This is a genomic window from Sphingomonas sp. DMC8 (genome assembly GCF_056314185.1).
Map to the genome: position 1 here is coordinate 55466 of NZ_JBQUYV010000010.1, position 54395 is coordinate 109860.

Consider the following 54395-nt stretch of genomic DNA (forward strand, 5'->3'; position numbering starts at 1 on the left):
ACCGGTCAGGCGGATGTTGGTGTTCGAGGCTACCGGCAGGAACATGCGCGAGAAGCTGCCATAAATCTTGTCGGTGCGGTTCCCGAACGGATCGAACGTGAAGCCCAGGCGGGGGCCCCACTGATCGCCAGACTCGTAGAATTTCTGACCGGCAGAATTGTTATTCAGGAACCGGTCATCGCGCAGACCTAGGCTTAGATTCAGGCGCCCGTTGAACAGCGACCAAGCGTCTTCGACATAGAAGGCTTCATTACGAGACGTGAAACTGCCGATGTTCGAATAATAGGTCTGGCGCACATAATCGGTACCGACTGGCAAACCGAACTGATCGCCTTGCTTCGCGCGGTAGATGACATAGCTGTAACCTAGGCCGGAACCGAGTTGCTTGTTCTCGGAAGAAAGTTCCTCACGGTCATAGCCGAATTTGATGTGATGCTTGCCAAGGAAGTTGGCATAGACATCGACGTCCGCCCGATAGAATTTGCGTATATCGTGGTTGATCCCCACGCCGCCGCCGGCGTTGGTCAAAGAAACCGACGGATTGTTGCGCGCATCGGTAACGCCGGGAACGATCTTAGAATCCGCGTTGACGCTGCGATAGTTGTTGTTGTTTTCGCCACGACCATAGGCAGCGGAGAAGGTCAGCCAGCTGCTGATAACGCTCGTGTAGCGGCCGACATAATTCTCACCGCCATAGTTGCTATATACGCTGCCCGTGTACGGGCCATCGATATTACGGACTCGATCATATCGCACCGTCGAGGTGCTACCATAATAGTTGGTCGTAGGATTTTGGGACGTATTGAAGTACGTAAACTCAAAATGGTTCTGGTCGTTGATGTAGGCGTCGATCTTCCCGCCGTAGAAGGGGGTTCCCGAATGATAGAAGGAGCGCGAGGTTCCCTGCTTCGTCTTCGTTGTCAAGTTGTATTCGGTTCCGGCGCTGACACTGCTGTTGTCGCGCGACTGATAAAGGCCGAAGAAGAACAGGTGATCCTTCCAGATCGGTCCGGACAAGGTGGCCACAAAGGACTTGGATTCGGAAGACCCATTCACATTGTCACTGTAGATCGTATCCTTAGTCTTTGACAGCAACTCGTTCGGATTCCAGGTAAACAACATGGATCCATGGAAATCGTTGCTGCCCGATTTGGTGGTGGCGTTGATGAAGCCGCCTGTGGAACGTCCGAACTCGGCGGCATAACCGCCCGTCTTGGTTTCGACTGTCTGGTAGAAGTCATAGGGCACATCGACAGGGCTAAGGCCCTTGCGGAAGTCTGTGATGTTGAGCCCATTGACAAAGAAGGCGTTTTCCGAGACGGCGCCGCCATTGATCGAACTCAGGCCGGAAAAGGCGCTCGAGCCGGCATTGGCGCCCGGTGCGAGCTGGATGACCGACTGGATGTTTCGAGCGATCGGTACGCGCTGGCCTACTTCAGCGACATCAAGCACGAGACCAGTGGTCGTGCGGTCGAAATCGACTGTCGCCACGCGCTTACCCTGCACCACCACTTCGTTGCTCCCCTCAGCGGTGAGGGTGAAGGTGTTCCCGGCGCTGTCGGCACCCAGCCGAATGCTGTTTTCCTCATAGGTGGGAAAGCCGGAGGCCGTGATGGTGAAGCTGTAGGACCCCGACGGCAGCTCGGGCAGGCTGTAGCTGCCATCGCTGCTGGTCGTCGCGGTACGGGTGAAGCCCTGGCCTTCGGACTTGGCGGAAATGGTGGCGCCCGCAATGGGCTTTCCTTCGGCGTCGACAACGCGGCCGGTTGCACGGATCGTCGAATAGCCCTGCGCGTGCGCGACCGTAAGCGGGGCCGCTGATAGCAGTGTCAATGTTGCGGTTGCAACGGACGCACGAAGGAGGCTGCGGGAGCACCGCAGTCGCGAGATTTTCATTGGAAATTCCCCTTTTTCTTCCCGCTCGGAGCGCGTCTTGCATCCCTCTTCGCCCCGAGTATCGTATACCAGATAATATATTTATGGTGCTGTCAAACGTATAATATATATGAAAATCAATTGCTTCGCGTGTGTATTGGCGTGCTACTCCAGCGATACAGATGCTATTTGTCTGATTTAAGCCACTTGCGATGCTTCGCTCTCCTTCGGCGAGTCTCGCCAATTTCCCCGAGACAGCGGCGCGGCGGGTCCGGAGTTGCGCGCCGGGCGCACGGGCCCTACAGGGCGCGCGTTCCCATTCTTGCCGGAGTCGCTGCCCCATGTCGGATAAGATCAATCGCGTCGTCCTCGCCTATTCGGGCGGGCTGGACACGAGCGTGATCCTGAAATGGCTGCAGCAGACCTATCAGTGCGAGGTCGTGACCTTCACCGCCGATCTGGGCCAGGGCGAGGAGCTGGAGCCGGCGCGCAAGAAGGCGGAGATGGCCGGCGTGAAGCCCGAGCACATCTTCATCGACGATCTGCGCGAGGAATTCGTCCGCGACTTCGTGTTCCCGATGATGCGCGCCAATGCGCAATATGAGGGGCTGTACCTGCTCGGCACGTCGATCGCGCGGCCGCTGATCGCCAAGCGCCAGATCGAGATCGCCAGACAAGTCGGCGCCGACGCGGTCAGCCATGGCGCCACGGGCAAGGGCAACGACCAAGTCCGCTTCGAGCTCGGCTATTATGCGCTGGCCCCCGACATCAAGGTGATCGCGCCGTGGCGCGAATGGGATCTGACCAGCCGTACCAGGCTGATCGAATTCGCCGAGCAGCACCAGATTCCGGTGAGCAAGGACAAGCGCGGCGAGGCGCCCTTCTCGACCGACGCGAACCTGCTGCACACCTCGTCCGAGGGCAAGGTGCTCGAGGATCCCTGGGAGGAAGTGCCCGACTACGTCTTCTCGCGCACGGTGAACCCGGAAGACGCGCCCGACACGCCGCATGTGATGACGATTCACTTCGAGAAGGGCGATGCGGTGGCGATCGACGGCAATCCGCTGTCGCCGGCGGCGCTGCTCACCGCGCTCAACGAACTGGGCCGCGCGCACGGCATCGGCCGGCTCGACCTGGTCGAGAACCGCTTCGTCGGCATGAAGAGCCGCGGCATGTACGAGACGCCGGGCGGCACGATCCTGCACGCCGCGCACCGCGCCATCGAGCAGCTCACGCTCGACCGGGGTGCGGCGCATCTGAAGGACGAACTGATGCCGCGCTATGCCGAGCTGATCTATAACGGCTTCTGGTTCAGCCCCGAGCGCGAGATGCTGCAGGCGGCGATCGACCACAGCCAGGCCAAGGTGAACGGCACCGTCCGGCTGAAGCTGTACAAGGGCGGCGTGCATGTGATCGGCCGCCAGTCGCCCGACAGCCTGTACAGCGAAAAGGTCGTGACGTTCGAGGACGATCAGGGCGCGTACGACCAGCGCGACGCCGCCGGCTTCATCAAGCTGCAGGCGCTGCGCCTGCGCCTGCTCGGCCGCCGCGACCGCTGATCCGCGCGATTCCGGTCCGTCCCGGTTACGATCGGGACGGGCCGGGTTGCGGCGGCGATATTTGGGGGCAGCATCGCGCGGGTAAAGTTGATATGCCGCTGGCCATGCCCGGTACGCGGTTTCTGGTTCTGGTTGCGCCGCTGTTGCTCGGCGCCTGTGTCTTCGGCAGCGGCGGTGGCGGGCGTCAGCAGCACCCCGCCCCCATTCGCGAGCGGCCCGGCGGCCCGATCACGCTGAACGGGCCGACGCTACGCGACACGCAGCAATGCTATACCGACCTTACCCGCGCGCAGGTCGTGTTTCGCCCGTTGCCGGACAAGGACTATGGCAGCGGCTGCATGCTGCTCGGCACGGTGCAGTTGCTCGACATCGGCATCCCCGTCACCGGGCTGAAGGCGATGCGCTGCGGCCTCGCCCGCAGCTTCACGAACTGGGTGCGGTTTGCGGTCGTGCCCGCCGCGCACCAGTTTCTCGGCAGCGACGTGGTGAAGATCGAGACGTTCGGCACCTATGTTTGCCGCGGCATTGTCGGCAATCCGCAATCGGCGAACAAACTGTCCGAACATGGCCGCGCCAATGCCGTGGACGTCTCGGGCTTTGTGCTGGCCGACGGACGGCGGATTACCATCCTCAACGACTGGCGGACCAGCGATCCGGCGGTGCGGCGTTTCCTCGACACGATTCATGCTTCGGCCTGCAAGCGCTTCCAGACGGTGCTGAGCCCCAATTACAATTACGCACATCGCGACCATTTCCACCTCGACATGGGGCGCGGGCCGTTCTGCGCCTGACCCTTTGCAAAGGGCGCAATCGGGCCTAAGCGGGCGGGGATGAGCGACACCCGAGTCCCGTCGCGCGTCTTCCGTCCTGCCCAGCAGGAGGCGGAGACCGCCAATACCGCCAGCGGCACGCCGCAGACCGAACACCCCGCCTACCGGCTCGCCTTCCAGGACATGGATTTCCTGTTGCGCGAGGATCTGCGGCCGGTGCGCTTCCAGCTCGAACTGCTGAAGCCGCAATTGCTGCTCGACGAGGCGAATATCGCCTCGACCTTCGTGATCTATGGCTCGGCGCGAATTCCGGAGCCGGCCAAGGCCGAGGCCGTTCTCGCGCTCGCCGAGACCGAGGAGCAGAAGCGGATCGCCGAGCGGCTGGTCGCCAAGGCCAAATATTATGACGTGGCGCGCCGGCTGGGCCAGATCGCCAGCAATTTCCCGCTCGATGCGGCGGGGAAGAAGCATTTCGTCGTCACCTCGGGCGGCGGCCCGTCGATCATGGAAGCCGCCAATCGCGGTGCGCGCGACGTGGGCGCGGAAACGGTGGGCCTCAACATCGTGCTGCCGCACGAACAGGCGCCGAACCCCTATGTTACCCCCGGCCTGTCGATGCAGTTCCACTATTTCGCGCTGCGCAAGATGCACTTCCTGCTGCACGCCCGCGCGGTGGCAGTGTTCCCGGGCGGCTTCGGCACGTTCGACGAAAGCTTCGAGCTGCTCACGCTGATCCAGACCGGCAAGATCGATCCGATTCCGGTGCTGTTCTACGGCAAGGAGTTCTGGAACCGCGTCGTCAATTTCGAGGCGCTGTGCGAGGAAGGCGTGATCTCGCCGCGCGACCTGAAGCTGTTCCACTTTTGCGAAACCGCGGAAGAAGGCTGGGAAATCGTGCAGGATTTCTGGCGGAACAAGGAAGCTTCGGGGCGCTGAGCGTCCTACGAAGTTTAGGAAGTTTAGGCCCGGACGCATTTTTTGCTATCCTGCGGACGGGCTTGACCGAAAGGTTCAAAGAGCGTGCCGTGGTGCGCGGCGACGGAACAAATGGGGATCGTTGCGCCGTTTGCAAGGCCGGGCGGCGCGGGGGCGACGTGGGCCTTGCGACTCCCCTCCCTGAAAGGGAGGGGCAGGGAGCGGGTGCGCGCGTCTGCGCGCTTCGGAGACGCAACTGCTTTTGGCCAGCCAGTCCCGCCGCCTTGCGGCGGCGGACCCACCCCTAACCCCTCCCTGCGAGCAGGGAGGGGAATCCACTAGTCGGGAAGCGAAGCGAACAGAACCTGCGCCTGGTCAGGCCGTAAGCCTCTGAAAAAATCAGCGCTTCTTTTCAGCCTGGATCTGCGGCTGGTTGCTCTTGGCCGGGGTGCCGGCGCCCGGCGTGGCCTGGCTGACATTGGTCGAGACATCGGCGCCTTCGACGGCGTTGCCGCCCTGGGCGCTGGCATTGTCCGGCGCGGCGCCGGGGGCAGGGGCCGCCGGCAGCGGCAGGTTGGAGCCCTGCTTGTTGAGATACAGGATCACGTTCGCGCGCACCTGCGGATCGGCGATGCCGGCAAAGGTCATCTTGGTGCCGGGGGCGAACTTGCGCGGGCTGGTCAGCCACGCATCCATCTTGTCGAGATCCCAGCTGCCGCCGACGCCCTTCAGCGCATCGGAGAAGGCGAAGCCGCCCTTGCCCTGGCCGATCGGTTCGCCCAGCGTGGCATAGAGGTTCGGGCCGATGCCGTTGGCGCCGCCCTGGTTGATCGTGTGGCACGAGGCGCACTGCTTGAAGCCGGCTTCGCCCTTTGCGACGTCGCCCTTGGCAAGGCGCACGGCCAGCGGCTCTACCGCGCCCGCGCCACCGGCGCCGCCGGCCGCTTCGTCGGCCTGGACGACATAGCCGGGCTTTTCCGGCTTTTCGGAATGGAACAGCATTCCGCTGGCGATCGAAAGGCCAAGTGCCGCTATGCCACCAGCCAGTGCCCAACCAGCGATTGTATTGAACCGATTGTCCATCATCCGCCCCTGCCAATTTCCTTGTTCCTTTAGAACTGCGTCGCGCCGGAAGGCAAGCGCACTTGCGGCGCCGCCCCGCTGCGGTTAGCGCCCGCGCCGTATGGAGAATTTCGCAGCCCCCGCCCGACCGATCGTGGCGCGCATGATTGCCGCCGCCGCGCAAAAACCTGAGCTTTCCGTAGCGTTTCAGGGCGCGCCGGGCGCCAATTCGCATGTCGCGGCACTAGAGGCTTTCCCGGATTGTTTTCCACTGCCCTGTTTTTCGTTCGAAGACGCCATCGAGTCGGTCAAGGAAGGTCGCGCCCATCGCGCGATGATTCCAATCGAAAATTCTTTGCACGGCCGCGTCGCCGATATCCATTTTCTGCTGCCCGAATCGGGGCTGGTGATCACCGGCGAACATTTTCTGCCGATTCGCTATGGCCTGATGGGCAAGGGCCCGATCGAAGGTGTGCGCGAGGCGATGAGCCATCCGCAGGCGCTGGGCCAGTGCCGCCACTGGCTGAAGGCGCACGGCATCAACCCGGTCGCCTATCCCGATACGGCGGGGGCCGCCGCGATGGTGGCGGAGATCGGCGATCCGGCGATTGCCGCGCTGGCGCCGCCGCCGGCGGCGGAACTCTACGGGCTTGATCTGCTGGCGACCGGCCTTGCCGATGCCGCGCACAACATGACGCGCTTCGTCGTGCTCGCCCGCGCCGCGCCGGCGGCCACCGGGCCGGGACCGTTCATCACCACCTTCGTTTTCGAGGTGAAGAACATCCCGGCCGCGCTGTACAAGGCGCTGGGCGGCTTTGCGACCAACGGCGTCAATATGACCAAGCTGGAAAGCTACCAGCGCGGCGCCAGCTTTGCCGCCACCGAATTCTATTGCGATATTGTCGGCAGCCCCGAAGACCCCGCAGTCGCACGGGCGCTCGAGGAACTGCATTTTCATTGCAAGTCGATGCGCGTGCTTGGCACCTATCCGCAGGCGCGGCCGCGGCCCTGAAGCGTCAGGCGCCGTCGAGCCAGGCCTGCAGCAGGCTGTGGGCGATGGCGTAGCGCGGCGGGGCAAGGAACGGTGCGGCAGGGTCGCGGGCCAGCGCCAGCCGCACTGCCTCGCGGTCGTACCAGCCGGCATCTTCCAGTTCGTGGGTGTCGAGGGTGATCGCGTCATCCTCGGCGGTGCCGATGCACGCGATCATCAGCGAGGACGGGAAGGGCCAGGGCTGGCTGGCGACATAGCGCACCGCGCCCACGCGCACGCCCGCTTCCTCGAAAGTTTCGCGGCGGACGGCATCTTCGATCGATTCGCCGACCTCCAGGAAGCCGGCCAGCGCCGAATAGCGCCCCGCCGGCCAGGCCGGCTGGCGGCCGAGCAGTACCCGGCCCTGATATTCGGCAAGCATGATGACGACCGGCTCGACGCGCGGAAAATGCTCGGCGCCGCAATTCGGGCAGAGCCGCCCCCAGCCGGCGCGGATGATGTCGGTTCCGTGGCCGCAGCGCGCGCAGAAGCCGGCGCGGGCATGCCAGTCGATCAGGCTGCGCGCGGCGGCATAATGGGCGGCATCGGCCGGGCGGATCGTATCCAGCACCGCAAACAGGGCCGGGCTGCGCCCTGCCGGGGCCTGCACGCCCGGCGGCAGGGTGGCGACGAAGCGCGGCGCGCCTTCGTCATAGCCGAGGAACAGCAGCGGCGTGGCCGCACTGGCAAGGTCGGCCCAGACCAGCCGGCCCTCCGCATCCAGCTGCGGATCGAGCCCCTCGAGCAGCAACAGCCGCGCGCGGGGATCGGCCAGCGCGGCCTCCAGCCGCTCGGCCGTGTGACGAACCGGGTCGGCACGGTCGAGCGTGCCGCCGGTAAAGCCGGGCGCGATCACCGCGCGAGATCGGCGTAGACGGCGGCGCGCACCGGCACCTTCAGGCCCAGTTCGGCGAGGAGGACATTGACCATCATCGTTGCGCGCACCTGGTTCTTCGGATCGACCCAGCCGAAGGTGCCGGCGGCACCCGACCAGCCGAAAGTGCCCTTGGCCGCGCCGTTCGGCTGATCGGCAAGAAACACCGAACCGCCAGCGCCGAAGCCCATCGGCACGCCGGTGTCGCGCGCCATGATCGCCAGCAGCGTCTTGTCGACACCCGGCGGCAGCAGGTCCGACATCGCCAGTGCTGCGGTCTCCGGCTTCAGGATGCGCACGCCGTCGAGCGTGCCGCCATTCTGGAGCATGTGGAGGAACCGGTCGTAATCGCGCGCTGACATGGCCAGCCCGGCGCCGCCATAGGGGAAGCTGGGCTTTTTCAGCCAGGCCGAGGTGGCGCCCGGATCGATCGGCAGGCGATTGCCGCCGACCAGCGCATAATCGGTCGCGAGCCGGCCCGCTTCGCTCGTCGGCACCGTCCAGTAGCTGGAGGTCATCTTGAGCGGCTGGAGGATACGGGTGTTGACGAAGGTATCGAACGGCATGCCGCTCGCCACCTCGATCACCCGGCCCAGCACGTCGAGGCTGATCGAATAGCTGAACTTCGTGCCGGGCTCGGCGATCAGCGGCAGGGTGGCAGTGCGGTTGGCAAATTCCTCGAGCGTCGCCGGGCGTACCGGCCGCGCCGATGCCTCGAACGAATCGCTCACCTGCGCCGGGTTGATGCCCAGCCGGTTATATTCGTCGAGCAGCGGCCCCTTGGTGATGATGTTGTAGCCAAGGCCGGCGGTGTGGGTGAGCAGGTTGCGCACGGTGATCGGGTGCGTGGCCGGCCGGCTGGTCAGATCCTTCATCGGATCGACCAGCACCTTCATCTCCTTGAACGCAGGAATGAAGTCGCTGATCGGCTCGTCGAGCTTCAGCTTGCCTTCCTCGATCAGGATCATCGCGGCGATGCCGGTGATCGGCTTGGTCATCGAATAGACGCGCCACAGGCTGTCGATTGTCACCGGCGCGGCAGTCGGTTCGTCGGCGAGGCGGCCTTCGGTAACCACGTTGAGCGGCCCGTTGCCCTTGGCATAGGTGACGACGATACCGGGGACCGTGTGTTCGGCGACGGTGCGCTGGGCGAGTGTGCGGACCTGGCTTTGCGCGGCCACCTGTGCCGATGCCAGGGGTGCATGGAGCAGCGCCGCTGCGCCGATCAGTCCGAAAGCCAGCTTTCCTCGCATCGCAGTCTCCGTATCGCGTTGGCCGCCTTGGCGAATACCGTCGGCAAGCCCGCCGACTCAAGTTCGGCTATCGGCCACCATTCGCCTTGTGGTGGCGCTGCATGGCCCGGCAGCGGAGCGGCGGCAAGCGCGATGTCGAGATCGAAATGGGTGAAGCCGTGTCGCACCTGGTCCGGCAGCATGCGCCAGCCGGCGCGTACGGGGGCATCCACCAGCCCGGGCGGCGTATCGGCCCAGGGGCCGGTGGGCAGCGCGCGCATGCCCCCCAGCAGCCCCTTGTCGGGCCGGCGGACGAGCAGGACCGCGCCGTCCCGCTCCAGCCAGAACATCGTGCCGTGGCGCTGCGGCTTGGGGGCCTTGGCCGCTTTCAGGGGATAGCGTTCGGCCTGCCCCGCGGCGCGTGCCGCGCAATGCCCGGCCAGCGGGCAGAGCAGGCATTGCGGGCTGCGCGCGGTGCAGACCATGCTGCCCAGATCCATCATCGCCTGGGCAAAGTCGCCGGCGCGGGCATCGGGGGTAATGCTGTCGGTAAGGTCGCGGATCGCCGGTCGTGCGGCAGGGAGCGGCTGCTCGAGCGCGAACAGCCGGGTCACGACTCGCTCGACATTGGCATCGACCACCACCGCCCGCCGCCCGAACGCGATCGCGGCAATGGCGGCGGCGGTATAGGCGCCGATGCCGGGCAGTTCGCGCAGCCCTTCCTCGGTATCGGGCAGCGCGCCGCGTCGGGCGACTTCGCGGGCGCAGGCGAGCAGGTTGCGGGCGCGGGCATAATAGCCAAGCCCCGCCCAGGCGGCCATCAGATCGGCATCCTCGGCGGACGCCAGCCTCGCGAAATCGGGCCAGCGGGCCGTGAATTTCTCGAAATAGGGAATGACGGTGGCGACCTGCGTCTGTTGCAGCATCACCTCCGACAACCACACCCGATAGGGATCGGTGGCGTTGCTGCCGGGCGGCGCGCGCCAGGGCAGTGCCCGGGCATGGGCATCGTACCAGGCGAGGAGCAGGGGCGCGATTGCGCGAGAGGCGTTGTCGGGCACGCCCCGCCTATGGCATGGGAAGGCGGTAATGACGAAGCCCCCTCGTGCCACGACCCGCCAGCCGCGCCCCGAGCCGCAGCGCGCCAACCGCCCCCGTGCGGTTTCCGAGCTGCTGCCCGAAGTGGGCGGCGCGGCATTCCGCAAGTTCGGCTTCGTCCAGCACGCTGTGGTCAGCCGCTGGGCTGAGATTGTCGGCGAACGCTATGCCCGCGTCTCGATGCCCGAATCGATTCGCTTTCCGCGCGGCAAGCGTGAGGAAGGCGTGCTCTCGCTGCTCGTCTCGGGTGCCTTTGCGCCGATGATGCAGCATGTCTCGCCCGAGATTATCGAGCGGGTGAACCGCTTCTTCGGCTATCCCGCCGTCGCTCGCCTCGCCATCCGGCACGGCGAAGTCCGCCGCGCCGAAAAGCCGGCGCCGCCGCCCAGCCTGAAGCCGCTGTCGCCGGCGATGGGCGAAAGCCTGCGCGGCATCGCCGATCCGGAGCTGCGCGCCGTGCTCGAATCGCTTGCCGCCGGCGTTGCCGCCAGCGACGAGCAACCCGGCTTCGGCCGCATCGACTGACCGCAGGAAACAGATGCTGCGCTTCCTTCTTTCCCTTGCCCTGCTGCCGCTTCTTGTCAGCGCGACGCCCGCACCGCGCCCGGCCGCGACCAACTGGCTCGCGGTGGTGGCGATCACGCCCGAAGGCGGCTTCCGCCAGGGCAACCCCAACGCGCCGGTCAAGCTGGTCGAATATGGCTCGCGCACCTGCCCCACCTGCTACATGTTTGCGCAGGACGGGGTGGCGCCGCTGCGCCGCGACTATATCGCCACCGGGCGTGTCAGCTACGAATATCGCGACTTTCTGGTGCATGGCCCGCCTGACTTTGCGCTGGCGCTGCTCAACCAGTGCGTCGGGCCGCAGCGTTTCTTTCCGCTGCTCGACGCGATCTATGCGAACCAGCCGGCGTTCGCAGCGCGGCTGATCGCGCTGGAAAAGAACGGCACCGACAAGCTCGAGGCCTGGCAGAAGCTGCCGCCCGAGCAGATGGCGGCCCGCTTTGCCGAGGGGCTGGGCATGATCGACTTCGTCAAGGCGCAGGGGCTGCCCGAGGCGCAGGCGCGGCAGTGCCTGGCGAGCAAGCCCTTGATCGAACGCATTGCCAAGACCAATGCCGACGCCGCAAACCGGACGGACGTGAACGGCACCCCCTCCTTCTTCGTCAACGGCCGCAAGGTGCGTGCGGTCACCTGGCAATATCTGATCCCCGAACTGCGTGCCGCCGGCGCGTGAGCCGATAAACTGGAGATATTTTCGATGCGTCTAGCCCTGGCCCTGATTCCCGCAGTCGCGCTGGTTGCCTGCAAGCCCGCCGACACTGCCGGCAACGGCGCCGCCAATGGCAGCGCGCCCGTCCAGTCGGCCGCGCCCGTTGCCGCGGTGGCGCCGCCGGCCGGCAAGCAATGGACCGACGTGGTCGAAAAGACCAAGGATGGCGGCTATCGCCAGGGCAATCCCAATGCGCCGATCAAGCTGGTCGAATATGGCTCGCGCAACTGCCCGGCCTGCGGCGCCTTTGCCGCGACCGGTGTTGAGCCGCTGCGCGAGAAGTACATCAAGACCGGCAAGGTCTCGTATGAATTCCGCGACTTCCTGATCCACGGCGCCCCCGACCTCGCCGCCGCACTGCTCAACCAGTGCGTGCCGACCGAGAGCTTCTTCGTGGTGATGGACCAGTTCTTCGCCAACCAGCCGGTGGTGCTCGACCGCACCGAGAATCTGGTGAAGAATCGCCCCGACTTCATGCAGCAGGTCCAGCAGATGACCGCGCCGCAGGCCGCAGTCGCCTTTGCCGATGCGCTGGGCATGGTCGATTTCATGAAGCAGCGCGGGCTGACCGAAGCGCAGGCGCGCGCCTGCCTTACCGACCAGAAGAAGATCGAGGAAATCGCCAAGGTCTATAGCGATGGCGGCAGCGTGTACGGCGTGAACAGCACGCCGAGCTTCTTCATCAACGGCGTGAAAAACGATGCCGATCGCTGGGAGCGGCTGGAACCGCTGCTCCAGCAGGCCGGCGCGCGGTAACGCCGCCACTGCGATGCAGATCAAGCGGCTGCGGCTGACCGGCTTCAAGAGCTTCGTCGACCCGGCCGACTTGCGCATCGAGCCGGGGCTGACGGGCATCGTCGGCCCCAATGGCTGCGGCAAATCCAACCTGCTCGAAGCGCTGCGCTGGGTGATGGGCGAAACCAGCGCCAAGTCGATGCGCGGATCGGGCATGGACGATGTGATCTTCGCCGGCACCGCCACGCGCCCGGCCCGCGATTTTGCCGAAGTCTCGGTCCTCGCCGATATGGACGGGCAGGACGACGAGCTGGAAATCGTCCGCCGTATCGAGCGCGGCGCCGGTTCCGCCTATCGCCTCAACGGCCGCGATGTGCGCGCGAAGGACGTGGCGCTCGCCTTTGCCGATGCCGCGACCGGCGCGCATTCGCCGGCTCTGGTCAGCCAGGGGCGGATCGGCGCGATCATCGCCGCCAAGCCGGGCGAGCGCCGCGCGATGCTGGAGGAAGCGGCGGGGATTGCCGGCCTCCATGTCCGCCGCCGCGATGCCGAACAGAAGCTGCGCGCGACCGAGGCGAACCTCACCCGGCTCGACGAACTGATCGGCGACCAGGAAAACCGGGCGGCGGCGCTGCGGCGGCAGGCGCGGCAGGCGGAGCGCTACCGCGAAATCTCTGACCGTATCCGCGTCGCCGAGGCGCGGATGATCTTCGCCCGCTGGCGCGACGCGGCGCAGGCAGCGGACATCGCCCGCAAGGAGGCCGCCGCTGCCGAGGCGCTGGTGGCGGAACGCACCGCCCGCCACGACGAAGCCGCCGCCGCGCAACAGGCGGCTGCCGAGGCGCTGGCCACGCTGCGTGCCGAGGCGCTGCAGCTCCGCGACCGGGCAAGCGACACCCAGCACCGGCTCGCCACGCTGCGCAGTGCGCGGCACGGCGTCGAGCGGCGGATCGGCGAAGTCGCCGAGGCGCAACGCCGGCTGGAGGAAGACCGTGCCCGCGAAGGCGCGCTCGCCCGCGACGCGGCTGAGGCGCTGGCCCGGCTGGGGGAGGAAGCGGCGGCGCTCGACCGCCGGATTGCGGAGACGAGCGCGCGGATGCCGACGCTCGATGCTGCGCTGGCCGAGGCGGAAAGCGCCGCGCGCGATGCCGAAGTGGCGCTGGCCCAGGCGCTGGCGGCGCAGGCGAGCGAGGCGGCCGAGGCGCGCGTGGCCGAAGCCGCGCTGGCGGCGGCGCGGACGCGGATCGACCGGGTGGCGCGCGATCAGGCGCGCATCGAGGGCGAGCTGCGCGCGCTGGGTAGTGCCGAGCCGCTGCAGGAAGAACGGCGCCGCGCGGGCGAGGCACGCACTACAGCGCTGGCGCAGATCGAGGCGGCGCGGGCCGGTCTGGCCGAGGCCGAGGCGGAGGAGCGCAGCGCGATCGCTTCGCGCGACCGGGCGCAATCGGCGCGCTCGGCGGCCCATGCCGAACTGGCGCAGATCGACAGCGAGGCGGCGGCGCTCGCCAAGGCCACCCAGCCTTCGGGCAAGGACCGGCTGCTCGACCGGGTGCGCGCCGATCCGGGCTATGAGCGTGCGCTGGCGGCGGCGCTGGGCGACGATCTCGAAGCGGGGCTCGATGCCGCGGGTACGCGCTATTGGGCCGGGGCGGCGCCACAGCCGGGCGATCCAGGCGCGGTGGCGGGCACGGTGACGCTGGGGAGCCATGTCCAGGCGCCCGAGGCGCTCGCCCGGCGGCTGGCGCAGGTGCTGGTGGCGGAGCGTGACGAGGGCCAGTTGCTCGCAGTCGGGCAAAGGCTGGTGACGCTGGCGGGCGCGCTGCGGCGCTGGGACGGCTATGTCGCGCGCTCGGGCGGTGCGGCGGCGGCGGAGCGGCTGGAACGGCTCAACCGGCTGGCAGCGTTGCAGGCAGCGCGGCCGGCGGCGGCGGAGGCCGTGGAAAAGGCAGATGCCGCGCTGCGCGGGATCGATACGTCGATCGGTGCCGCGCGGGCGAAGGCGGCGGAAAACCGGCGGCTGCTCGGGCTGGCGGAGACGGCGGCGCGCGATGCGGCCCGGGCAGAGGACCGCGCGACCGGCCAGCTCGAACGGCTGGAGGCGCAGCGGGCCGATCTGGAAAGCCGCCGCGCGCGTGTCGCCGCCGAGATGGACGAGGCGCAGGCCGAGCTGGCGCGGGCGGAGGCGGCCAAGGCGGCGCTTCCCGATGGCAACGAAACACGCGAGCGGGTGGCGATCCTGTCGCGCGAGGCCGATGTCCGTCGCAGCGCGGTGGCAACGGCTCGGGCCGAACGCGCCTCGCTCGAGCGCGAGATCGCCCAGGCACGCGAACGCCAGGCCGCCGCTGTCGCCGAGGCGAAAAGCTGGAAGTCGCGGGCCGGCGATGCGGCAAAGCGCGGTGCCGAGATGGACAAGCGCGCCGCCCAGCTTGCGGAGGAAGCCGAAGCGCTGGCCGGGCGCCCCGCCAAGCTGGCGGCAGAAATCGCCGAGGCAGAGGGCGCGGCGGAATCGGCGCGGATTGCCTCGCTCACCGCGCAGGCGGCCGAGCGCGATGCCGATGCCGCCGTACGCGCGACCGAGGCGGCGGTGCGGACCGCCAATGAAGCGCTGGCCGAGGCGCGCGAAACCCGCGCCGGTGCCGCCGCCCGCGCCGAGAATCAGGATCTGCGCCGGGTGGAGATGGGCCGTCTTTCGGGCGAGCGTTTCGAATGCCCGCCGCCGCTTCTCCCCCAGAAGACCGGCTTTGCCGAGGAGAGCGTCCGCTCCCCGCAGGAGGAATCGGCCGCGCACGAAAAGCTGAACGTCGAGCGCGAGCGGATCGGGCCGGTCAACCTTGTCGCCGAGACCGAACTCGCCGAGCTGGAAGCCGCCTTTACCAGCAACGCGAAGGAACGCGACGAACTGATCCAGGCGGTCAACCAGTTGCGCGGCTCGATCGGCACGCTCAACCGCGAGGGGCGCCAGCGGCTGCTCGCAGCCTTCGAGGCGGTGGACGGCCATTTCCGCACGCTGTTCACCACGCTGTTCAACGGCGGGCAGGCGCATCTGGCGCTGGTCGATTCGGACGATCCGCTGGAAGCTGGGCTGGAAATCATGGCGCAGCCGCCGGGCAAGAAGTTGCAATCGCTCACCCTGTTGTCGGGCGGCGAGCAGGCACTGACCGCCGTGGCGCTGATCTTTGCGCTGTTCCTGACCAAGCCATCGCCGATCTGCGTGCTCGACGAAGTCGATGCGCCGCTCGACGACGCCAATGTCGACCGTTTCTGCGACCTGCTCGAGCGGATGACGCGCGAGACGAAGACGCGCTACCTGATCGTCACCCACAATGCCGCGACGATGAGCCGGATGCACCGGCTGTTCGGCGTCACCATGGTCGAACGCGGGGTCAGCCGGCTGGTGTCGGTCGATCTGGGCGGAGCGGAGAGTCTGCTGGCCGCCGAATAGGCTCAGCCAAGGATGCGGCGATAGAGCGCGATATAGGCGTCGGCCATCGCCTCGACCGAAAAGCGCGTCTCGACTGCGCGGCGACAGGCGGCACGATCGAGTCTGGCGGTGCGGGCGACGGCCTCGACTGCCTCCCCGGCGGTATCGACCAGAAAGCCGGTGGCGCTGTCGTCGATCAGTTCGGACATCGAGCCGCGCCGGATTGCGATCACCGGTGTGCCGCAGGCCATCGCCTCGATCACCGACAGGCCGAACGGCTCGTCGAAATTGATGAGGTGAAGAAGCGCATGGGCGCCACCCAGCGCGCGCACCCGCGCCTCGCCACCGACGGGGCCGTGATAGACGATGCGCTCGTCCAGATGCGGCGCGACTTCGCGGTCGAAATAGCCCTGGTCCTGAATGATGCCGTAGAGGTTGAGGCGCCGGCCGGTGGCCTTGGCGACGGCGATCGCCTCGGCCGCGCCCTTGTCGGGGTGCATCCGGCCGAAGAACAGCAGGTCGTCGCTGCCCTGTGGATCGAAAGGGAAGTCGGCGAGCGGAATGCCGTGGTGGATCGTCGCGGCATAGCGCAGTGCCGGGTGCCGGTCGGCTTCCGAAATCGCGACATAGTGCACGCGGTTCTCGAACGGCTTGTACATCGGCAGGATGCGTTCGGACGAGAAGCCGTGGATCGTGGTCACCATCGGGGTGGCGACCAGGGGGGCGAAGGCGTGGGCGGGGAAATCGGCCTGGTTGTGGATCAGGTCGAAGTCTGCCGCGCGGGCGAACAGGTGGGAGAGATGGGCATATTCCCACACCTTCGCGTCGATCGCGGGGTCTTCCTCATAGCCGCGCGGCACCACGCCGGCGAGCCGGGCGGTGGTCAGCGAATCCTGCGTTGCGAACAGGGTTACGTCCACGCCTTTGGCGACGAGGGCCTCGGTGAGGAGGCTCGTCACCAGCTCCCACGGGCCGTAATGGCGCGGCGGCGTGCGCCACGCGATCGGCGCGAGCATGGCGATTTTCATGCGAGGATCACGCCCTGGTTGGGCGCTAGGGAGAGGACATGCATATCCGACTCTCCATCGTCATTCCCGCCTTCGCGGGGATAACGCTCTGGGGATGTGGTGATCGCGGGTGCAAGGGCCCGCGCCCAATCCGGCAGCGCGAGCGTCTGCGGCGCACCGGACAGGTTCAGCACCACCAGCATCCGCTCGGCTCCATGCCGCCGTTCATAGGCCAGCACTGCGCCGTCGCTCGACACGGCGTGCCAGCTCCCAACCGACAGCGCCGGATGCGCCCGCCGCAGCTGGAGCAGCGCGCGGGTGAAGTTGAGCATCGAGCCGGCCTCGCCGCGCTGTGCCGCCACGTTGCGTTCCGCCCAGTCGGGATTGAGCGGCAGCCAGGGTTCGACCGTGCTGAACCCGGCATGTTCGCTGGCATCCCAGGGCATCGGGGTGCGGACCTCGTCGCGGTTGAACGCGGTGTCGGGCTCGCGCAGCGCCTGCGGGTCGCGCACCCGGTCGGGCGGGATCGGTACATTGGCGATGCCGAGCTCGTCGCCCTGATAGAGTGTCGGCGTGCCCCGCAGCGTGAGCAGCAGCATCATTGCCACCGCCGCCTGTTCCGGCCCGACGCGCGAAGCCACACGCGGCTTGTCGTGATTGCCCAGCACCCAGTTGGGCCAGCCGTCCGCCGGCAGCGCGCCTTCATAGTCCGCGATCAGCCGCGCGAGCGTTGCGGCGTCCCAGCGGGCATCGAGCAGATGGAAGTTGAACGGCAGATGCACCCCGCGTCCGCCCTCGCCATAATAAGCGACCAGCCGGGGGATCGGCAGGTAGATTTCGCCGATCAGCACGCGCTCGGGATAGCTGTCGGCCAGATCGCGCATTGCCGCGATGATCTCGGCCATTTCGGGCTGGTCGGCCGAATGGACCTGCAGCAGCCGGTCGATGTCCTGCATCCCCTCGCGCCACGCCGGGTTGGGCGGGTTGTCGGGAAAATCGGGGTGTTTGATCGCCAGCCACAGCACGTCGATGCGGAAGCCGTCGATGCCGCGATCGAGCCAGAAGCGCATCGCATCCAGCATCGCCGCGCGCAGATCGGGGTTGCGCCAGTTGAGCTCGGGCTGTTCCTTCAGGAACTGGTGGAGATAATATTGGCCGGTGGTTTCGTCCCATTCCCAGGCGCTGCCGCCGAAATAGCTTTGCCAGTTGTTGGGCGGGCCGCCATCGGGCGCCGGGTCGCGCCAGATATACCAGTCGCGCCTGGGATTCTCGCGAGAGGAGCGGCTTTCGCGAAACCAGGGGTGCTCGCTGGAGCTGTGGTTCGGCACGAAATCGAGCAGCAGCTTGAGGCCGCGGGCGTGGGCGGCATCACGGAGCGCATCGAAGTCAGCCATCGTCCCGAAGCGCGGGTCGACGCCGCAATAATCGGCCACGTCATAGCCGAAATCGGCCATGGGCGAAGGGAAGATCGGCGACAGCCAGACGGCATCGACGCCGAGATCGACCAGATAATCGAGCCGCGCCGCCACGCCCAAGAGGTCGCCGATCCCGTCGCCGTTCGAGTCGTTGAACGAGCGCGGATAGACCTGGTAGATCACGCCTTTCTGCCACCAGAACGGGTCGGTCATTGGGAGCCCTTTGCTTCTTCGTTCCCCGCCCGCCCGCGGGAGGGGAGCGTGTGTGGGGACGCTCACCAGAAGCGTGCCTTGGGGATATGCGTGATCCGGCAGGCCAGGTCCGCCTCGCCGCTCGCGACGATATAGTGGTCGCCTGCATCGACCATCCCGGTGGTGAACACCACCGGTGTCGGCAGGTACAGTTGATGCGCGATGTCTGCTGTCAGCGCCGGGTTGGCCTGGAGCAGCGGCACCGTGTCCTCCTGCCGCAGGATCACGCCGGGATCGTCGCGGTCGAGCAGCGCCCAGAAGCTGCGATAGATGCCGACCGCATCGCGCTTCTCCACGCCATGGTAGATCAGCAGCCAGCCCTTGTCGGTCAGCACCGGCTGGCTGCCGCCGCCGATCCGCTGGTTCGAGGTCGAGCCCTTGCGCGCGCGGATGCCCGGCTGGTCGAGCGGCTTCCAGTGCAGCCCGTCGGGCGAGCGGGCGAGGTTGATCGACGGGCCGCCGAGCCAGGGAGAATTGTCCGGGTAGGCGAAGTACACTTCCCCCAGCGGCCGGGTGAGCGCGTGGTAGAAGCCATGGATCCGCCCCTCGAACAGGATCATGTCCTTGTTCTGATGGTCGAGCACGACGCCCAGTAGTTCCCAGTCGAGCCCGTTCGCCGAGCGGTACATGGCGGTGCAGTGCCGCTCGGCCGACACGCCGCACACCGTCATCCAGTAGCGGCCGTCGATGCAGGTGATCCGCGCATCCTCGACACCATAGTCGAGATAGGAAGCACTCGGCGCGATCGCCTTGTCGTAATGGACGGCGACGATCTGGCGGCCGTCGCGGTCCAGCTCGACCGGCAGCAGCCAGGACAGCGAGGTCAGGCCGAGCAGCCGCGGGTTTCGGTCCTTCAGCGCGAACTGGCGCGGATCGGCCATGTCGATGCCCGTCAGCCGGTGCCGGTCGAGCACATAGCCGGAGGGCGTCCAGCGAACCGCGCGGACATGATCGCCATCGACCGGATCACGCAGCGCCTCCGCAACCCGCACCATCAGCAGCAGATTGCCGTTCGGCAGCCGCGCGAACCCGGGATTGAAGGCGCCCAGCACATAGGTCGGCTCTGCCACGCCCGCGCGCAGCGGCGAGCGGCTGAGATCGACATCGTCGGGCCGGAAGATCAGATAGTCGTCGCGCAAGCGCATCCCCCTCGGTTCCGCGCCGGCAACGGCGTCAGGCTCCTGCGGTTCCGGCTTCCTGGGCCTGGCGATGGTGACGAATCACCTCGTCGATGATGAAGCGCAGGAACTTCTCGGAAAATTCGGGGTCCAGATCGGCATCCTGGGCCAGCGCGCGCAGCCGGGCGATCTGCGCCTCTTCCCGGCCCGGATCGGCGGGGGGTAGCCCGGCCTCGGCCTTGTAGCGGCCCACCGCCTGGGTCACCTTGAACCGCTCGGCGAGCATGAAGACGAGCGCCGCATCGATATTGTCGATGCTCTGGCGATAACGGGTCAGCGTCGCGTCGGTCATGGCTTCTCCTTTTGCCGCTGCGGCACGGCCATGCAAGCGCCTCTTGCCTTTGCAAGGCACAAAGGCCAGAGGCACGTTCCTATGAGCGCCACCGTCCATCGCCTGGGGTCGCGAACCCAGCCTTCGCTCGATCCGATCATGGCGCTCGTCGCGCAGGACATGAATCTGGTGAATGCGGTCATTCTGGATCGCATGCAGTCCGACATTCCGCTGATCCCGGAACTGGCCGGCCATCTGATCGCCGGCGGCGGCAAGCGGATGCGGCCGATGCTCACGCTCGCGAGCGCCCGGCTGCTCGGCTATGCCGGCACGCGCCACCACAAACTCGCGGCAGCAGTGGAGTTCATCCACACCGCCACGCTGCTCCACGACGATGTGGTCGACAGTTCCGACCTGCGCCGCGGCCGCCGCACTGCCAACATCATCTGGGGCAATCCCGCCAGCGTGCTGGTCGGCGACTTCCTGTTCAGCCGCTCGTTCGAGCTGATGGTCGAGGCCGAAAGCCTGAAGGCGCTGCGCATCCTGTCGAACGCGAGCGCGGTGATCGCCGAAGGCGAAGTGAACCAGCTTTCGGCCGTCCGCCGGATCGACCTGTCCGAGGATCGCTATCTCGACATCATTGGCGCCAAGACCGCCGCGCTGTTCGCCGCCGCTTGCCGCGTCGCCGCCGTGGTGGCCGACCGCTCCGAGGCGGAGGAACAGGCGCTCGACGCCTATGGCCGCAATCTGGGCATCGCCTTCCAGCTGGTCGACGATGCGATCGATTACGTGTCGGATGCCTCGACCATGGGCAAGGATGCCGGGGACGATTTCCGCGAAGGCAAGATGACGCTGCCGGTGATCCTGGCCTATGCCCGGGGCAGCGATGCCGAGCGCGCCTTCTGGAAGGACGCGATTTCGGGCCGCCGCTCGAGCGACGAAGATCTGGCAGAAGCGATCCGGCTGGTGCGTGCCAGCCGCGCGGTGGACGATACGCTGGCCCGTGCCCGCCATTATGGCCAGCGGGCGATCGATGCGTTGGGTGGCTTCCACGCCGGCGAGGCGAAGGATGCGATGGTCGAAGCCGTCGAATTCGCGGTAGCGCGCGCCTATTGAGGCAGAACGGGGAACGCGCCGGGCGGCGCATTCCCCCTCCGGCTTCCGATTATTCGTCGACCGGCTTTTCCGCGTCTTCCTCTTCGTCGTCGACGGCGAGCGCGTCTTCCTCGTCCATGTCGAGCACGTCTTCGATCGCCTCGACGATCAGGTCGAGCTGTTCGTAGCTGGCGGTCATTTCGACCGTTTCGCCGTCTTCATCCTCCAGATGCAGCGTGTAGTCGCCGTCGCTGTCGGGGGTGATGGTGAATTGAGACAGAATCCGTGCCATGTCGCGCTCCTTTGCCGGTGAGTCCGCCAAACCACGCTTGCCTCGAATGGTTGCACCCCGATGACCGAAGCATTGCCGATACACGCCGTTCTGCCCGCTTTGGTTGCTGCCCTGCGTCGGGGCAGCAACGCGGTGCTGGTGGCGCCGCCGGGCGCGGGCAAGACGACGGCAGTGGCGCCGGCGCTGCTGGGCGAGGACTGGTGTACCGGCGAGATACTGCTGCTGTCGCCGCGAAGGCTGGCGGCGCGGGCGGCGGCGGAGCGGATGGCGGCGCTGGCGGGGGAGAGCGTCGGCAAGACCTATGGCTACGCGACCCGGATGGATACGAAGCGATCGGCCGCGACGCGGGTGACGGTCGTCACCGAAGGGATTTTCGTCAATCGCATCCAGTCCGATCCGGAACTATCGGGTGTTTCCGCGGTGCTGTTCGACGAAGTGCATGAACGCAGCCTCGACAGCGATTTCGGCCTGGCGCTAGCGCTGGACGCGCAAGGCGCGCTGCGGCCCGACCTGCGGCTGGTGGCGATGTCGGCGACACTCGACGGCAGCCGCTTTTCCGGGCTGATGGGCGATGCGCCGGTGGTGGAGAGCGAAGGCCGCAGCCATCCGCTGACGCTGCGCCACTTGGGCCGCGCGGCGGAGGCGCGGATCGAGGACAGCATGGCCGCGGCGATCCGGCAGGCGCTGCGCGAGGAGGAGGGGGGCATCCTTGCCTTCCTGCCGGGCGTGGCGGAGATCGAGCGGACCGCCGAGCGGCTGGGCGACGTTGGCGGCGCGGTGCTGCACCGGCTGCACGGCAGTCTGGAGCCCGCCGCCCAGCGCGCGGCGATCGCGCCCGATCCGGAGGGGCGGCGCAAGATTGTGCTGGCGACTTCGATCGCCGAGACATCGCTGACGCTCGACGGCATCCGTGTGGTGGTCGATTCGGGGCTGGCGCGACGGCCGCGCTATGACCGCGCGGCGGGGATGACCCGGCTGGTAACCGAGCGGGCGAGCCAGGCGGCCGTCACCCAGCGCGCCGGGCGTGCAGCGCGACAGGGGCCGGGTACGGCCTATCGGCTATGGGAAGAGGCGGCGACGGCGGGCTTGCCGCGCTTCGATCCGCCGGAGATTCTGGAGGCGGACCTGTCGGCGCTGCTGCTCGATTGCGCGCTGTGGGGCGTGACCGATCCGCGTGCACTCGCCTGGCTCGATCCGCCGCCTGATGCCGCGATTGCCGAGGCGCGGGCGCGGCTGGGGGTGCTGGAGGCGATCGACGCCGACGGTCGACCGACCGAACATGGCAAGGCGATCGCCCGCCTGCCGCTGCCGCCGCGCCTCGGCCATATGCTGGTGCGGGCGGGCGAGCGGGGCATGGCGCGGACGGCGGCCGAGGTTGCGGTGCTGCTCGGCGAGCGCGGGCTGGGGGGCAATGACGCCGACCTCGATCTGCGCCTGCGCCGGTGGCGTGGCGAACGCGGCCAGCGGGCGGAGAATGCCCGGCGGCTGGCGGAGCGGTGGAGCAGACTCGTGGCTGGCGCTCCCCTCCCGTTTGCGGGAGGAGGAGCGCAGGGGGAAGAAGTTACCCTCTGCATCGCGCTCGCCTTCCCGGATCGTGTGGCGAAGCGGCGGGACTCCTCGGGCGAGACCTGGGCCTCGGTCGGCGGGCGCGGGTTCAAGCTCGATCCGACCTCGCCGCTTGCCCGGGCCGAATGGCTGGCGGTGGCGGAGACGCAGGGCATGGCGGCAGGCGCGCGCATCCTTTCGGCAGCGGCGATCGACCCCGCCGCGGTCGAATCGCTGTTCGCCGATCGGATCGAAACGCGCCGCACCGTCAGCTTCGATCCCGCTACGGGCCGGATCGAGGCATTGCGCGAACGCCGGCTGGGCGCGGTCCGCCTTTCCGGGGGCAGCGATTCGGGTGCCACGCCGGCCGAGATCGAAACGGCGCTGCTCGAGGGGGTGCGCATGCACGGCCTGCAGCTGCTCCCATGGTCCGAAACCGCGAAGGCACTTCGCACCCGCGCGGCCTATGCCGGGATAGAGGCGCTGACGGACGAAGCACTGCTTGCCACTCTGGACGACTGGCTGCCCCCCGCGCTGGAAGGCAAAAGGCGGCTCGACGCGCTTGCACCCGAATCGTTGACCCAGGCGCTGCAGAATCTGCTCGGCTGGGACGGCCAGAAGACGCTCGACCGGCTGGCCCCGGCGCGATTCGAGACGCCGGCGGGGTCCAGCCACGCGATCGATTATGCCGCCGAAGCCGGCCCCACCGTCGAGGTGCGGGTGCAGGCGCTTTTCGGGCTGGCCGAACATCCGGTGATCGGCGCGGGCGTGCCGCTGGTGCTCAGCCTCACCTCGCCCGCCGGTCGTCCGATCCAGACGACGCGCGACCTGCCCGGCTTCTGGAAGGGGAGCTGGGTCGCCGTCGCCAAGGAAATGCGCGGCCGCTATCCCAAACACCCCTGGCCCGACGATCCCGCCGCGGCATCGGCCACGCTGCGCACCAAAAAGGCTGATGCAAGGGCCGCGAGTCCACGCTAAGGGAGGCTCCCATGAAGTCCGCTCGCATCTATCAGCGCGTCAAGAACGCGATGCAGTCCGGCCGCGCCCGGACCGACAACTGGATTCTGGAATTCGAGCCGCACACGCCGCAGCGGCCCGATCCGCTGACAGGCTGGGCCGGCGGTGGCGAAACCGCGAACCAGATTCGCATCGCCTTCCCGACGCTCGACGCGGCGAAGGACTATGCCGAGCGCGAAGGCTATGCCTATCACGTCGTGCCGGCACCGCAGCGCAAGCTCAAGCTGCAGGCCTACGCCGACAATTTCCGCTGATCTTGTGGCGGCTCAGGCAGCGCCGATCAGGCCACTGCCGAGCAGCAGCAACAGCTTGACGTCGATGGCCACCCCTTCGGCGCGCTTGGCTGCGACGAACGCGGGCAGTTCGCTGAGTGGCACCCGGTGGGGGATGATGTCCTCCTCGGGCGTGCCGCCGCCCTCGGTCACCCGCGTGAGGCCATGGGCACGCACCAGCGTGAAGCCTTCGCTCACCAGCCCGGGTGAGGAGTGGAACTCGCCCAGCACCTCTATCCGATCGCAGCGATAGCCGGTTTCTTCCTCCAGTTCGCGCCGGGCTGCCGATTCGATGGTGTCACCGTCGGAGTCGTCGCCGATCAGCCCGGCGGGCACTTCCAGACAGCGCTTGCCGAGCGGCACGCGATACTGGTCGACCAGCAGCACATGGTCCTCCGCATCGATCGCAAGGATGACGACTGCCTGCACGCCGCGCACCCGCGCGACATATTCCCAGCGCCCCTGCGTGCGCACGGCGATCCATTTGCCCTGCCAGGGCGTTTCCACGGGCTCGTTGCTCATCGGGCGGCTTTAGAGCTCGATCAGCCGGTCGGGAAGCTCGTTCACGTCGTCGGCGGCGCGCGGGAAATGCCGGGCCAGCACGATGCCGATCTGCTCGACGGCGGCCGCCATGCCATCGGCGGGGCGGCCGCCCTTCACGGCGGTGACCAGCGCAGCCATCGCCGCGCCCCAGACCTCCGGCTTCACGCGCGAATGGATCGCCGAATCGGCGAGGATTTCGGCGCGGCGTTCGGCGAGGCTCAGATAGAGCAGCACGCCGGTGGCGCCTTCCGTCCGTTTCTCGGCTGCGGTGCGGAACAGGGCGAGCGCGCGGGCATGGACGCGGCGCGTCTTCACCGCACGCGGCGTCACGGCAATGCGCAGCGCATCCTTGGCCAGCGCCACGCGCACCAGCAGGAAGCTTGCAGCGCTCACCACCCAGGCGGCGGTGAGATACCAGTGCGCCGGTACGGTTTGCGCCCAGGGGTCGATCAGCCGGCTGTGCAGCCATTCGATCGGCCAGGGCTGCCAGGCGAGCAGCGCCAGGACCAGCAGCATCACCAATATCGCCCAGGTGAGCGCGACATCGGCATAGTCGTCGGAGCGCCCGGCGAGCACGGTGACGATCTCGCCGCTGGTATTGGCCTCGGCCTGCGTGACGGCGGATGCAACGCGTGCGCGGTCCTGATCGGTCAATTGCATTGTCACCAGCTCCCCGAAGCGCCGCCGCCGCCGCCGGAACCGCCACCGCCGGAAAAGCCGCCGCCATCGCCACCGCCCCAGTCGGAGCCGCCGCCCCCGTCCCAACCGCTGCCGCCCCAGCTGTCACGCCGGCCGGCCTCTCGGCCGATCTCCTCGGCGATCGACCAGAGCACGATCGGCAGCACGCCGCTATCATGGTCGCGATAGGCCTGTCCGTCCCACGGGCCCGGCCGTCGCCGCCCGCCGAACCGGGCGAGCATCGGCACCAGCACCACAACCAGCACGATAAACCAGAAGAGCAGCCCGATCGGCAGGCCGCCATGATGCTGCCGGCGCGGGGCCTTCGCCGCGGCATCCTGCGCGGCCTTGGCCTTTTGCTCGGCGGCTTCGAGCGGCTGCTTCATCTGCTCGGCGATGGCCTGGGCGCCTGCGACGACGCCTCCGGCCATGTCCCCCGCCTTGAACTTGGGCAGAATGGTCTGGTTGATGATCTCGCTCGAAAGCGCATCGGTCATGATCGGTTCCAGACCATAGCCGACTTCGATCCGGACCCGGCGCTCCTGCGGCGCGACGATCAGGATAATGCCGTTATTGGCGCCTTTCTGGCCGATTCCCCAAGTACGAAGCAGCTGATAGCCGTAATCGGCAATGTCATAGCCCTGCAGGTCGGGGATCGTCGCGACGACGAACTGCCGGCTCGATGCCTGCTGCACCTCGGCCGAGAGCTGGGTGAGTTGCGTCACCTGCTCAGGTGAGAGCAAATGCGCGTCGTCCACCACCCGGCCGGTCAGCTTGGGGAAGGTAGGGTCCGCAATCGCCGGCAACGGCGTCAGCACGAGCAGGGCCAGCAGGAAACGCAACAGGATCATCAGCTGATCTCACGAAGAATGGCAGTGGCGCCGGCGTCGATGCCGTCGGCCATGGCGCCCTTGCGGAAACGGGGCAGGATGTCGCGCTGAATGATTCGCGCGGCTTCGGCATTGGTCAGCGCCTTGCCAAGGCCGTAGCCGACTTCGATCCGCACGCGGCGTTCGGCGGGCGCTACGATCAGCAGCACCCCGTCATTATAGCCGCGCCGGCCGATGCCCCAGCCATTGCCGAGCCGCCGCCCGAACTGTTCGATCGGCTCGCCCGCGAGGCTGGGTACCGTCACCACGACGAATTGGTGGCAGGTGCGCAGCTCCGACTGTGCAAGGCGGCGGGTGAGGCTGGCCACCAGCGCCGCCGGTAGGACGTGCGCGTCGTCCACCACGCGCCCGCGCAGTATCGGGAGCGGATGGAGGTTCCTTGCGGGTTTCGCAGCGGCAGTAGCATAGGTAACGACCGGGGGCGCCGGCGCTAGCTCCGCCACGGGGCAGCCGTGCAGCAGCACGGTGCCCGCAAGGAATGCGGCGTGGATCAGTTGCCGTTCCCGAAATCGACCTTCGGCGCATCCTCGGCACCCGCCTTGGCCTGGAACGGCGTCATCGGCTTGGCGCCATAGAACACCTTGGCGCCGATCGCATCGGGGAAGGTGCGGATGCGGGTGTTATAGGCCTGCACCGCCTGATTATAGTCGCGAACGGCAATGGTGATGCGGTTCTCGGTGCCTTCGAGCTGGCTCATCAGCGTGGTGTAGTTGTTCTGGCTCTTCAGTTGCGGATAGGCCTCTACCGACGCGAGCAGGCGCGACATCGAGCTGCCGAGCTGCTGCTGCGCGGCCTGGAACTGGGCGACCTTGGCCGGATCGCGCAGATCCTCACCGGTCACCTGGATCGAGGTGGCCTTGGCGCGGGCATTGATGACGTCGCTCAGGATCTTGCCCTCGGAGGCGGAGGCCGCCTTCACCGTCGCGACCAGATTGGGGACCAGATCGGCGCGGCGCTGATAATAGGCTTGCACATCCGCCCACTTGGCCTTGGCATTTTCCTCGGCGGTGGGGACGCTGTTGAGCCCGCAGGCCGACAGCGTCAGCGCGGCAACCGGCACCAGTGCGGCACGAAACTTCATCGGGGACGTTCCTCCATTCCCATCTATTTGGTGTCTTATACGACGGGCACACCGTATCGAGAAAGCGAAATCGGACGTGCAGGCTTGGCGTTTTGCGCCCGGATCGGCCATCATGGCCGGGTTTCGCCAGGGGAGAAATGCGAATGTTGAAGGAATTCAGGGCGTTCATCGCGCGCGGTAATGTGCTGGACCTCGCGGTGGGCGTCATCATCGGTGCGGCCTTCGGTACCATCACCAAGTCGTTGACGGATGATCTGATCATGCCGCTGGTCGGCGCGATCTTTGGCGGTGTGGATTTCTCCGGCTATTTCCTGCGGCTGGGCCCGATCCCGGCAAGCTATACCGGTTCGACGACCAGCTATGCCGCGCTCAAGGCGGCGGGCGTGCCGCTGCTCGGCTTCGGCCAGTTCATCACGGTAGTGATCAACTTCCTGATCCTGGCCTTCATCGTCTTCCTGCTGGTACGCACCGTCAACAAGCTGATCGCATCTGCCGAGCGTGAAAAGGCTGCGGGCGAAGCACCGCCCGCCGCCGAGCCGGCCGATGTCGTGCTGCTACGCGAGATCCGCGACGAGCTGAAGAAGCGCGGCGGCGCCGCCTGAGCGGCAGCTTATTCCGCGTCCGGTTCGCGCCGGGCATCGTCGACGATTTTGGCCAGCCGAGCCCGTTCGGCGTTATCCACGGCTTTTTCGGCCTTGGTTCGCCCGAACCGGGCGCGGTTTTGCTCGGCTTCTGCAGCCTTTGCCGCGCGCGCGCGTTGTTTGCGGGCCTGACGAAGGTTGATGATGTCTGCCAACGATAGTACCCCATCTGTTCACAAGCGCATCGGCGCAGGGCACGCGGCCGCGTCGCCCTTTCTCATTATCGGTCCAAAGGCGGAGTTTCCATGGCGGGCAGCGTCAACAAGGTGATCCTGGTCGGCAATCTCGGGCGCGATCCCGAATCGCGGTCGTTCCAGAATGGCGGCAAGGTGGTTGAGCTGCGCATCGCCACGTCCGAAAGCTGGAAGGACCGCAACAGCGGCGAGCGTCGCGAAAAGACCGAATGGCACACGGTCAAGATCTTCAGCGAAGGCCTGGCCAACGTCGCCGAACGCTATCTGCGCAAGGGCAGCAAGGTCTATCTCGAAGGCCAGCTCACCACCCGCAAGTGGCAGGACCAGAGCGGCAACGACCGCTATTCGACCGAAATCGTGCTCCAGGGCTTTAACGCCCAGATGGTGCTGCTCGATGGCCCGGGCGGCGGCCAGGGCGCAGGCATGGGCGGCGGCCGCTCGAGCGGCGGCGATGACTGGGGCGCGGACGATTCGTTCGGCGGCGGCGCACCGGCGGGCCGCGGCGGCGGCAATTTCAACGGCGGCGGCCAGCGCAGCGGCGCGTCTGCCGGCGCGGGCGGCTTTGGCGGCGGCTTCCCGGACGATCTGGACGACGATGTTCCGTTCTGATCGCCTTTCCCTTGCCGGCGCGGTGCTGGGCCTCGTGCTGCTCGCAGGTTGCGGGCGGAGCGAGCGCAGCACCGACGATCCGGTGGGACAGAATGTCGCAGCGGCGGCGCAGGGCATGCCCGCGAACATCGCGGCGGCAGTCGATTGCGGCAATCGACCCAATTTCGTGCCGGTCTTTCCCGGCGCAACGGTGACCAGCTGCATCGCCGCGCCCGATGGAACCGCGCGAGGGCATGTCAGCGGCACGATCGTCTATGAGACCAACGCCGCCGCGCGCGAAGTGCTCGGCTGGTCGCGCGCCCAGGCCAATGCCTCCGGCCTGCGCTATGTGCGCGAAACCGAGAACAGCTATACTGCAGGTGACGCCGGCAAGCGCCGGGTGATGATCGTCGTCGACAGCCATGCGGGCCGGACGCGGGTGTCGATCAACTGGGAACGCGGGACGTAAAACGGGCCTTCTCCCCTTCCTGGAAGGGAGGGGAGGGATTCACCCCGCCACAATCTCCGCCACACCGAACCGGCCTTGCTGGTAATCGGCATAGGCCTGGCGGATTTCCTCGACCGAGTTCATCACGAACGGGCCGTGCGCGACCACCGGCTCGGGGATCGGCGCGGCATGGCCGAACAGGATCAGCGTGGGTTCGTCTGCTGCGATCGTCAGCGTGTCGCCCGCTGAAAGGCCGGCGAGGTGCCATTGCGGCAACGCCTTGTCGCCCACCTTCACGCCACCGCGCACCCCGTAGAGAAACAGGTCGCGGCCTGTCAGGCCGTCGAAAGTCAGCGTCGCACCCGCCGCCAGTTCCGCCCAGCACAGGAACACGCCGGTCAATGATTCGATCGGCCCCGTGCGGCCTGCGAAATCGCCGGACACCAGATGGACCGCCGCACCTTCGCCTGCAGGCACCGCCGGAAAGGCATCTCCCTGCAGTCCGACATAGCGCGGTGCGGTCATCTTCAGCCGGGCGGGCAGGTTCACCCAGAGCTGGAGAATCTCCATCGCCCCGCCATCGCGCTTGAATTCGGCCGGCGACACTTCGGCATGGACGATGCCGCGCCCGGCGGTCATCCACTGCACGCCGCCGGCGCGGATGATGCTTTCATGGCCCGCCGAATCGGTGTGGGCGAGCGAACCCTCCAGAATGAAGGTCACGGTCTCGAACCCGCGATGCGGATGCGGGCCGAACGGCAGGCCGCGATTGCCGGGGCGATAGGTCTGGGGTCCGTGATGGTTGAGGAAGAGGAAGGCGCCGATCTGGTCGAGGCCCGGGCCCGGCACCGGCCGCCGCGTGACCAGATCGCCGATATCGTCGCGATAGGCGGCGTGCGTGGTCAGCAAAGCGACGTCGGTCATCAATCGTGCCTCAACAGGAAAACGGCATGTTCGGCGAGCAGATTGGCCATCGCCGACCCCGTCTGCTGATCCCCCGACAGGAACCAGCAGCCTTCGATAGCGATCCCCCGTTCGGCGACGAGCGCGCGAAAATCGTCGATCGTGACATGGTGGATGTTGGGCGTCGCATACCAGGCGATCGGCAACAGCCGCGTCACCGGCATCCGGCCGCCGAACAGCAGCGAGGCGCGCACCCGCCAATGCGCGAAATTGGGGAAGGAGACGAACGCCCGCCGCCCGATCCGCAGCAATTGCTCCAGCACCTGATCGGGCCGGCGCGTCGTCTGCAGCGTCTGGCTGAGGATCGCATAGTCGAAACTGTCGTCGGGATAATCGGCAAGGTCGGTATCGGCATCGCCCTGAATCACCGACAGGCCGTGCCCGACTGCGGCCGCGACATTGGCGGCATCGAGTTCCAGTCCCCGCGCATCGCAGCCGCGATGATCGCGCAGCGCTGCCATCAGCGCCCCGTCGCCACAGCCGACATCGAGCACACGGGAACCGGCATCCACATGCGCGGCGATGATGGCGAGGTCCGGACGCAAGGCGGAAAGCCAGGAAGGCGTCGTGCTCGAATAGCCGGTGCGGTTCATGCGTCCCCCGCTGCAAGGAATCCGCCGATCACGCGGTCGAGTTCGGGGCTCTCCAGCAGGAAGGCGTCATGGCCGAAGGGCGAGCTGAGTTCGACAAAGCTTGCCGGTGCGCCGGCGGCGTTGAGCGCATGGGCGATCGTCCGCGATTCGGCGGTGGGATAGAGCCAGTCGGTATCGAAGCTCACCACGCAGAACCGTGCCTGCGACTCCCGGAAGGCATTGGCGAGCAGTCCGCCATGTTCCTCGGCCAGATCGAAATAATCGAGCGCGCGCGTGATGTAGAGGTACGAGTTCGCATCGAACCGGTCGACGAACGCCAGTCCCTGATGGCGCAGATAGCTTTCCACCTGAAAATCGGCGTCGAAGCCGAAGGTTTTGGCATCGCGCCCCTGCAGTTTGCGGCCGAATTTGGCGGTCAGCCCGGCTTCGGACAGATAGGTGATGTGCGCCGCCATCCGCGCCACGGCCAGCCCGGCAGCGGGGGGATCCTGCGCCGCATAATAGTCGCCGCCGCGCCATTTGGGATCGGCCATGATCGCCTGTCGCCCGACTTCGTGAAAGGCGATGTTCTGCGCCGAATGCCGCGCCGCCGAGGCGATCACGACCGCCGCGCGCACGCGCTCGGGGAACGTCGCCGCCCAGCTCAGCGCCTGCATGCCGCCCATCGATCCGCCGACGACCGCGAACAGCCGTTCGATGCCGAGATGGTCGAGCAGCATTGCCTGCGCGCGGACCATGTCGCGGATGGTGATGACGGGGAAGTGCATCCCCCAGGGCTCGCCCGTGGCCGGGTTGATCGTCGCCGGGCCCGAGGAGCCGAGACAGCTCCCCAAAACGTTCGAGCAGATGACGAACCAGCGGTTCGTATCGATCGGCTTGCCCGGCCCCACAATCCGCGCCCACCAGCCGGGCTTGCCGGTGACGGGGTGCTCGGATGCGACATGCTGGTCGCCGGTCAGCGCGTGGCAAACCAGAATGGCGTTGCCGGCATCGGGCGCCAGCGTGCCATAGGTTTCATAGGCGATGTCGACCGGCGAAAACAGCACGCCGCCGTCGAGGCGGAGCGGCCCCGGCAGTGTTACCGTGCGGCGAAGGCCGAAACGCGGATCGTCAGACATTCGCGGCTGGTTAGGCCGGTGGGCGCCTGCGTTCAAGCATCTCCCCAAAATCGGCGTGATGCCGGGAGTACTATGCATCGCGATCGTTCGTACCCCTCCCTGCAAGGGAGGGGCAAGGGGTGGGTGCGCGCGTCTGCGCGCTCCAAAGACGCTGATCTATTCGTCGAAAGCGAACCCCGCCGCCTTACGGCGGCGGACCCACCCCCGGCCCCTCCCTACAAGCAGGGAGGGGAGCGAAAGCGCCAGATGCAATTGCCCTGTGCCGGGGAGGCATTGCGTATCGCTTGCCAATCGCCCGGCATTCGGCCAATCCGCGCGCCATGAACGCACCCGTCCCCAAGCCCTGGGTGATGGCCATCGCCCCTTATGTTCCGGGCCGCGCCACCACCGATTCGGGCAAACCCGCCGCCAAGCTCTCGTCGAACGAGAATCCGTTCGGCACGCCGAAGGAGGCGCGCGACGCCTATGCCGCCGCCGCGACCGAGCTGGAACGCTATCCGGATGCCGGCGCGGTCGCGCTGCGCGAGGCGCTGGGGGCGCATTACGGCGTCGAGCCTGAGCGGATCGTCTATGGCACCGGCTCGGACGAAGTGCTGCACCTTGCCGCCGGCGCCTTCGCAGGCGTGGGGGACGAGATCATCTATGTCCGCTATGGCTTTGCGGTGTACGACATTGCCGCGCGCCGGGTGGGGGCGACGCCGGTGGTGGCACCCGACCGCGACTATGCAACCGATGTCGACGCGATCCTCGCCTGCGTGACGGATAAGACCAAGATCGTCTTCCTGGCCAATCCGAACAACCCGACGGGCACCTATACCGCGCGCGAAGAGATTGCCCGGCTGCACGCCGCGCTGCCCAAGCGCGTGCTGCTGGTGCTCGACCAGGCATACACCGAATATCTCGATCCCGAGGATGACGATGGCGGGCTGGAACTCGCTCGTTCCCAGCCCAATGTGCTTGTGACGCGCACCTTTTCGAAGATCTTCGGCCTCGCATCGGAGCGAGTCGGCTGGGGCTATGCGCATCCCGACATCATCGCGGCGATGCACCGCATCCGCGCGCCCTTCGCGTTCAGCATCGGCGCCGGCCGCGCCGCGGTGGCTGCGCTGGGAGCGAAGGATTTCGTTGCGCACAGCCGCGCGCACAACGCCAAGTGGCGTGCCTGGTTCGCTGATGAGATCGCCAGCATGGGCAACAAGGGCGTCCGCGCGATCCCGTCCAAGGCCAATTTCCAGCTCGTGCTGTTCGAAGGCGAAGTGACCGGCGAACAGGCGTACAAGCAGCTGATGGAGGACGGCTATATCGTCCGCTGGCTGCCGGGCCAGGGCCTGCCGCACGGCCTGCGCATCACCATCGGCACCGAGGACGAGATCAAGGGCGTGGCCGCGTCGCTGCGCCGGCTGCTCGGCGCCTGATGTTGCCTTTCGCCCGCGTCACCATCATCGGCCTGGGGCTGATCGGCTCGTCGATCGCCCGCGGCGTCCGCGCCTATATGCCGAGCGTACGGGTGACCGGCTATGACGCGGCGCCCGAGGTTCGCGAAACGGCCGTCGCGATCGACCTGTGCGACGATGTGGCGGACAGCGCCGGCGCTGCGGTGATCGACGCGGACCTGGTGATACTGTGCGTACCGGTCGGTGCGATGGGCGCGGTGGCGGCCGAGTTCGCCGCCGACCTGCCCGCCGATGCGATCGTCAGCGATGTCGGCTCGTCGAAGCTGAGCGTGATCGAGGCGGTGAAGGAAGCATTGCCCAACGCAACCTTCATCCCGGCGCATCCGGTGGCAGGCACCGAAAATAGCGGCCCGACCGCCGGCTTCGCCTCGCTGTTCCAGAACCGCTGGTGCATCGTCACTCCGCCCGAGGGCAGCGATCCGCTGGCGGTCGAGCGGGTGAGCGAGTTCTGGCGCCGGCTGGGCGCGATGGTCGAGACGATGGAGCCGGGCCATCATGACCGGGTGCTGGCAGTGACCAGCCACTTGCCGCACCTGATCGCCTATACCATCGTCGGCACGGCGTCGGACCTGGAGGAAGTCACGCAGTCCGAGGTCATCAAATATTCGGCCGGCGGCTTTCGCGACTTCACCCGCATCGCCGCGTCGGACCCGACCATGTGGCGCGACGTGTTCCTGTCGAACCGCGAGGCGGTGCTCGACATGCTCCAGCGCTTCACCGAAGACCTGACCGCGCTGCAACGCGCGATCCGCTGGGGCAAGGGCGACGAGCTGTTCGACCTGTTCACCCGCACCCGCGCGATCCGCCGCTCGATCATCGACCAGGGCCAGGACGATGCCCGCCCGGACTTCGGCCGCGCGCACGACTGAGGCGGGGTAAGCAGCCGCCTTCAGTTCAGCGCGTTGATGGCCGTATGTACCCGCGCCTCGATTTCCGCGCGCGGCATGCCGGGCGGGATGGGGTCGCCGAAGTGGAAGACGATCTCGCCCCGGCGCATCAGGCCTTTGCGCGGCCAGACATGGCCGCTCTTCACTGCCACCGGCACCACCGGCAAGTCGAGAATGCGGTACAGGCCCGCAAAGCCGGCGCGCAGCAGCGGCCGGGCGCCGGGGACGACGCGGGTGCCTTCGGGGAAGATCAGCACCGAACGCCCCTCGGCCCGCGCGGCCTTGGCGTCCTTCATCATGCTGCGGAGCGCCGCTGCATTGGCCTTGCGGTCGACGACGATCACGCCATAGCGCTTTGCCGCCCAGCCCCAGAGCGGTATCCTGGTCAGCTCGCGCTTCATCACCGTGGCAGGCGCGCCGAGCATCCGGGTAAGCTCCAGCGCCTCAAAATAGCTCTCATGCTTGCCCGCAAACAGCGCCGGGCCGGCGGGAATCGCCCCTTCGATGCGGATATGTGCGCCGACGATGTGGCGGATCGACCATTGCAGCATCCACGCCCAGCGATTGGCATGGGCGCGCAGTGCCTTGCGACCGAACAGCGCCGCGATCGGCGCGCACAGCACCATCACCACCGAAAAGGCGTAGAAGAAGACCCGGAAGGCCCATGTCCGCACCAGGTCCATCAATTTACCCCCAACAGAATCGCGCCACGCCGTACCAGATATTTGTGATATTCGCGGAACAGCATGTCCCACCCGGGCGTGCTGCGCACGGCATCGCCGACGATCGTGACATCGCCGAGCAGGTGGCGCAGCTCCAGCCGGGCGCGCGCCATGTGCCAGTCCGAGGTGACGAGCCGGATGCTGCGATAGCCGTGCTGGCGGACCCATGCCGCCGTCTCCTCGGCATTGGATCGGGTATCGACGGCCTCGTGGCCGAGATCGACACAGCAGGCGAACAGCGCACGGTCGCCGCGGAACTGGGCGGCCAGCTCGTGCGGGCGGACATAGGGATTGACGCCACTCACCAGCATTCGCCGGGCATCGCCGTCGCGAAGGGCATCCAGCCCGCGCGCGAGCCGGCCGGGGCCGCCGGTCAGCACGACGATCGCGTCGGTCTGGCGCCGGCCCAGCGGCTTGCCCAGCGTGGCCATGAAGATGCCGAACCCGATTGCCCAGGCGAGCAGGAGCAGCAGCGCGAGCTGCGCCAGCCGGCGGATCACAGTTGCCGCCCCAGCGCGCGCAGCACCGCGATCCGCGCCGCGATCGTCGCCATCAACGCGAACAGCAGCGGCAGCAGCGCGAGGATAGCCCAGTCCCAGGGGGCAAGCATCGTGCCCGCCAGTAGATCCGATCCCAGCACCGTCAGCCGCGCCTGAAGCAGCCAGGCCAGCGCTAGTCCTGCCACCGTACCCGCCACCCCACCGGCAAGCGTATCGATCGCGATCCGGCGCTGGAACAGCCGCGCTACCTGAACATCGGTCGATCCGAGCATATGCAGCACTTCGATGGTATCGCGGTGCATGTCCAGCCCCGCGCGGGCGGCGAGCAGCACCACGCCGGCGGTGGCGATCGCAATTACCAGCATCAGTCCCAGCGCGACCCAGCTCAGCGTGGTCAGCAGCGTTCGCACCGGCGCCAGCCACTGGGCATTGCGGTCGACTCGAGCCCCCGGCGCGACGCGCTGCACGGCTGCCGTCACCGCCGGCATGGCCGCCGGGCTGCGCAGCTCGACATCGAGGATCGCCGGCATCGGCAGGTCGGGGTCAAGCCCCGCATCGCCCAGCCAGGGCTTGAGCAGTTCCGCCAGCCGGGCGCGGTCGGCCTCGTGCACGCGCGCTACGCCCGGCGTCGCGCCCAGCGTGCGGACCAGCGCCTGCGCCTCCGCGTCGCGCCGGGCGGGATCGGGGTTGACGATCTGGACGGTCAACTGGCCGGCGAGCGAGCGGTCCAGCCGCGCCGTCGCGCCGAACATCCCAAGCCCCAGCGCACCGGCCAGCACGGTCAGGAACAGCATGATCGCCATCACCCAGCGCATCGCGCGGGTGCGCCGCCCTTCGTCGAGCAGGCGATATTCGCGAGGGTCGAGCGCGGCGGGTTCGGTCATGGCGACACAGGCGGGTTGCGCAGCGCGCCGGTCGGGTCGTTCACCCGGCCCTTTTCCAGCCGCATCATATGCGCATGCGGAATGCGGCTGATCAGCTGGAAGTCGTGGGTCGCGACGACGACGGTGGTGCCCAGCCGGTTGAGCGAATCGAACAGGTGCAGCAGCCGCTCCGCCATATCCGGATCGACGTTGCCGGTGGGTTCGTCGGCGACCAGGATTTCGGGGCGGCCGATCACGGCGCGGGCGATGGCGATGCGTTGCTGCTCACCGCCCGACAGCGTCGGCGGCTTCGCGCCGCCGCGCGCGGTAAGGCCCACCCAGGCCAGCATCTCGCGCACCGGCGCCTCGATATCCGCCTCGCGCACGCCGGCGACGCGCAGCGGCAGCGCGACATTGTCATAGGCGGAAAGGTGCGGCAGCAGTCGGAAATCCTGGAATACCACGCCGATGCGGCGGCGAAAGCCGGGCAGCCGGTGGCGCGGCATCGCCCCGGCATCCTCGCCGAACAGCCGCACCACCCCGCGGCTTGGCCGCTGGGCGAGATAGAGCAGCTTGAGCAGCGAGGTCTTGCCGGCGCCGGAAGGCCCGGTGAGGAAATAGAAGGCGCCGGTCGAAAGCGTGAAACTCACGTCCGACAGCGTTTCCGGTCCCGTTCCATAGCGCAGGCCGACATTCTCGAATTGCACGATATTCGCCATGCGCGAAGCGGCCGTCCCTCCCGTCCCAGACCCGGTGGCGCCAGCCATCGCACAGCGGCCGGCCCCGCTCAAGCACAGGCGCGTCAAGACGCTTGCTGGCCCGATTCGTTGGGGCTAGAATCGGTTTCCGGCTGTTTTGCAAGCCGGTCCGACGAGGCAATGGCATGATTTTGGAATGCAGCCAGTGCCGGACGCGTTACCTGGTACCTGACAGTGCGATCGGGCCGGACGGACGCACCGTGCGCTGTGCCAATTGCAAGTATAGCTGGTTCCAGGCCCCTGCGGTGATGGACCTGACGACGCGCGCCCCCGCGCTCGAAATGGCGTCCGCCCCCGAGGTGGAGGCGCCTGCCGCACCCGCTGTTCCCGAGGGAGTGCCGGCGCCCGAAGCCGCTGCGCCGCGCGTCTTTGCCGATGCGGAGCCGGCGGCTGCGCCCGCGCCCGAAGGCGAACCTGCCTTCGATCCCTTTGTGCACCAGCCGCCGTTCAAGCCGCGGCGCAACCCGGCGCGCCGCTGGACCATCGCGGCACTGGTCGCCGGCGTATCGATGCTGCTGGGCGTCACGGCGATCCTCTATTCCAGTGCGCCGGGCCTTGCTGCGCAGCTGGGGCTCAACATCGGCGGGGCGGTCGATACGCCGCTGCTGTTCAGCGACAAGAATGTCGAGCTGAAGACCACGCCTGCCGGCAGCCGGATGATCATGGTGTCGGGCAAGGTGCTCAACGCTACCCAGGATCGTCAGCATGTGCCGGACATCCGCATCGCGCTGACCGACGCGCAGGACAAGACCGTCTATAGCTGGCGGATCACTCCGGCGGTGCGCACGCTCGATCCCCAGGCGAGCTTCGAGTTCAATGGCGCCAAGGTCGATGTGCCCGCCAGCGCCAAGATGGTCCATCTCAGCTTCGCGAGCGAAATCGGCCGCTGACGAACAGCAGCCGCGCGCCGTGAAGGAGCGCGGCTGCCAGCATGCCGATGCCCGAGGCTAGGGACAATGCCGCCGGCCCCATTCCGGCATGGTACAGGAACAGCCCCAGCCCGCCGGTGACGAGGAAGAAGGCAAGGATGCCGTTGACGCCGGCTACCACCTGATCGCCCAGCGAACGCAGCGCATAGAGCAGCACGATCTGCACCCCGTCGAACAGCGTGAACGGCGCCCAGAGCATCAGCATGAGCACGGCCAGCCGGTGCACCTCGCCTGCTGCCGGAAACAGGTCGACGATGATGCCTGGGAAGCAGAGCAGCAGCAGGGCCATCAGCCCGGTCGCGGCTGCGGCAAGGAGGGCGGCGATTGCCGTCCGGCGCAGCGCGAGCTGCGGCACGCCTTCGCCCACCGCATTGCCGACGCGCACCCCGGCTGCCGATCCCAGCCCCAGCGCCACGGCAAAGGTGACGTTGTGGACGGAAAACACGATCTGGAAGGCATGCGCCGTCGCATCGCCCAGCTGCGTCGAGAGCGCGATCAACAGCGAAAAACCGACCAGTTCCAGCCCCGAGGCAATCGCCGGCACGAAGCCGAACCGCGCCAGCGCCCAGGCCCCGGCAATCGTATCGCGCGTTGCCAGGCCGGCAAGGCTGCGGATGCCGCGCGCCTCGGCCTCGGGCAAGGTCCAGGCAGCGGCGAGCATGCCTGCCGCGCCGAGTGCGGAGGCGATGGCGGTCGCCGCCGCAGCGCCGGTGGCACCCCAGGCGGGCAGACCGAGATGACCGCCCGCCAGCGCCCAGGCGAGCAGCGCGTTGACCGGCAAGATCGCGATATTGACGACGGCGACCCGCCGCGGCCGGCTGACGCCTTCCAGAAAGAAGCTGGCGGCGACGCTCAGCATCTGGAACGGATAGGCCAGCGCCATTACCCGCACGACCTGTGCCGAGGCGGCGGCGATTTCGGGCGCGACCCCGACGCCCGCAAGCATCGGCGTCGCGCCGACGAACAGAATGAGCGCGCTGGCCAGTCCGAGCATCAGCGCAAAGGCAAGCCCCTGGTGCAGCACACGGCCCGTGCTGCGCATTTCGCCCGCCCCGTCCGCACGCGATACGAGAACCAGCACGCCGGAAAGCGCGCCGATGCCCATCACGATTCCCGGGAAGGTAATGGTACGGCTGGCCCCCAGCGCAGCGACTTCGTGGGTTCCCGCCAGTCCGACCACGGCCACGTCGGTAATATGCAGGATCGTCCAGTTGAGGCCCGTCAGCATCACCGGCCAGGCCAGCGAGAGGATACGGCGCGCCTCGGCGACGATGGGGCGGGGTTCGGGGCGTGCCATGTCCCCGCGGCTTAGCCGCAAGCGCCAGTGTACGAAAGCGTTCGCAGCGGGTTGCCAGCCCGAAATCGCTCTGCTAGGGGCCGCTGCCTTACCAGCCGCTGGCAACGTCCGGCGGAGTTTCACGTGCGGTCGTGGCGGAACTGGTAGACGCGCAACGTTGAGGTCGTTGTGGCCGAAAGGCCGTGGAAGTTCGAGTCTTCTCGACCGCACCAGTGAAACAGATGGATCGCCGGCATTAATGCCGGCGCTTCTTTCGGAATTGCGGGCAATTCCTCGATACTCCACCCGCTTCTGGCACAGTTTTGCGACAATAGAACGCTAGTCGACGCACATCTTGTGGCGGGTGTACGCCCGCGAATCATGTTCACGGACGGAGTAGGGAATGGCGAAGCGCGGTTTCGCGATCATCGGTTTGTTGGCGGGTGTTGCCCCGGTCGCGGTACATGCGCAGCAGGCGCAGCCCGCGGCCGCGCCAACGCAGCCCGGCGTGCACGCGATTCCCGAATCGGCCGACGAACCTGAGGAAGTGGTCGTTACCGGCGAGCAGCAGCGCGGCGCGGTAAAGAGCGACATTCCCCCCGAAATCCAGCTGAACCAGGCAGATATTCGCGCCTATGGCGTTTCCTCGGTTGCCGATCTGCTCAACGAGCTCGCGCCTCAGACCGGTAGCAGCCGCGGACGGGGTGGCGAAGCGCCGGTCGTGCTGCTCAACGGGCGGCGCATCTCCAGCTTTGCCGAGATTCGCAACCTGCCGACCGAGGCGATCGAGCGCGTCGATATCCTGCCCGAGGAAGTGTCGCTGAAATTCGGCTATTCGGCGGATCAGCGCGTGGTCAATTTCGTGCTGCGCCAGCGCTTTCGCGCCCTGACCACGGAATTGCAGGACACGGTGCCCACGGCTGGCGGCAATTCCAGCCAGCAGGGCAGCGCCGACATCCTGAAGATCAACCGTGATCGGCGCGTCAATCTCGATGTCCAGTATCAGGGCAATTCGGCGCTGCTGGAAAGCGAGCGCGACATTCGCCCGACCGCGTCGGCGAACGGCACGACGATCGATACGCGGCCCTATCGCACGCTGGTGGCGCCGAGCCAGGATGTGGCGATCAACGGATCCTATGCCCGCAACCTCAACGACAAGATCGGCGCGACGATCAACACGCGCGTCGAAATGCAGCAGAGCCAGGCATTGCTTGGCCTGCCCGACGGCACTACCGGCGTGGGCAAAGGCATTGCGCCGTTGCAGCGGGACAATGGCCAGCTGACCGCCCATGTCGGCGCCACGCTGAACGGGGACGGGCTGCCGCTGGGCAAGGACTGGCAATGGTCGCTGACCGGCAATTACGACCGTACCAGCACGCGCACCCTGACCGATACCGGGGCGGCCAATGTCGCCCCGGCGGACCGGGGGCGCTCGACCTCGAACAGCGGCGGCGTCGACGGGCTGATTCGCGGGCCGCTGTTCAATCTGCCGGCGGGCGAGGTTTCCACCAGCATCCGGGTGAGCGCCAGCACCAGCAGCTTCGATAGCAGCTCGGTGCATGATTTCGAGGTTCGCAGCGGCCATGTCGCTCGCGATATCGTCAGCGGCCAGGCAAATCTGGACGTGCCGATCGCCAGCCGCCGCAAGGACGTGCTGAGCGCGATCGGCGACCTCACGCTGAACGGCAATATCGCCGTACAGCGCCTGTCGGACTTCGGCACGCTGGTGACGACCGGCTATGGCGTCAATTGGGCGCCGTTCAAGCCGGTGCGGCTGATCGCGTCCTGGACGCAGCAGGAAGGCCCGCCCTCGGCGAACCAGCTCGGCGATCCGGTGCTCACCACGCCCAATGTGCGCGTGTTCGATTATGTTCGGGGCACCACCGTCAATGTGACGACGATCAGCGGCGGTAACCCGCTGCTGTCGGCGGATGATCGTCATGTGATGAAGCTGGGCCTGGAACTGCGGCCGTTCGAAAAGGCCGATTTCTCCTTCCGTGCCGATTATGTGACCAGCACGATCCGCAATGCGATTTCCAGCCTGCCGGCGGCGACGGCGGCGGTTGAGGCCGCTTTCCCAGACCGTTTCGTGCGCGATGCCGATGGCGATCTGGTGAGCGTCGATGAGCGCGCCGTCAATTTCGCGAGCGTCGACACCCAGCAATTGCGCTGGGGTTTCAACTTCTCGGTGCCGATCAAATCGTCGCTCGAAAAGCGCATTGCTGCGATGCGCGCCCAGCGCGAGGCGCAGCGCGCGGAAGCGGCGCGGACCGGCAACCCGCTGCCGCCCGAAGGCAGCGCCCGCAATTTCGGCCAGGGCCCAGCTGGCCAGCCGGAGTCGCCGGGGCAGAATCAGCCGCCGCGTTCGCCGTTCGGGGGCAGTCTGTTCGGTGGTCCGGACAGGCCGGCAGGCGGTCCGCCGGCGGCAGGTGGCGCTGCGGGACCGGGTGGCCCTGGAGGACCGGGCGGCGGCGGCTTCCGGGGCGGTCGTGGACTTGCCGGCCCGAACGGTGCGCTGGCCGGCCGTTTGCAGTTCAGCCTGTATCACACCTGGTATTTCAAGGATCAGATCAAGATCCGCGACGGCGTGCCGATCCTCGATCTCCTCCATGGCGGGGCGTCGGGCAGCAGCGGCGGCCAGCCGGCGCACCAGGTCGATGCGCAGGCCGGCTATTTCAAGGACGGGCTGGGCGTGCGCCTGGGCGTGAAATGGCAGAGCAGCACCGAAGTGCTGGGCGGCACCAGCTCCACCGGGCGGCTGGACTTTGGCAGCCTCGCCACCTTCAACCTGCGCACCTTTGTCGATCTGGGGCGGCAGTTCAAACTGGTCCGCGCGCATCACTGGCTGCGTGGGGTGCGGGTTTCGCTGGCGGTCAACAATCTGTTCGATGCCCGTCAGCGTGTGACCGACGGTACCGGGCAGGTGCCGGTCAGCTACCAGCCCGACCTGCTCGATCCTACGGGCCGCTCGGTGATGCTGAGCATCCGCAAGCTGTTCCTGTAACGGCTCAGGGGCGGGTAGCGATGTTCGCGGGCGACATCGCCCCCGCCGGCCTGACGCTGCCCTTGTCCAGTGCCCGCCGGTACAGCAGCGTGATCGAAACCCGGCGATTGCGCGCGTCGGCGGGCGTGTCCGGGAACAGCGGGTCGCGATCGGCAACGCCCTCGATCCGTTCGAACCGCGCCTCGGGCACGCCGCCGGCCAGCAGGCGCCGGCGCGTCGCCTCGGCGCGGCCGCTCGACAGCATCCAGTTGTTCATCGTCCGCGGATCGCCATAGCCCAGGCTGTCGGTATGGCCGCGGATCATGATCGGGTTTTCGAGCCCGCTGATCGATTCGGCGATGGTGCCGATCAGCGTGCTCGCTTCGGGCACCAGCACCGTGGTGCCCAGGTCGAACATCGAATAATTGGCGTCGTCGAGCAGGTCGATCCGCATCCCCTCGCGCGTCGGCACGAAGCGGATATGCTTGGCCAGCTTGGCGAGCGACGGGTTGGAGCGCATCCGCATCTGGATGCGCTTGCTCATCTCGTTGAAATTCTTCTGGTCCTGCTGGGCGAGCGCCCGCTGGTCCTTCAGCGTACCCTTGTCACCGGTGCCGACATCCTTGCCGCCGACACCGCCGACCGGGATCGTCAGCGACTTGGTGCCGGTCTGCGATGCCTTGTTCGGATAGTTATCCTGCGCGTTGATCGCGTCGCCGCCCATGATGCCGTTCGACCCGGCGCTGTTCTGCTTGAACTCGACCAGCGTGGGCGCGAAATAGTCGGCCAGCGCCTTGCGCTGCTTCTCGTTGGTCGCCCCCAGCAGCCACAGCAGCAGGAAGAACGCCATCATCGCGGTCACGAAGTCGGCATAGGCGACTTTCCAGGCGCCGCCATGATGGCCGCCATGGCCTTCGACGAACACCTTCTTGACGATGATTTTCGGCGGCTGGTTTGATCCGTGCGGCGCGCGGGCGGCCATGATTCAGCGTCCCTTCGCTCAGCGGCCGCGCAGGCCGTCAAAAACCTCCGCAAAGCCCGGCTGGTTGGCGTGGGCGATGCCCGAGCGCGCAGCCTCGATCACCAGCGGCTGCGGGTGGCCGTGGAGCGACGCGATGATGATCTGCTTGACCGTGTGATAGATGGCAGCGTCGGCATCGATCACCTGCTGCAGCCGGCCGGCGAGCGGCGCGACGATGCCATAGGCGAGCAGCACGCCCATGAAGGTGCCGACCAGCGCCGAGCCGATCATGCCGCCCAGCACTGACGGGGGCTTGTCGATCGAACCCATCGTCTTCACCACGCCCAGCACGGCGGCGACGATGCCCAGCGCCGGCAATGCATCGCCCAGCGATTGCAGCGTGGTCTGCGGACCCTGCACCTCGTGGTGGTGGGTCTTGATCGCGTTGTCCATCACCTCTTCGACCGCGTGCACGTCGAGCGTGCCCGACGACACGACGACCAGCCGCAGCGTGTCGGCGATCAGGTTGACCAGCGTATGGTCAGCCAGCAGGCGCGGATATTCGGCGAAGATGGCCGAGGACTTGGGATCCTCGACATGCGGCTCCAGCGCGATCGGCCCTTCGGTGCGCAGCATCTTCATCAGCTTCGACACCAGGAAGATCGCGTCGAGATAATCCTGCTTCTTGTACTTCGGCCCCTTGAAGACCTTGCCCAGGCCGCCCCCCAGCGCCTTCAGCTCCGCCATCGAATTACCGATGATCAGCGCGCCGACTGCGGCGCCACCGATAATCAGCATTTCATGGGGGATTGCTTCCATCACGGGGCCAAGCGCCCCGCCGGTGATCGTGAACCCACCGAACACCATGCCCAGCAAAACGACCAGACCAATCAGCGGATACATGCGCTTCCTTTTCCCCTAGTCGCCCGCGAGCAATTCTGCTTCGGTTAACGGCAGTTTCGCCGCGTTCTTCAGCCGGTTTAGCGGGGAATGATGGTTAACCCGCCGTTACCTTCGCGCCGCGCGGGGCGGCGGCCGCTCACTTGAGATAATTGAACAGCGACAGGCTGGTGAGCTTGGTGAAGGTCGACTGGGTGGCCTGCAATACCGTCATCGTCTTCTGCAGTTCGGTCACTGCAGTGGTGATATCGGTATCCTGGATCGAGGAACGTTCGGTGGTACGTGCCGTCCCGGCGTCGGTCAGCTGCTGTTCCGAAAGTTTCAGCCGCGCACCGCGCGCACCGAGCGAGGCGCGGCCCGCCGTGACATTGTCCTGCGCCGTCGTCAGCCCGGTCAGCGCATCGCTGGCTGCCTGCGCGGCGCCGCTGCCGCCGGCACGCAGCGCGGTCGACAGATTGCCGAGCAGCGCGAACATGTCCTGCCCGTTGCCGGCAGCAAAGACCTGCGGCCCGCTCACGCTGGTCTGGACGGAATCTCCGTCGCCGATCGGAATAGGCGGCGGGGTGCCGGTGCCGGCATATTGGATCGTCCCGTCGGCCGCCTTGGTATAGGCGGTGTCGCCGCTGGCGCCGCCGAACAGGGGCTGACCGCGCACATCCTTGGTGTTGGCCAGGCTGTAGAGCGAGTCGCGAATCGAATCGAGCTGGTTGGCCATCGCCGTGCGATCCGAATCGCCGAGAGTGCCGTTGGCGGCCTGGGTCGCCAGCTCCTGCGCCTGTTGCAGCGCCGTCTGGATGCTGGCCAGCGCCGTGTCGCCCTGGCTGACAACACTCTGCGCCAGATTGATGTTCGCACCATAAGCGGTGCTGTCGGAATCCGCCTTGTTCAGCCCCTGCAGCCGCAGATAGCCGGCGGGGTCGTCGGCAGCGCCATCGACTTTCTTGCCCGTCGAAATCTGGGTCTGGAGCTGGTTCAGATCGCTGTTGAGCTGCGTCATCCGCTGCAGTGAGCTGCTGTAGATCTGGCTGGTCGAAACGCGCATCGTCATGGCGGTCACCGGATGTCGAGAATGGATTGCAGCGTGTCGCGCGCCATCTGAATCACGCGGCTCGACGCCTGATAGGCCTGCTGGAACTGGATCAGGCTGACGGCTTCTTCGTCGGTGTTGACGCCGGAAACCGAATCGCGCGCGCTGACGGCATTGTCGTGGATAGCCGACTGGGCGCTGGCGACCTGCTGCTTGGCAGCAAGCGCGGCACCGTTGCTGGCGGTAAGATTGCTGATCGCGCCTTCGACATTGCCGGTGCTGCGCAGCGTCGCGAGGCCCTGCAGGTTGCTGTTGTCGCGCGCACCGCCGCCGGGTGCCGCTGCGGCGATGCCGTTGGGATCGGTAAGCGCCAGGCTGAGCTTCGACGGCGGATTGCCGATCACGAACATCGGTTGCCCGGTCTGGCCGGACAGATCCTGTCCCGCCGCCTGGACGGCATTGACGCCGCTGGCGAAGTTCTGCGCCTGGGTGTTGACGGCGGTGCGGGCGTCCTGGATGCGCTGCGCCGCTTCGGCAAAGCCGGCCAGGGCGCCGCCGCCGGGAGTCAGCGCCGAAAGACTGTCGTCGCGATGCACGGCGTAGGAAACGGTGCCGCTGTCGCCGCGTACATAGGTGACGGTGGCGGCGCTGTCGTTCTGGACCAGGATCGGCCCGCTCGTATCGCCGCCCCGCACGGTTGCGCGGCCGGCGTCGTCGAAACTGACCGACACATCGGTGATCGCGCTCATCGATTCGAGGATCTGGTCGCGCTGGTCGAGCAGGGACGCGGCGTTGGCACTGCCCGGCGCGGTCCGTCCCAGCGCAACATTGACGGTCGCGAGCGAGGAGGTGAGGCCGTTGAGCTGGGTGGTCGCTGCGTCGGCAGTCGAATCGAGATCGGTTGCTGCTGCGTCCAGCGCGCTGCCGGTGGCGGTGAAGGCAGTGGCTACGCCCTGCGCATTTTCCAGCATCGTCGAACGTGCGGCAGAGGAAGTGGGGTCGGCGGCCAGCGACGTCGCGGAGCCGAAAAAGGCCGTCAGCCGGTCGCCCAGCGCGTTGCCGCTCAATGCGCTGTCGATCCGCTGCAGCCAGGCGGCGCCGGTTTCGGTACGCGCCAGATCGGCACCGGTAGTACGGACATCGGCAGCGCGATAATCGTCCGCCGAGCGCTGGACGCCGGTGGTGGTGACCCCGAAGCCGTTGAGAGTCTTGATGCCTGCTTGGTTCGATGCGGCGAGTTCGCTCAGCGCGACGGTGCGCCGGGCATAGCCCGGCGTGGCCGCGTTGGCGATGTTCTCGGACGTGGTCGAGAGCGCCGTCTGATAGGCGCGCACGCCCGAGGCGCCGATCGACAGCAGGTCGCTCATTTCCCTTTCTCCGCTCCGCCGTCAGCGCCCAGCGATTGCTGGCCGGCCGCCGATTTGGCGAGAAATTCGGTCAGCGCCTTGCCGATGCCGATCGGCGCGTGTTCGGCCATCGACTTGGCGAGCTGCTGGTCCTGCATGTCGCGGAACTGCTGGCTGGCGCTGTTGTCGAAAAGCCCGTCGCCCAGCTTGGCGGCGCGCATCGACTTCAGCATCATGCCGGTGAAGATCGCTTCGAACTTCTGGCCGGCCGCCTTGAGATTGTCCTTCGACGCCAGCCGCGACTTGTCGAGCGATATGCCGGCGCCTGCGGCGACCTTGTCGATCCCGCCGCTCACAGGACGATCAACTCGGCCTTGAGCGCGCCGGCTTCTTTCAGCGCCTCGAGAATAGCGACCAGGTCAGCCGGAGACGCGCCGATTGCGTTCACCGCCTTCACAACATCTGCCAGTTTCGGGCCTGGGGCCAGCAGGAACATCGGGCGCCTCTCTTCTTCGACGGCGAGGCTGCTATGCTTTTCGAGCGCAGTCTCACCCTTGCTGAACGGCGTGGGTTGGCTGACCCTTTGTGCCTCATCAATCCTAACAGTAAGTTTACCATGTGTGACTGCGGCAGGGCTGACGCGCACCGCCGAGTTGATCACCACGGTGCCCGTGCGGGCGTTGACGATCACGCGGGCGGGCGCCTCGGCGGCCTCGACCGTCAGATTCTCGATCGCGCTCATGATCTCGGTGCGGACATCGGCGCCGGGGGGCGCCTGTACCGCAATCGACACGCCATCGATCGCCTTGGCGTGGCCGGGGCCGAAGCGGGCATTGATCGCGTCCTGGACGCGCTGTGCCGTGGTGAAATCGGCGCTGGCGAGGTTGAAGGTAAGATAGGGCGAGCGATCGAATCCGGTATCGACCTGGCGTTCGACCGTGGCGCCTTCGGGAATTCGGCCGCTCGAGGGCACGTTGACGACGATCTTCGAGCCGTCTGCGCCTTCCGCGCCCAGCCCGCCGACGGCCAGATTGCCCTGTGCCATCGCATAGATCTGGCCGTCTGCACCCTGCAAGGGCGTGAGGATCAGCGTGCCGCCGCGCAGCGACTTGGCCTTGCCCATCGACGATACGGTGATGTCGAGCTTCTGCCCCGGCTTTGCAAAGGGGGGCAGCTCGGCCGTCACCATCACCACGGCGGCATTCTTCAGGCCCGGTGCCACGCCTTCCGGCAGTTGCAGGCCGAAGCGCGAGGCGACGCCCTTCATCGACTGGACGGTATAGTCGAGATTGTCGTCGCCCGTGCCAGGCAGACCGACCACGACGCCGTAGCCGGTCAACTGGTTCGAACGGATGCCCTGGAAGCTGCCGAGATCCTTCACCCGCTGCGCCATGGCAGGCTGGGCAAGGAACAGCGCCGCGAGCAGGGCAAGGGCAAGACGGATCATGGCGACGCTCCGCATCAGAAGGGGCTGATCACGCTGAAGAAGCGGCTGAGCCAGCCCTGGCGGCTGGCGCGGGCGACATCGCCCTTGCCGGTATAGGCAATGCGGGCATCGGCGACGCGGGTCGATTCGATGCGGTTGTTGGCATCGATGTCGGAGGGACGCACCAGACCCTTGATCTGGATATATTCGTCGCCGCGATTGAGCGTAACGCGCTTCTGCCCCTGCACCAGCATCGTGCCATTGGGATAGACGGCTGCGACCGTGACGCTGATTTCGCCCGACAGGGCGTTCGACTGGTCGGCCGCGCCGGTACCGGTGAAGTTGCGCGCACCGCTGGCCGTCGCATCGGTCGGCTTGAACAGCGACAAGGCGCCGGTGGACGGCGGCGTCAGCGACATGCCGCCGCTGCTGTCCAGCTTGGAGCTTGCCGACTTCGACGCACTGGTGTGCTCGACCAGCACGATCGTCAGCGGATCGCCGACGCGCCGGGCGCGCTGCCCCTCGTAGAGCGCGGCATAGCCCTGATCGGCCTGGAAGATGCCGCCATTGGCGGGCGCGCGCACCGGCTGGGCAGCCGGCAAGGTCGCCGAGAAGTCCTCGTGCACCTTCTTCTTGCCGATGCCCAGAAACTGGGCTTCGGCCGGTGCTGCGCTGACCAGCAAGGCGGCGGCGGCGCCGACCGCAAAAGCGCGCATGCGCCGCGCGTCAAATGTTCTGGTTGACATATTTTTCCATCTCGTCGGTGGCCGAGATCATCTTCGAATTGACCTCATAGGCACGCTGGGTTTCGATCATGTCGACCAGCTCTTCGACCACGTTGACGTTCGAGCCTTCGAGCATGCCCTGGCGGACATTGCCGCGACCGTCCTGGCCGGGAACGCCCATCGAGACGGCGCCGCTCGCGCTGGTTTCGATCAGATAATTGTCGCCGGTCGCCTGCAGCCCGGCCGCGTTCGGAAAGTTGGCGACCTGGATCTGCCCCACCGACGTGGGCTGGGTCTGGCCCGGCATGCTGGCCGAAACCGTGCCGTCGGTGCCGATGGTGATTGAGGTGGCACCTTCGGGAATGGTGATGCCGGGCATCACCTGATAGCCTTCGCTGGTGACAAGCTGCCCTTCCGGCGAACGCGAGAAATTGCCGGCGCGGGTATAGCCGAGCTGGCCGCCCGGCAGCTGCACCTGGAAATAACCATTGCCGTCCAGCGCCAGATCGAGCGCGTTGCCGGTGGTCTGGAGCGAGCCTTGCGTGTCGATGCGGGCGGTGCCCTGAATTTTCACGCCGGTGCCCAGATTGGTGCCGGTGGCATATTTGGTTTCGGCGGTAGAGGCGCTGCCCGGTGCCGTCATCACCTGATAGGCCAGCGTCTCGAACGAGGCGCGATCACGCTTGAACGCAGTCGTGTTGACGTTCGCCAGGTTGTTCGAGATCACCCGCATGCGCATGTCCTGGGCGTCAAGCCCGGTGCGCGCGATGTGCATGGCGGCGGTACCCATGGTCCAGTTCCCCTTAGTCGTTCATCCGCATCACGGATGCGGAGCTTTCGTCCATGCTCTTGGCTTCCTTGAGCAGGTTGGCCTGCACTTCGTAGCCGCGCTGGTTCTCGATCATGTCGACGAGCGCCTGCGTGAGATTGACGTTAGATTGTTCGAGTGCGCCCGACTGGACGCGCGCTTCCATGTCGTCGGGCAGCACGCCGCCGCCCTTAACATGCAACAGATTGTCGGTGCCCTTGGCAGTCTGGCTGCCCTGCGTGCTGACCAGCTTGATCTTGTCGACGACCTGGGGCTCCTGGCCGGGCTTCGATCCCTGCGGGACGATCGACACTGTGCCGTCGGCTGCGATCGCAACCGAGTCATAGGGGGGCAGGGTGATCGGGCCGGTCGATCCCATCACCGGATGGCCGTCGCCCGTCTCCAGCATGCCCGAGGGGGAGACGCTCAGGTCGCCGCGGCGGGTATAGGCCTCGCTGCCGTCGCTTGCCTGCACACCAATCCAGGCGTCGCCCGTTACTGCGATGTCGAGCGGGCGCGCCGTCTGTATGACGGCACCGGCATTGCGGTCGAAATCCTCGACTTCGCCTGACGAGAATTCGCGGGTCTGCATGCCTTGGCCCTGGAGCACCAGCCGATCGAAATTGATCCGCTCGGCGCGGAAGCCGGTGGTCGACGCGTTGGCGATGTTGTTGGCGATCGCCGACTGCGCCGCCATCTGGCTCCGCATTCCCGACAGGGCAGTGTAGACGAGCTTGTCCATGGCCTAATTCCCCCTACGGACCCGGCTCAGCTACGCATGTTGAAGATGGTCTGCGAAATCTGGTTCTCGGTATCGAGCGCCTTCGCATTGGCCTGATAGTTGCGCTGTGCCGCGATCAGGTCGACCAGTTCCTCGGTCATGTCGACGTTCGACTGTTCGATCGCACCAGACATCAGCGAGCCGAAGCCGCCATCGCCCGCCACGCCGGTCTTGGGCTGGCCCGAAAGGCCGGTGGCGGCCCATTTCGAATTGCCGAGCTGGCGCAAACCCGAAGGATTGTCGAAGGTCGCCAGCACCACCTTGCCCAGGATCTTGGTATCGCCATTCGAAAATGCCGCCTTGACCGAACCATCCTGGTCGACGGTCACGCTCTGGAAGCGGCCGACGGCGCTGCCGTCCTGGCTGCGCGAGGCAACGCTGAACGCAGAGGCGGTCGCGGCGCTCTTGGTGAAGTCGATCGCGATCGCCTGGTTGGCGCTGGCGCCGTTCGGCGAGAAGCCGTTCAGCGTGACCGACCCGGTGGGGCTGGTGATTGCGCCGGTGGTGTCGAAGTTGAGCGTCACCGGCGTCGGGCTGGCGGCGTTGCTGCCGGAATCGAGCTGCTTGTCGCCGACAAAGCTGTACACGTTCCAGCTCGACGAGCCGTCGGTCGCGGTCGAAGGCTGGCGGACGTAATAGTTGGTCAGCGTCGAAGGATTGCCGCTCGCGTCGTAGATCGTCGTCTGGCTGCTGAAATTGTAGCTGTTCGGATCGGTCCGGTCGAAGGCATAGGTCTTACCCTGGAATGCGGGGGACGATGCCGGCGCGACTGCGCTCGTCGAAAGCGCGATCCCCAGCGAGATCTTCGACGTCGCCTTGGCCAGGCCGCTGCTGTCCGGCAGTTGCAGCGGAATTGCGGCGTCGAGCCCGGTGGCGCTCACGGCGCCGCTGCCGTCAACCGGAGAGACCAGCAACTGGTTGCCGGCCGAATCGGTGACATAGCGGTTGCTGTCGACCGTGAAGCTGCCGTCGCGGGTATAGGAAATGTCGCCGCTGGTGCCGGTGCCCTTCACCATGAAAAAGCCGTCGCCCGAAATCGCCAGGTCGAGCGCCGAGGAAGAGGATTTGAATCCGCCCTGCTCGAACGACTGCTTGATCGACTTCACGGCGGTGCCCGATCCGACCATCATGTTCGGATTGCTCGACGAAGTCGACGCGATCACGTCGGCGAACTCGGTCGTGCTCTTCTTGAAGCCGTTGGTCGAGGCATTGGCGAGGTTGTTCGAAATCGTCGCCATGTCGGTCTGGGCGGCCTGGAGCCCGCTGAGCGAAGTGAAGAAGGACATCGATGCTACTCCTGAAAATGCGGGTTAGCCGACCTGGCGCACGGCCGAGGTGGCGACCTGGCCGAGGCCGAGTACGTTGAGCGTGGGGGTGTTGCCCGAAGAGAGCGACACCGACGACACAGGCGCCCAGACCAGCGACTTGGCGGCGACGCTGCCATTGGTGCCGGTGGCGGTTACGTTGACCGTGAACGGCCCGTTGCCGGCTGCGCTCCCGCCATCGGTGGTGCCGTCCCAGTCATAATTGACGGTGCCGCCGTTCTGCGGACCCAGGTTGATCGTCTTCAGCGTCGCGCCGCTCGCAGACTGGATCGTGACCTGAACCGAATTGGCGGCGCTGCCCAGCTCGACCGCGCCGGCGATGCCACCGCTGGTGCGGGCATAGGCGGTGTTGCCTTCGGTCAGCACATTCTTACCGACGAAGCTCAGCGCGTCGCTGGTGCTGCCGCCCGCAAGCTGGGTCTGGATCGCCTTCAGCGTCGAGCTCATGCTGCTGCTGCTCGAGGCGCTGGTGATTTCGGCCATCTGCGTCACCATCTGGTTGGTGTCGGCGGGCGCCGTGGGATCCTGGTTCTGCAACTGGGTGGTCAGCAGCTTCAGGAACGCCGTCTGGTCCAGCATACCGCTGTTGTTGGCGGTGGTGTTGCTGGTGGTGTTGCTGGTGCTTGCCCCGGTGCGCTGGATGCCCAGACTGGCCAGTGTGGTGTCGAAACTTGTGCTCATGATCAACGACCCAGTTTGAGGGTGTCGAGGATCAGCGACTTGGCTGTCTGCATCACTTCGACATTGTTTTGGTAGGTGCGGGAGGTCTCCATCATGTCGACCAGCTCCTGCGTCTCATCGACATTGCTCACCCAGACGTTGCCGTCCTTGTCGGCCATGGGGTTGCCGGGATCGTGGCGCATCTCCGGTGCGGCACCGGCGTTCACCACCTGCTCGACGTCGACCGTCGACATGCCGCTCGCCTCGTCGAAGGCGGTGCGGAACACCGGCTTGATCGAGCGATAGGCGGCGCCTGCGCTGGAGGCGACGGTGCCGGCATTGGCCAGGTTCGACGCGGTGGTGTTCATCCGCAGCAGCTGCGCGCTCATCGCGCGGCCGGAAACCTGGAAGATCGAAAGCGGCTGGTCCCCCATCGCTTATTCTCCCTTCAGTGCGCGGGTGATCTCGTTGATCCGCCCGTTGAGAAAGCTGAGTGTCGTCTGATAGGCGACGGCATTTTCGGCGAACGCGGTCTGCTCGGTGGCCAGCTCGACGGTGTTGCCGTCCTGGCTCGGCTGCAGCGGCACGCGATAGAGCGTCGCGCCATCGACGGCCGCGTCGATCGATCCGCCCGGCTGCTCGACTGCCGCCAGCGCCGTCTGGAAGTCGATGTCGCGCGCCTTGTATCCGGGCGTCGACGCATTGGCGATGTTGGACGCCAGCACGCCCATGCGCTGCGAACGCAGGGCAAGCGCCGCGCCGTGTACGCCGAAAAGGCTGTTGTCTGTCATCGTGCCAGTCTCCCGCACAGAGGTTTGCAGGAGTGAGAAGCAAAGGGCGTGCCAATTCTGCGCATGAGGGGTCGGGAACGTAGTCGGCCGCTCTGTTTACGGCCGGACGGCAAGATTTTGCCGGGCGGCGGCAATGGGCTGCCGCGCTGTCGGAGGCATTGCCGCAAGCGGCGCAGCGGCCCGCAAACTGGCCCGTGCCTTGCTAGGGATGCGGCCATGGACCTTATCCTGCCCAGCCTGATGCCATTTCTCGATCCCGTCGCGGCGGGAATCGTCGGTGGCGGCACTGCACTGGCGGTGGTGCTGCGCACGCCTGCGGGCGATCTCGCGCGGGCATTGCTGGCGCTGGGGTGCCTGCCGCGGCGCAATTTCCGCGTCGAGCCGCTAATCGAACAGAGCCACGCGCTCACGCGTATCGCGCGCCGGCACGGGCTGATCGCGCTGGACCGTTCGGTCATCGCCGATCGCGACATGGCCGCCGCTGCCGCTGCTGCGGTGGACGGCGCCTCGGGCGCGGAGATTGCGGCGCTGCTGCACCACCTGCGACAGGCGCGCTACGCCCGGCACAAGGCAGCCTTCGATGTGTGGCAGGCCGCCGCCGAGACCGCGCCCGCCATGGGTATGGTCGGCACGCTGGTCGGGCTGGTCCAGATGTTCGCGACGATGCGCGACAGTTCCGCGATCGGCGGGGCCATGGCAGTAGCGCTCTTGGCCACGCTCTACGGTGCGCTGCTGGCGAACCTCGTTGCACTGCCGATCGCCAGCCGGCTGAAGCGCCAGGCCCGGCACGAGGCGCAGGAACGTACGCGACTGGAAGCGCCGCTGGCGCTGTTGGGCACGCTGGAGCCCAGCCGCCACGACTTGCGCGAGATCGCTGCATGACCTTTGATGACGACGATAGCCCGCGCCGGCCGATCTGGCTGATGACGCTGGCAGACTTGTCGCTGCTGCTCGTCGGCTTTTTCGTGTACCTTAAGGCGAATGAAGGCGATCCGCGTGCCCTTGCAGCGCGGCTGCGCGCGGGATTCGTCGCGCCTGCCGCTGCCACACAGGCAATGCCGGTCGATCTGGCAGTGGCGGGCGGATTTGAGCCCGGCAGTGCCACCCCGGGCGGGATCGCGCCGCTGGTGGCTTGGGCGCGTACCGCGACGCGCGACCCGCGTACCCGGCTGCACATCACCGGCGAAACCGATGGCAGTGCCGTCGATGTCGACCCTGCAAGCAGCAGCGCCGAACTGCTTGCCGCCGATCGCGCCCGCGCCGTTGCGGCGGCGCTTATCCGTGCCGGTGCGGTGCCGGCCGACCGTATTCAGCTTTCCACGTCGCGCGGCCAGCGCCGCGCGGTGCT

General features: G+C 67.0%; 57 protein-coding genes and 1 tRNA gene (2 of these 58 running past the window's edge). 21 read left to right on the plus strand and 37 right to left on the minus strand.

Going from position 1 to position 54395, the window contains the following annotated elements; all coding sequences use genetic code 11:
• Window positions 1–1896, minus strand: the 5' portion of a protein-coding gene (locus tag ACT53K_RS17785) for a TonB-dependent receptor (protein ID WP_476230080.1). 1185 nt of this gene lie to the left of the window's left edge; 1896 of the gene's 3081 nt are visible here — the first part of the coding sequence; the start codon lies at window positions 1894–1896; its stop codon lies off the left edge, out of view.
• Window positions 1897–2216: 320 nt separating this feature from the next.
• Here ACT53K_RS17785 and ACT53K_RS17790 point away from each other — a divergent pair, with 320 nt between their 5' ends.
• From ACT53K_RS17790 to ACT53K_RS17800, 3 genes are all read left to right on the plus strand, one after another.
• Window positions 2217–3434 carry an argininosuccinate synthase gene (locus ACT53K_RS17790; protein ID WP_476230082.1) on the plus strand — a complete coding sequence of 406 codons (1218 nt, stop codon included), beginning with the start codon at window positions 2217–2219 and terminating at the stop codon, window positions 3432–3434.
• A 92-nt stretch (window positions 3435–3526) separates the two neighbouring features.
• A complete protein-coding gene (locus tag ACT53K_RS17795) occupies window positions 3527–4225 on the plus strand; it encodes an extensin family protein (RefSeq protein WP_476230083.1) in 699 nt (232 codons plus the stop codon).
• Between the two features lie 39 nt (window positions 4226–4264).
• Window positions 4265–5140, plus strand: a complete 876-nt coding sequence (locus tag ACT53K_RS17800) for an LOG family protein (protein ID WP_476230084.1) — start codon at window positions 4265–4267, stop codon at window positions 5138–5140.
• 378 nt (window positions 5141–5518) lie between these two features.
• On the opposite strand, the gene ACT53K_RS17805 is transcribed toward ACT53K_RS17800, so the two are convergent.
• Window positions 5519–6202, minus strand: coding sequence for a c-type cytochrome (locus ACT53K_RS17805; RefSeq protein ID WP_476230175.1), 684 nt, complete (start codon window positions 6200–6202; stop codon window positions 5519–5521).
• A 100-nt stretch (window positions 6203–6302) separates the two neighbouring features.
• Here ACT53K_RS17805 and ACT53K_RS17810 point away from each other — a divergent pair, with 100 nt between their 5' ends.
• Window positions 6303–7193 (plus strand): prephenate dehydratase, encoded by an 891-nt coding sequence (locus ACT53K_RS17810; RefSeq protein ID WP_476230085.1) that lies wholly within the window; start codon window positions 6303–6305, stop codon window positions 7191–7193.
• A gap of 4 nt (window positions 7194–7197) precedes the next feature.
• On the opposite strand, the gene nudC is transcribed toward ACT53K_RS17810, so the two are convergent.
• Genes nudC through ACT53K_RS17825 form a run of 3 tightly spaced genes read right to left on the minus strand, consistent with a single transcriptional unit; the run spans window position 7198 to window position 10378 of the window.
• A complete protein-coding gene (gene nudC / locus ACT53K_RS17815; protein ID WP_476230087.1) occupies window positions 7198–8067 on the minus strand; it encodes an NAD(+) diphosphatase in 870 nt (289 codons plus the stop codon).
• Entirely contained in the window at window positions 8064–9338 is a 1275-nt protein-coding gene (locus ACT53K_RS17820) for a serine hydrolase domain-containing protein (RefSeq protein ID WP_476230088.1), read from the minus strand. Before ACT53K_RS17820 ends, nudC begins: the two co-directional genes overlap by 4 nt.
• Entirely contained in the window at window positions 9311–10378 is a 1068-nt protein-coding gene (locus ACT53K_RS17825) for an A/G-specific adenine glycosylase (protein WP_476230090.1), read from the minus strand. The genes ACT53K_RS17820 and ACT53K_RS17825 overlap by 28 nt, the downstream gene beginning before the upstream one ends.
• 28 nt (window positions 10379–10406) lie before the next feature.
• On the opposite strand from ACT53K_RS17825, the gene ACT53K_RS17830 reads away from it, so the two are divergent.
• Genes ACT53K_RS17830 through smc form a run of 4 tightly spaced genes read left to right on the plus strand, consistent with a single transcriptional unit; the run spans window position 10407 to window position 15865 of the window.
• Window positions 10407–10940, plus strand: coding sequence for a DUF721 domain-containing protein (locus ACT53K_RS17830; RefSeq protein ID WP_476230091.1), 534 nt, complete (start codon window positions 10407–10409; stop codon window positions 10938–10940).
• A gap of 13 nt (window positions 10941–10953) precedes the next feature.
• Entirely contained in the window at window positions 10954–11652 is a 699-nt protein-coding gene (locus ACT53K_RS17835; RefSeq protein ID WP_476230092.1) for a DsbA family protein, read from the plus strand.
• A gap of 24 nt (window positions 11653–11676) precedes the next feature.
• Window positions 11677–12444 (plus strand): thioredoxin domain-containing protein, encoded by a 768-nt coding sequence (locus ACT53K_RS17840; RefSeq protein WP_476230093.1) that lies wholly within the window; start codon window positions 11677–11679, stop codon window positions 12442–12444.
• Window positions 12445–12457: 13 nt separating this feature from the next.
• Window positions 12458–15865, plus strand: coding sequence for a chromosome segregation protein SMC (gene smc, locus ACT53K_RS17845; RefSeq protein ID WP_476230176.1), 3408 nt, complete (start codon window positions 12458–12460; stop codon window positions 15863–15865).
• A gap of 2 nt (window positions 15866–15867) precedes the next feature.
• On the opposite strand, the gene ACT53K_RS17850 is transcribed toward smc, so the two are convergent.
• The 4 genes from ACT53K_RS17850 to ACT53K_RS17865 all read right to left on the minus strand — a co-directional run bounded on the left by ACT53K_RS17850 (window position 15868) and on the right by ACT53K_RS17865 (window position 19988).
• Entirely contained in the window at window positions 15868–16872 is a 1005-nt protein-coding gene (locus ACT53K_RS17850) for a glycosyltransferase family 4 protein (protein ID WP_476230094.1), read from the minus strand.
• Window positions 16869–18479, minus strand: coding sequence for an alpha-amylase family glycosyl hydrolase (locus tag ACT53K_RS17855; protein ID WP_476230095.1), 1611 nt, complete (start codon window positions 18477–18479; stop codon window positions 16869–16871). Before ACT53K_RS17855 ends, ACT53K_RS17850 begins: the two co-directional genes overlap by 4 nt.
• Window positions 18480–18541: 62 nt before the next feature.
• Window positions 18542–19663 carry a glycoside hydrolase family 130 protein gene (locus ACT53K_RS17860; RefSeq protein WP_476230097.1) on the minus strand — a complete coding sequence of 374 codons (1122 nt, stop codon included), beginning with the start codon at window positions 19661–19663 and terminating at the stop codon, window positions 18542–18544.
• Between the two features lie 28 nt (window positions 19664–19691).
• Window positions 19692–19988, minus strand: coding sequence for a chorismate mutase (locus ACT53K_RS17865; protein WP_476230099.1), 297 nt, complete (start codon window positions 19986–19988; stop codon window positions 19692–19694).
• 81 nt (window positions 19989–20069) lie between these two features.
• Between ACT53K_RS17865 and ACT53K_RS17870 the strand changes: the two genes are divergently transcribed.
• Window positions 20070–21083: a polyprenyl synthetase family protein gene (locus ACT53K_RS17870; RefSeq protein WP_476230100.1), complete on the plus strand. Its 1014-nt coding sequence runs from the start codon at window positions 20070–20072 to the stop codon at window positions 21081–21083.
• A gap of 49 nt (window positions 21084–21132) precedes the next feature.
• On the opposite strand, the gene ACT53K_RS17875 is transcribed toward ACT53K_RS17870, so the two are convergent.
• Window positions 21133–21354, minus strand: a complete 222-nt coding sequence (locus tag ACT53K_RS17875) for a hypothetical protein (protein ID WP_476230101.1) — start codon at window positions 21352–21354, stop codon at window positions 21133–21135.
• Between the two features lie 60 nt (window positions 21355–21414).
• Between ACT53K_RS17875 and hrpB the strand changes: the two genes are divergently transcribed.
• On the plus strand, window positions 21415–23877 hold the full coding sequence (gene hrpB, locus ACT53K_RS17880; RefSeq protein ID WP_476230102.1) for an ATP-dependent helicase HrpB: 2463 nt from the start codon (window positions 21415–21417) through the stop codon (window positions 23875–23877).
• 11 nt (window positions 23878–23888) lie between these two features.
• Window positions 23889–24170 carry an ETC complex I subunit gene (locus ACT53K_RS17885; RefSeq protein ID WP_476230103.1) on the plus strand — a complete coding sequence of 94 codons (282 nt, stop codon included), beginning with the start codon at window positions 23889–23891 and terminating at the stop codon, window positions 24168–24170.
• A gap of 12 nt (window positions 24171–24182) precedes the next feature.
• On the opposite strand, the gene ACT53K_RS17890 is transcribed toward ACT53K_RS17885, so the two are convergent.
• The 5 genes from ACT53K_RS17890 to ACT53K_RS17910 form a co-directional block, all read right to left on the minus strand.
• Window positions 24183–24710, minus strand: coding sequence for an NUDIX hydrolase (locus ACT53K_RS17890; RefSeq protein ID WP_476230104.1), 528 nt, complete (start codon window positions 24708–24710; stop codon window positions 24183–24185).
• Window positions 24711–24719: 9 nt separating this feature from the next.
• Window positions 24720–25391, minus strand: a complete 672-nt coding sequence (locus ACT53K_RS17895) for a TPM domain-containing protein (protein WP_476230105.1) — start codon at window positions 25389–25391, stop codon at window positions 24720–24722.
• A 2-nt stretch (window positions 25392–25393) separates the two neighbouring features.
• On the minus strand, window positions 25394–26260 hold the full coding sequence (locus ACT53K_RS17900; RefSeq protein WP_476230106.1) for a TPM domain-containing protein: 867 nt from the start codon (window positions 26258–26260) through the stop codon (window positions 25394–25396).
• Window positions 26260–26640: a TPM domain-containing protein gene (locus ACT53K_RS17905; protein WP_476230107.1), complete on the minus strand. Its 381-nt coding sequence runs from the start codon at window positions 26638–26640 to the stop codon at window positions 26260–26262. The genes ACT53K_RS17900 and ACT53K_RS17905 overlap by 1 nt, the downstream gene beginning before the upstream one ends.
• Window positions 26641–26789: 149 nt before the next feature.
• The gene (locus ACT53K_RS17910) at window positions 26790–27380 is read right to left on the minus strand and encodes a LemA family protein (RefSeq protein WP_476230108.1); all 591 of its coding nucleotides are present in this window, start codon (window positions 27378–27380) and stop codon (window positions 26790–26792) included.
• Between the two features lie 143 nt (window positions 27381–27523).
• Here ACT53K_RS17910 and mscL point away from each other — a divergent pair, with 143 nt between their 5' ends.
• Window positions 27524–27982, plus strand: a complete 459-nt coding sequence (gene mscL / locus ACT53K_RS17915) for a large conductance mechanosensitive channel protein MscL (protein ID WP_476230110.1) — start codon at window positions 27524–27526, stop codon at window positions 27980–27982.
• 8 nt (window positions 27983–27990) lie between these two features.
• On the opposite strand, the gene ACT53K_RS17920 is transcribed toward mscL, so the two are convergent.
• Entirely contained in the window at window positions 27991–28176 is a 186-nt protein-coding gene (locus tag ACT53K_RS17920) for a DUF4169 family protein (RefSeq protein WP_476230111.1), read from the minus strand.
• A 90-nt stretch (window positions 28177–28266) separates the two neighbouring features.
• Between ACT53K_RS17920 and ssb the strand changes: the two genes are divergently transcribed.
• Both ssb and ACT53K_RS17930 read left to right on the plus strand, forming a co-directional pair.
• Window positions 28267–28824 (plus strand): single-stranded DNA-binding protein, encoded by a 558-nt coding sequence (ssb, locus tag ACT53K_RS17925; RefSeq protein ID WP_476230112.1) that lies wholly within the window; start codon window positions 28267–28269, stop codon window positions 28822–28824.
• On the plus strand, window positions 28811–29272 hold the full coding sequence (locus tag ACT53K_RS17930; RefSeq protein WP_476230113.1) for a hypothetical protein: 462 nt from the start codon (window positions 28811–28813) through the stop codon (window positions 29270–29272). Before ssb ends, ACT53K_RS17930 begins: the two co-directional genes overlap by 14 nt.
• A gap of 39 nt (window positions 29273–29311) precedes the next feature.
• Here ACT53K_RS17930 and ACT53K_RS17935 read toward each other — a convergent pair whose 3' ends face one another.
• From ACT53K_RS17935 to metX, 3 genes are read right to left on the minus strand one after another with little or no spacing between them, the layout of a single operon-like run.
• The gene (locus tag ACT53K_RS17935; RefSeq protein ID WP_476230114.1) at window positions 29312–30175 is read right to left on the minus strand and encodes a pirin family protein; all 864 of its coding nucleotides are present in this window, start codon (window positions 30173–30175) and stop codon (window positions 29312–29314) included.
• A complete protein-coding gene (metW, locus tag ACT53K_RS17940; protein WP_476230115.1) occupies window positions 30175–30807 on the minus strand; it encodes a methionine biosynthesis protein MetW in 633 nt (210 codons plus the stop codon). Before metW ends, ACT53K_RS17935 begins: the two co-directional genes overlap by 1 nt.
• A complete protein-coding gene (gene metX / locus ACT53K_RS17945) occupies window positions 30804–31925 on the minus strand; it encodes a homoserine O-acetyltransferase MetX (protein WP_476230116.1) in 1122 nt (373 codons plus the stop codon). Before metX ends, metW begins: the two co-directional genes overlap by 4 nt.
• Window positions 31926–32245: 320 nt before the next feature.
• Here metX and hisC point away from each other — a divergent pair, with 320 nt between their 5' ends.
• Together hisC and ACT53K_RS17955 are read left to right on the plus strand one after the other, a co-directional pair.
• Window positions 32246–33340, plus strand: coding sequence for a histidinol-phosphate transaminase (hisC, locus tag ACT53K_RS17950; protein WP_476230117.1), 1095 nt, complete (start codon window positions 32246–32248; stop codon window positions 33338–33340).
• The gene (locus tag ACT53K_RS17955; protein WP_476230118.1) at window positions 33340–34248 is read left to right on the plus strand and encodes a prephenate/arogenate dehydrogenase family protein; all 909 of its coding nucleotides are present in this window, start codon (window positions 33340–33342) and stop codon (window positions 34246–34248) included. Before hisC ends, ACT53K_RS17955 begins: the two co-directional genes overlap by 1 nt.
• Window positions 34249–34268: 20 nt before the next feature.
• Here ACT53K_RS17955 and ACT53K_RS17960 read toward each other — a convergent pair whose 3' ends face one another.
• The 4 genes from ACT53K_RS17960 to ftsE all read right to left on the minus strand — a co-directional run bounded on the left by ACT53K_RS17960 (window position 34269) and on the right by ftsE (window position 37070).
• Entirely contained in the window at window positions 34269–34949 is a 681-nt protein-coding gene (locus ACT53K_RS17960) for a lysophospholipid acyltransferase family protein (protein WP_476230119.1), read from the minus strand.
• Complete coding sequence (locus ACT53K_RS17965; protein WP_476230178.1) at window positions 34949–35419, minus strand: YdcF family protein; 471 nt, start codon at window positions 35417–35419, stop codon at window positions 34949–34951. The genes ACT53K_RS17960 and ACT53K_RS17965 overlap by 1 nt, the downstream gene beginning before the upstream one ends.
• Before the next feature lie 65 nt (window positions 35420–35484).
• Window positions 35485–36372, minus strand: coding sequence for a cell division protein FtsX (locus tag ACT53K_RS17970; RefSeq protein ID WP_476230120.1), 888 nt, complete (start codon window positions 36370–36372; stop codon window positions 35485–35487).
• Entirely contained in the window at window positions 36369–37070 is a 702-nt protein-coding gene (gene ftsE / locus ACT53K_RS17975) for a cell division ATP-binding protein FtsE (RefSeq protein WP_476230121.1), read from the minus strand. The genes ACT53K_RS17970 and ftsE overlap by 4 nt, the downstream gene beginning before the upstream one ends.
• A gap of 164 nt (window positions 37071–37234) precedes the next feature.
• Between ftsE and ACT53K_RS17980 the strand changes: the two genes are divergently transcribed.
• Window positions 37235–37999 (plus strand): MJ0042-type zinc finger domain-containing protein, encoded by a 765-nt coding sequence (locus tag ACT53K_RS17980; RefSeq protein ID WP_476230123.1) that lies wholly within the window; start codon window positions 37235–37237, stop codon window positions 37997–37999.
• Here ACT53K_RS17980 and ACT53K_RS17985 read toward each other — a convergent pair.
• On the minus strand, window positions 37971–39335 hold the full coding sequence (locus ACT53K_RS17985) for an MATE family efflux transporter (RefSeq protein WP_476230125.1): 1365 nt from the start codon (window positions 39333–39335) through the stop codon (window positions 37971–37973). The genes ACT53K_RS17980 and ACT53K_RS17985 overlap by 29 nt on opposite strands.
• A gap of 125 nt (window positions 39336–39460) precedes the next feature.
• Here ACT53K_RS17985 and ACT53K_RS17990 point away from each other — a divergent pair.
• Together ACT53K_RS17990 and ACT53K_RS17995 are read left to right on the plus strand one after the other, a co-directional pair.
• Window positions 39461–39547 (plus strand) — tRNA-Leu (locus tag ACT53K_RS17990).
• Between the two features lie 170 nt (window positions 39548–39717).
• Window positions 39718–42318, plus strand: a complete 2601-nt coding sequence (locus ACT53K_RS17995; protein WP_476230126.1) for a porin family protein — start codon at window positions 39718–39720, stop codon at window positions 42316–42318.
• A 4-nt stretch (window positions 42319–42322) separates the two neighbouring features.
• Here the strand turns inward: ACT53K_RS17995 and ACT53K_RS18000 are convergent, their stop codons facing one another.
• The 13 genes from ACT53K_RS18000 to flgB form a co-directional block, all read right to left on the minus strand.
• Window positions 42323–43279, minus strand: coding sequence for a flagellar motor protein MotB (locus ACT53K_RS18000; RefSeq protein WP_476230127.1), 957 nt, complete (start codon window positions 43277–43279; stop codon window positions 42323–42325).
• 18 nt (window positions 43280–43297) lie between these two features.
• A complete protein-coding gene (motA, locus tag ACT53K_RS18005) occupies window positions 43298–44161 on the minus strand; it encodes a flagellar motor stator protein MotA (protein WP_476230128.1) in 864 nt (287 codons plus the stop codon).
• A 136-nt stretch (window positions 44162–44297) separates the two neighbouring features.
• On the minus strand, window positions 44298–45206 hold the full coding sequence (gene flgL / locus ACT53K_RS18010) for a flagellar hook-associated protein FlgL (RefSeq protein ID WP_476230129.1): 909 nt from the start codon (window positions 45204–45206) through the stop codon (window positions 44298–44300).
• A gap of 5 nt (window positions 45207–45211) precedes the next feature.
• A complete protein-coding gene (gene flgK / locus ACT53K_RS18015) occupies window positions 45212–46552 on the minus strand; it encodes a flagellar hook-associated protein FlgK (protein WP_476230130.1) in 1341 nt (446 codons plus the stop codon).
• On the minus strand, window positions 46549–46887 hold the full coding sequence (locus tag ACT53K_RS18020) for a rod-binding protein (protein ID WP_476230131.1): 339 nt from the start codon (window positions 46885–46887) through the stop codon (window positions 46549–46551). The genes flgK and ACT53K_RS18020 overlap by 4 nt, the downstream gene beginning before the upstream one ends.
• On the minus strand, window positions 46884–47978 hold the full coding sequence (locus ACT53K_RS18025; RefSeq protein ID WP_476230132.1) for a flagellar basal body P-ring protein FlgI: 1095 nt from the start codon (window positions 47976–47978) through the stop codon (window positions 46884–46886). Before ACT53K_RS18025 ends, ACT53K_RS18020 begins: the two co-directional genes overlap by 4 nt.
• Before the next feature lie 14 nt (window positions 47979–47992).
• Entirely contained in the window at window positions 47993–48673 is a 681-nt protein-coding gene (locus ACT53K_RS18030) for a flagellar basal body L-ring protein FlgH (RefSeq protein WP_476230133.1), read from the minus strand.
• A gap of 10 nt (window positions 48674–48683) precedes the next feature.
• Entirely contained in the window at window positions 48684–49472 is a 789-nt protein-coding gene (flgG, locus tag ACT53K_RS18035; protein ID WP_476230134.1) for a flagellar basal-body rod protein FlgG, read from the minus strand.
• Window positions 49473–49485: 13 nt separating this feature from the next.
• Complete coding sequence (gene flgF, locus ACT53K_RS18040; protein ID WP_476230135.1) at window positions 49486–50232, minus strand: flagellar basal-body rod protein FlgF; 747 nt, start codon at window positions 50230–50232, stop codon at window positions 49486–49488.
• Window positions 50233–50258: 26 nt separating this feature from the next.
• Entirely contained in the window at window positions 50259–51557 is a 1299-nt protein-coding gene (locus ACT53K_RS18045) for a flagellar hook protein FlgE (RefSeq protein WP_476230136.1), read from the minus strand.
• A 24-nt stretch (window positions 51558–51581) separates the two neighbouring features.
• Window positions 51582–52277 carry a flagellar hook assembly protein FlgD gene (locus ACT53K_RS18050; protein WP_476230137.1) on the minus strand — a complete coding sequence of 232 codons (696 nt, stop codon included), beginning with the start codon at window positions 52275–52277 and terminating at the stop codon, window positions 51582–51584.
• A gap of 2 nt (window positions 52278–52279) precedes the next feature.
• A complete protein-coding gene (gene flgC / locus ACT53K_RS18055; RefSeq protein ID WP_476230138.1) occupies window positions 52280–52690 on the minus strand; it encodes a flagellar basal body rod protein FlgC in 411 nt (136 codons plus the stop codon).
• A 3-nt stretch (window positions 52691–52693) separates the two neighbouring features.
• The gene (gene flgB, locus ACT53K_RS18060; protein WP_476230139.1) at window positions 52694–53047 is read right to left on the minus strand and encodes a flagellar basal body rod protein FlgB; all 354 of its coding nucleotides are present in this window, start codon (window positions 53045–53047) and stop codon (window positions 52694–52696) included.
• A gap of 216 nt (window positions 53048–53263) precedes the next feature.
• Here flgB and ACT53K_RS18065 point away from each other — a divergent pair, with 216 nt between their 5' ends.
• Both ACT53K_RS18065 and ACT53K_RS18070 read left to right on the plus strand, forming a co-directional pair.
• On the plus strand, window positions 53264–53929 hold the full coding sequence (locus tag ACT53K_RS18065; protein WP_476230140.1) for a motility protein A: 666 nt from the start codon (window positions 53264–53266) through the stop codon (window positions 53927–53929).
• Window positions 53926–54395, plus strand: partial view of a flagellar motor protein MotB gene (locus ACT53K_RS18070; RefSeq protein WP_476230141.1) — the 5' portion only. It continues 70 nt past the right edge of the window; only the first 470 of its 540 coding nucleotides appear in the window; the start codon lies at window positions 53926–53928; its stop codon lies off the right edge, out of view. The genes ACT53K_RS18065 and ACT53K_RS18070 overlap by 4 nt, the downstream gene beginning before the upstream one ends.

Bases quoted from the DNA above. Each gene is read 5' to 3' on its own strand.
- ACT53K_RS17790 (WP_476230082.1), top strand. From the start codon at position 2,217: ATGTCGGATAAGATCAATCGCGTCGTCCTCGCCTATTCGGGCGGGCTG.
- hrpB (WP_476230102.1), top strand. From the start codon at position 21,415: ATGACCGAAGCATTGCCGATACACGCCGTTCTGCCCGCTTTGGTTGCT.
- ACT53K_RS17895 (WP_476230105.1), bottom strand. From the start codon at position 25,391: ATGCAATTGACCGATCAGGACCGCGCACGCGTTGCATCCGCCGTCACG.
- ACT53K_RS17810 (WP_476230085.1), top strand. From the start codon at position 6,303: ATGGAGAATTTCGCAGCCCCCGCCCGACCGATCGTGGCGCGCATGATT.
- ftsE (WP_476230121.1), bottom strand. From the start codon at position 37,070: ATGGCGAATATCGTGCAATTCGAGAATGTCGGCCTGCGCTATGGAACG.
- ACT53K_RS17885 (WP_476230103.1), top strand. From the start codon at position 23,889: ATGAAGTCCGCTCGCATCTATCAGCGCGTCAAGAACGCGATGCAGTCC.
- ACT53K_RS17890 (WP_476230104.1), bottom strand. From the start codon at position 24,710: ATGAGCAACGAGCCCGTGGAAACGCCCTGGCAGGGCAAATGGATCGCC.
- ACT53K_RS17995 (WP_476230126.1), top strand. From the start codon at position 39,718: ATGGCGAAGCGCGGTTTCGCGATCATCGGTTTGTTGGCGGGTGTTGCC.
- flgK (WP_476230130.1), bottom strand. From the start codon at position 46,552: ATGAGCGACCTGCTGTCGATCGGCGCCTCGGGCGTGCGCGCCTATCAG.
- mscL (WP_476230110.1), top strand. From the start codon at position 27,524: ATGTTGAAGGAATTCAGGGCGTTCATCGCGCGCGGTAATGTGCTGGAC.
- ACT53K_RS17855 (WP_476230095.1), bottom strand. From the start codon at position 18,479: ATGACCGACCCGTTCTGGTGGCAGAAAGGCGTGATCTACCAGGTCTAT.
- ACT53K_RS17800 (WP_476230084.1), top strand. From the start codon at position 4,265: ATGAGCGACACCCGAGTCCCGTCGCGCGTCTTCCGTCCTGCCCAGCAG.
- ssb (WP_476230112.1), top strand. From the start codon at position 28,267: ATGGCGGGCAGCGTCAACAAGGTGATCCTGGTCGGCAATCTCGGGCGC.
- ACT53K_RS17900 (WP_476230106.1), bottom strand. From the start codon at position 26,260: ATGATCCTGTTGCGTTTCCTGCTGGCCCTGCTCGTGCTGACGCCGTTG.
- ACT53K_RS18045 (WP_476230136.1), bottom strand. From the start codon at position 51,557: ATGTCCTTCTTCACTTCGCTCAGCGGGCTCCAGGCCGCCCAGACCGAC.
- ACT53K_RS17870 (WP_476230100.1), top strand. From the start codon at position 20,070: ATGAGCGCCACCGTCCATCGCCTGGGGTCGCGAACCCAGCCTTCGCTC.
- ACT53K_RS17910 (WP_476230108.1), bottom strand. From the start codon at position 27,380: ATGAAGTTTCGTGCCGCACTGGTGCCGGTTGCCGCGCTGACGCTGTCG.
- ACT53K_RS17985 (WP_476230125.1), bottom strand. From the start codon at position 39,335: ATGGCACGCCCCGAACCCCGCCCCATCGTCGCCGAGGCGCGCCGTATC.
- ACT53K_RS18000 (WP_476230127.1), bottom strand. From the start codon at position 43,279: ATGGCCGCCCGCGCGCCGCACGGATCAAACCAGCCGCCGAAAATCATC.
- ACT53K_RS17960 (WP_476230119.1), bottom strand. From the start codon at position 34,949: ATGGACCTGGTGCGGACATGGGCCTTCCGGGTCTTCTTCTACGCCTTT.
- ACT53K_RS17835 (WP_476230092.1), top strand. From the start codon at position 10,954: ATGCTGCGCTTCCTTCTTTCCCTTGCCCTGCTGCCGCTTCTTGTCAGC.
- ACT53K_RS18065 (WP_476230140.1), top strand. From the start codon at position 53,264: ATGGACCTTATCCTGCCCAGCCTGATGCCATTTCTCGATCCCGTCGCG.
- flgL (WP_476230129.1), bottom strand. From the start codon at position 45,206: ATGACGATGCGCGTTTCGACCAGCCAGATCTACAGCAGCTCACTGCAG.
- flgB (WP_476230139.1), bottom strand. From the start codon at position 53,047: ATGACAGACAACAGCCTTTTCGGCGTACACGGCGCGGCGCTTGCCCTG.
- ACT53K_RS17980 (WP_476230123.1), top strand. From the start codon at position 37,235: ATGATTTTGGAATGCAGCCAGTGCCGGACGCGTTACCTGGTACCTGAC.
- ACT53K_RS17860 (WP_476230097.1), bottom strand. From the start codon at position 19,663: ATGCGCTTGCGCGACGACTATCTGATCTTCCGGCCCGACGATGTCGAT.
- smc (WP_476230176.1), top strand. From the start codon at position 12,458: ATGCAGATCAAGCGGCTGCGGCTGACCGGCTTCAAGAGCTTCGTCGAC.
- flgF (WP_476230135.1), bottom strand. From the start codon at position 50,232: ATGGACAAGCTCGTCTACACTGCCCTGTCGGGAATGCGGAGCCAGATG.
- ACT53K_RS17955 (WP_476230118.1), top strand. From the start codon at position 33,340: ATGTTGCCTTTCGCCCGCGTCACCATCATCGGCCTGGGGCTGATCGGC.
- ACT53K_RS17965 (WP_476230178.1), bottom strand. From the start codon at position 35,419: ATGGCCACGCTGGGCAAGCCGCTGGGCCGGCGCCAGACCGACGCGATC.
- ACT53K_RS17795 (WP_476230083.1), top strand. From the start codon at position 3,527: ATGCCGCTGGCCATGCCCGGTACGCGGTTTCTGGTTCTGGTTGCGCCG.
- ACT53K_RS17830 (WP_476230091.1), top strand. From the start codon at position 10,407: ATGACGAAGCCCCCTCGTGCCACGACCCGCCAGCCGCGCCCCGAGCCG.
- ACT53K_RS17935 (WP_476230114.1), bottom strand. From the start codon at position 30,175: ATGACCGACGTCGCTTTGCTGACCACGCACGCCGCCTATCGCGACGAT.
- ACT53K_RS17820 (WP_476230088.1), bottom strand. From the start codon at position 9,338: ATGCGAGGAAAGCTGGCTTTCGGACTGATCGGCGCAGCGGCGCTGCTC.
- ACT53K_RS17930 (WP_476230113.1), top strand. From the start codon at position 28,811: ATGTTCCGTTCTGATCGCCTTTCCCTTGCCGGCGCGGTGCTGGGCCTC.
- ACT53K_RS17970 (WP_476230120.1), bottom strand. From the start codon at position 36,372: ATGACCGAACCCGCCGCGCTCGACCCTCGCGAATATCGCCTGCTCGAC.
- ACT53K_RS18030 (WP_476230133.1), bottom strand. From the start codon at position 48,673: ATGCGCGCTTTTGCGGTCGGCGCCGCCGCCGCCTTGCTGGTCAGCGCA.
- metX (WP_476230116.1), bottom strand. From the start codon at position 31,925: ATGTCTGACGATCCGCGTTTCGGCCTTCGCCGCACGGTAACACTGCCG.
- flgC (WP_476230138.1), bottom strand. From the start codon at position 52,690: ATGGGGGACCAGCCGCTTTCGATCTTCCAGGTTTCCGGCCGCGCGATG.
- metW (WP_476230115.1), bottom strand. From the start codon at position 30,807: ATGAACCGCACCGGCTATTCGAGCACGACGCCTTCCTGGCTTTCCGCC.
- hisC (WP_476230117.1), top strand. From the start codon at position 32,246: ATGAACGCACCCGTCCCCAAGCCCTGGGTGATGGCCATCGCCCCTTAT.
- flgG (WP_476230134.1), bottom strand. From the start codon at position 49,472: ATGGGTACCGCCGCCATGCACATCGCGCGCACCGGGCTTGACGCCCAG.
- ACT53K_RS17865 (WP_476230099.1), bottom strand. From the start codon at position 19,988: ATGACCGACGCGACGCTGACCCGTTATCGCCAGAGCATCGACAATATC.
- ACT53K_RS17805 (WP_476230175.1), bottom strand. From the start codon at position 6,202: ATGGACAATCGGTTCAATACAATCGCTGGTTGGGCACTGGCTGGTGGC.
- motA (WP_476230128.1), bottom strand. From the start codon at position 44,161: ATGTATCCGCTGATTGGTCTGGTCGTTTTGCTGGGCATGGTGTTCGGT.
- ACT53K_RS18050 (WP_476230137.1), bottom strand. From the start codon at position 52,277: ATGAGCACAAGTTTCGACACCACACTGGCCAGTCTGGGCATCCAGCGC.
- ACT53K_RS17850 (WP_476230094.1), bottom strand. From the start codon at position 16,872: ATGAAAATCGCCATGCTCGCGCCGATCGCGTGGCGCACGCCGCCGCGC.
- ACT53K_RS17840 (WP_476230093.1), top strand. From the start codon at position 11,677: ATGCGTCTAGCCCTGGCCCTGATTCCCGCAGTCGCGCTGGTTGCCTGC.
- ACT53K_RS18025 (WP_476230132.1), bottom strand. From the start codon at position 47,978: ATGATCCGTCTTGCCCTTGCCCTGCTCGCGGCGCTGTTCCTTGCCCAG.
- ACT53K_RS17875 (WP_476230101.1), bottom strand. From the start codon at position 21,354: ATGGCACGGATTCTGTCTCAATTCACCATCACCCCCGACAGCGACGGC.